This window comes from Candidatus Nitrosotalea bavarica, from assembly GCF_900167955.1.
Taxonomy (GTDB): Archaea; Thermoproteota; Nitrososphaeria; order Nitrososphaerales; family Nitrosopumilaceae; genus Nitrosotalea; species Nitrosotalea bavarica.
The window spans coordinates 79,362-134,611 of the sequence record NZ_FUYK01000001.1; the positions used below are offsets into that span (position 1 = coordinate 79,362).

The 55,250-nt window shown below is 36.0% G+C and carries 71 protein-coding genes and 3 tRNA genes (1 of these 74 only partly in view); 36 read left to right on the forward strand and 38 right to left on the reverse strand.

Annotated features, from left to right (window positions below; all coding sequences use genetic code 11):
• The 9 genes from C0Q33_RS00405 to C0Q33_RS00445 form a co-directional block, all read left to right on the forward strand.
• Positions 1–1,245, forward strand: a 1,245-nt coding sequence (locus C0Q33_RS00405; RefSeq protein ID WP_218192573.1) for a hydrogenase 4 subunit F, incomplete at its 5' end; no start/stop codon positions are given.
• A complete protein-coding gene (locus C0Q33_RS00410; RefSeq protein WP_101476626.1) occupies positions 1,242–2,867 on the forward strand; it encodes a hydrogenase large subunit in 1,626 nt (541 codons plus the stop codon). The genes C0Q33_RS00405 and C0Q33_RS00410, both read left to right, overlap by 4 nt.
• Positions 2,864–3,667 carry an NADH-quinone oxidoreductase subunit B family protein gene (nuoB, locus tag C0Q33_RS00415; protein WP_101476627.1) on the forward strand — a complete coding sequence of 268 codons (804 nt, stop codon included), beginning with the start codon at positions 2,864–2,866 and terminating at the stop codon, positions 3,665–3,667. The genes C0Q33_RS00410 and nuoB overlap by 4 nt, the downstream gene beginning before the upstream one ends.
• 389 nt (positions 3,668–4,056) lie before the next feature.
• The gene (locus C0Q33_RS00420; protein ID WP_101476628.1) at positions 4,057–4,944 is read left to right on the forward strand and encodes a helix-turn-helix domain-containing protein; all 888 of its coding nucleotides are present in this window, start codon (positions 4,057–4,059) and stop codon (positions 4,942–4,944) included.
• A gap of 57 nt (positions 4,945–5,001) precedes the next feature.
• Positions 5,002–5,817 carry a sensor histidine kinase gene (locus tag C0Q33_RS00425; RefSeq protein ID WP_101476629.1) on the forward strand — a complete coding sequence of 272 codons (816 nt, stop codon included), beginning with the start codon at positions 5,002–5,004 and terminating at the stop codon, positions 5,815–5,817.
• 94 nt (positions 5,818–5,911) lie between these two features.
• Positions 5,912–6,328, forward strand: a complete 417-nt coding sequence (locus tag C0Q33_RS00430; RefSeq protein ID WP_101476630.1) for a hypothetical protein — start codon at positions 5,912–5,914, stop codon at positions 6,326–6,328.
• Positions 6,329–6,488: 160 nt separating this feature from the next.
• The gene (locus C0Q33_RS00435) at positions 6,489–7,889 is read left to right on the forward strand and encodes an ArnT family glycosyltransferase (protein ID WP_133120958.1); all 1,401 of its coding nucleotides are present in this window, start codon (positions 6,489–6,491) and stop codon (positions 7,887–7,889) included.
• 88 nt (positions 7,890–7,977) lie between these two features.
• Positions 7,978–9,165, forward strand: a complete 1,188-nt coding sequence (locus tag C0Q33_RS00440; RefSeq protein ID WP_101476632.1) for a hypothetical protein — start codon at positions 7,978–7,980, stop codon at positions 9,163–9,165.
• Complete coding sequence (locus C0Q33_RS00445) at positions 9,162–9,983, forward strand: SirB1 family protein (protein ID WP_101476633.1); 822 nt, start codon at positions 9,162–9,164, stop codon at positions 9,981–9,983. The genes C0Q33_RS00440 and C0Q33_RS00445 overlap by 4 nt, the downstream gene beginning before the upstream one ends.
• On the opposite strand, the gene C0Q33_RS09120 is transcribed toward C0Q33_RS00445, so the two are convergent.
• The 4 genes from C0Q33_RS09120 to C0Q33_RS00460 form a co-directional block, all read right to left on the reverse strand.
• A complete protein-coding gene (locus C0Q33_RS09120) occupies positions 9,973–10,143 on the reverse strand; it encodes a hypothetical protein (RefSeq protein WP_165776396.1) in 171 nt (56 codons plus the stop codon). The two genes, C0Q33_RS00445 and C0Q33_RS09120, sit on opposite strands and share 11 nt — an antisense overlap.
• Positions 10,144–10,214: 71 nt before the next feature.
• A complete protein-coding gene (locus tag C0Q33_RS09125) occupies positions 10,215–10,376 on the reverse strand; it encodes a hypothetical protein (RefSeq protein WP_165776397.1) in 162 nt (53 codons plus the stop codon).
• 52 nt (positions 10,377–10,428) lie between these two features.
• Positions 10,429–10,512 (reverse strand) — tRNA-Ser (locus tag C0Q33_RS00455).
• A 63-nt stretch (positions 10,513–10,575) separates the two neighbouring features.
• Complete coding sequence (locus tag C0Q33_RS00460; protein WP_101476635.1) at positions 10,576–11,322, reverse strand: metallophosphoesterase family protein; 747 nt, start codon at positions 11,320–11,322, stop codon at positions 10,576–10,578.
• A gap of 109 nt (positions 11,323–11,431) precedes the next feature.
• Between C0Q33_RS00460 and C0Q33_RS00465 the strand changes: the two genes are divergently transcribed.
• Positions 11,432–12,460 carry an isocitrate/isopropylmalate dehydrogenase family protein gene (locus C0Q33_RS00465; protein WP_101476722.1) on the forward strand — a complete coding sequence of 343 codons (1,029 nt, stop codon included), beginning with the start codon at positions 11,432–11,434 and terminating at the stop codon, positions 12,458–12,460.
• A gap of 8 nt (positions 12,461–12,468) precedes the next feature.
• Here C0Q33_RS00465 and C0Q33_RS00470 read toward each other — a convergent pair whose 3' ends face one another.
• From C0Q33_RS00470 to C0Q33_RS00520, 10 genes are all read right to left on the reverse strand, one after another.
• The gene (locus C0Q33_RS00470; RefSeq protein WP_101476636.1) at positions 12,469–13,005 is read right to left on the reverse strand and encodes a HemK2/MTQ2 family protein methyltransferase; all 537 of its coding nucleotides are present in this window, start codon (positions 13,003–13,005) and stop codon (positions 12,469–12,471) included.
• Positions 12,983–13,690 carry a 16S rRNA (adenine(1518)-N(6)/adenine(1519)-N(6))-dimethyltransferase RsmA gene (gene rsmA / locus C0Q33_RS00475; RefSeq protein WP_101476637.1) on the reverse strand — a complete coding sequence of 236 codons (708 nt, stop codon included), beginning with the start codon at positions 13,688–13,690 and terminating at the stop codon, positions 12,983–12,985. Before rsmA ends, C0Q33_RS00470 begins: the two co-directional genes overlap by 23 nt.
• Complete coding sequence (locus C0Q33_RS00480; RefSeq protein WP_101476638.1) at positions 13,687–14,247, reverse strand: DUF655 domain-containing protein; 561 nt, start codon at positions 14,245–14,247, stop codon at positions 13,687–13,689. Before C0Q33_RS00480 ends, rsmA begins: the two co-directional genes overlap by 4 nt.
• A gap of 19 nt (positions 14,248–14,266) precedes the next feature.
• Positions 14,267–14,593, reverse strand: coding sequence for an RNA polymerase Rpb4 (locus C0Q33_RS00485; RefSeq protein ID WP_101476639.1), 327 nt, complete (start codon positions 14,591–14,593; stop codon positions 14,267–14,269).
• A 3-nt stretch (positions 14,594–14,596) separates the two neighbouring features.
• Positions 14,597–14,899, reverse strand: a complete 303-nt coding sequence (locus C0Q33_RS00490) for a 50S ribosomal protein L21 (protein WP_101476640.1) — start codon at positions 14,897–14,899, stop codon at positions 14,597–14,599.
• A 109-nt stretch (positions 14,900–15,008) separates the two neighbouring features.
• Complete coding sequence (gene radA / locus C0Q33_RS00495) at positions 15,009–16,007, reverse strand: DNA repair and recombination protein RadA (RefSeq protein ID WP_101476641.1); 999 nt, start codon at positions 16,005–16,007, stop codon at positions 15,009–15,011.
• 739 nt (positions 16,008–16,746) lie between these two features.
• Positions 16,747–16,929, reverse strand: coding sequence for a 30S ribosomal protein S30e (locus tag C0Q33_RS00505; RefSeq protein ID WP_101476643.1), 183 nt, complete (start codon positions 16,927–16,929; stop codon positions 16,747–16,749).
• Between the two features lie 43 nt (positions 16,930–16,972).
• Positions 16,973–18,697 carry a B12-binding domain-containing radical SAM protein gene (locus tag C0Q33_RS00510; protein WP_101476644.1) on the reverse strand — a complete coding sequence of 575 codons (1,725 nt, stop codon included), beginning with the start codon at positions 18,695–18,697 and terminating at the stop codon, positions 16,973–16,975.
• Between the two features lie 54 nt (positions 18,698–18,751).
• The gene (locus C0Q33_RS00515; RefSeq protein WP_394336908.1) at positions 18,752–19,537 is read right to left on the reverse strand and encodes a dihydroorotate dehydrogenase electron transfer subunit; all 786 of its coding nucleotides are present in this window, start codon (positions 19,535–19,537) and stop codon (positions 18,752–18,754) included.
• A 10-nt stretch (positions 19,538–19,547) separates the two neighbouring features.
• On the reverse strand, positions 19,548–20,456 hold the full coding sequence (locus tag C0Q33_RS00520) for a dihydroorotate dehydrogenase (protein WP_101476645.1): 909 nt from the start codon (positions 20,454–20,456) through the stop codon (positions 19,548–19,550).
• A gap of 83 nt (positions 20,457–20,539) precedes the next feature.
• Between C0Q33_RS00520 and C0Q33_RS00525 the strand changes: the two genes are divergently transcribed.
• Both C0Q33_RS00525 and C0Q33_RS00530 read left to right on the forward strand, forming a co-directional pair.
• Entirely contained in the window at positions 20,540–21,856 is a 1,317-nt protein-coding gene (locus tag C0Q33_RS00525) for an NOP5/NOP56 family protein (RefSeq protein ID WP_245867259.1), read from the forward strand.
• Complete coding sequence (locus C0Q33_RS00530; protein ID WP_101476646.1) at positions 21,837–22,511, forward strand: fibrillarin-like rRNA/tRNA 2'-O-methyltransferase; 675 nt, start codon at positions 21,837–21,839, stop codon at positions 22,509–22,511. Before C0Q33_RS00525 ends, C0Q33_RS00530 begins: the two co-directional genes overlap by 20 nt.
• Here C0Q33_RS00530 and rnhB read toward each other — a convergent pair.
• The gene (rnhB, locus tag C0Q33_RS00535) at positions 22,503–23,126 is read right to left on the reverse strand and encodes a ribonuclease HII (protein ID WP_101476647.1); all 624 of its coding nucleotides are present in this window, start codon (positions 23,124–23,126) and stop codon (positions 22,503–22,505) included. The two genes, C0Q33_RS00530 and rnhB, sit on opposite strands and share 9 nt — an antisense overlap.
• Before the next feature lie 49 nt (positions 23,127–23,175).
• Between rnhB and C0Q33_RS00540 the strand changes: the two genes are divergently transcribed.
• On the forward strand, positions 23,176–24,309 hold the full coding sequence (locus C0Q33_RS00540) for a tRNA (guanine-N1)-methyltransferase (RefSeq protein WP_101476648.1): 1,134 nt from the start codon (positions 23,176–23,178) through the stop codon (positions 24,307–24,309).
• Here the strand turns inward: C0Q33_RS00540 and C0Q33_RS00545 are convergent.
• The 3 genes from C0Q33_RS00545 to C0Q33_RS00555 all read right to left on the reverse strand — a co-directional run bounded on the left by C0Q33_RS00545 (position 24,306) and on the right by C0Q33_RS00555 (position 26,035).
• Positions 24,306–24,902 (reverse strand): RlmE family RNA methyltransferase, encoded by a 597-nt coding sequence (locus C0Q33_RS00545; RefSeq protein ID WP_101476649.1) that lies wholly within the window; start codon positions 24,900–24,902, stop codon positions 24,306–24,308. The two genes, C0Q33_RS00540 and C0Q33_RS00545, sit on opposite strands and share 4 nt — an antisense overlap.
• Positions 24,899–25,447, reverse strand: a complete 549-nt coding sequence (locus C0Q33_RS00550; protein WP_245867260.1) for a helix-turn-helix transcriptional regulator — start codon at positions 25,445–25,447, stop codon at positions 24,899–24,901. The genes C0Q33_RS00545 and C0Q33_RS00550 overlap by 4 nt, the downstream gene beginning before the upstream one ends.
• A gap of 108 nt (positions 25,448–25,555) precedes the next feature.
• Positions 25,556–26,035: a hypothetical protein gene (locus C0Q33_RS00555; protein WP_101476650.1), complete on the reverse strand. Its 480-nt coding sequence runs from the start codon at positions 26,033–26,035 to the stop codon at positions 25,556–25,558.
• Between the two features lie 106 nt (positions 26,036–26,141).
• On the opposite strand from C0Q33_RS00555, the gene C0Q33_RS00560 reads away from it, so the two are divergent.
• From C0Q33_RS00560 to C0Q33_RS00575, 4 genes are all read left to right on the forward strand, one after another.
• Positions 26,142–28,223 (forward strand): AAA family ATPase, encoded by a 2,082-nt coding sequence (locus C0Q33_RS00560; protein ID WP_101476651.1) that lies wholly within the window; start codon positions 26,142–26,144, stop codon positions 28,221–28,223.
• A gap of 109 nt (positions 28,224–28,332) precedes the next feature.
• Positions 28,333–30,558, forward strand: coding sequence for a hypothetical protein (locus tag C0Q33_RS00565; RefSeq protein ID WP_101476652.1), 2,226 nt, complete (start codon positions 28,333–28,335; stop codon positions 30,556–30,558).
• 48 nt (positions 30,559–30,606) lie between these two features.
• Positions 30,607–31,119, forward strand: coding sequence for an adenine phosphoribosyltransferase (locus tag C0Q33_RS00570; protein WP_101476653.1), 513 nt, complete (start codon positions 30,607–30,609; stop codon positions 31,117–31,119).
• Positions 31,116–31,910 (forward strand): S-methyl-5'-thioadenosine phosphorylase, encoded by a 795-nt coding sequence (locus C0Q33_RS00575; RefSeq protein WP_101476654.1) that lies wholly within the window; start codon positions 31,116–31,118, stop codon positions 31,908–31,910. The genes C0Q33_RS00570 and C0Q33_RS00575 overlap by 4 nt, the downstream gene beginning before the upstream one ends.
• Here the strand turns inward: C0Q33_RS00575 and C0Q33_RS00580 are convergent.
• Genes C0Q33_RS00580 through C0Q33_RS00590 form a run of 3 tightly spaced genes read right to left on the reverse strand, consistent with a single transcriptional unit; the run spans position 31,907 to position 32,979 of the window.
• On the reverse strand, positions 31,907–32,191 hold the full coding sequence (locus tag C0Q33_RS00580) for a hypothetical protein (protein WP_101476655.1): 285 nt from the start codon (positions 32,189–32,191) through the stop codon (positions 31,907–31,909). The genes C0Q33_RS00575 and C0Q33_RS00580 overlap by 4 nt on opposite strands.
• A gap of 7 nt (positions 32,192–32,198) precedes the next feature.
• Positions 32,199–32,597, reverse strand: a complete 399-nt coding sequence (locus C0Q33_RS00585) for a hypothetical protein (RefSeq protein ID WP_101476726.1) — start codon at positions 32,595–32,597, stop codon at positions 32,199–32,201.
• A 13-nt stretch (positions 32,598–32,610) separates the two neighbouring features.
• Positions 32,611–32,979, reverse strand: a complete 369-nt coding sequence (locus tag C0Q33_RS00590) for a helix-turn-helix domain-containing protein (RefSeq protein WP_245867261.1) — start codon at positions 32,977–32,979, stop codon at positions 32,611–32,613.
• Positions 32,980–33,059: 80 nt separating this feature from the next.
• On the opposite strand from C0Q33_RS00590, the gene C0Q33_RS00595 reads away from it, so the two are divergent.
• Positions 33,060–33,617, forward strand: coding sequence for a UbiX family flavin prenyltransferase (locus C0Q33_RS00595; RefSeq protein ID WP_101476656.1), 558 nt, complete (start codon positions 33,060–33,062; stop codon positions 33,615–33,617).
• A 202-nt stretch (positions 33,618–33,819) separates the two neighbouring features.
• Complete coding sequence (locus C0Q33_RS00600) at positions 33,820–34,200, forward strand: Hsp20/alpha crystallin family protein (RefSeq protein ID WP_245867262.1); 381 nt, start codon at positions 33,820–33,822, stop codon at positions 34,198–34,200.
• Here the strand turns inward: C0Q33_RS00600 and C0Q33_RS00605 are convergent.
• The 8 genes from C0Q33_RS00605 to C0Q33_RS09470 all read right to left on the reverse strand — a co-directional run bounded on the left by C0Q33_RS00605 (position 34,186) and on the right by C0Q33_RS09470 (position 39,964).
• A complete protein-coding gene (locus C0Q33_RS00605) occupies positions 34,186–35,283 on the reverse strand; it encodes a DNA topoisomerase IV subunit A (protein ID WP_177996782.1) in 1,098 nt (365 codons plus the stop codon). The genes C0Q33_RS00600 and C0Q33_RS00605 overlap by 15 nt on opposite strands.
• Complete coding sequence (locus tag C0Q33_RS00610; RefSeq protein ID WP_394336906.1) at positions 35,267–37,099, reverse strand: DNA topoisomerase VI subunit B; 1,833 nt, start codon at positions 37,097–37,099, stop codon at positions 35,267–35,269. Before C0Q33_RS00610 ends, C0Q33_RS00605 begins: the two co-directional genes overlap by 17 nt.
• Positions 37,092–37,664: a KH domain-containing protein gene (locus C0Q33_RS00615; protein ID WP_101476660.1), complete on the reverse strand. Its 573-nt coding sequence runs from the start codon at positions 37,662–37,664 to the stop codon at positions 37,092–37,094. The genes C0Q33_RS00610 and C0Q33_RS00615 overlap by 8 nt, the downstream gene beginning before the upstream one ends.
• Positions 37,661–38,620 carry a serine protein kinase RIO gene (locus C0Q33_RS00620; protein WP_245867263.1) on the reverse strand — a complete coding sequence of 320 codons (960 nt, stop codon included), beginning with the start codon at positions 38,618–38,620 and terminating at the stop codon, positions 37,661–37,663. Before C0Q33_RS00620 ends, C0Q33_RS00615 begins: the two co-directional genes overlap by 4 nt.
• 60 nt (positions 38,621–38,680) lie before the next feature.
• Positions 38,681–38,992 carry a translation initiation factor eIF-1A gene (gene eif1A / locus C0Q33_RS00625; RefSeq protein WP_101476661.1) on the reverse strand — a complete coding sequence of 104 codons (312 nt, stop codon included), beginning with the start codon at positions 38,990–38,992 and terminating at the stop codon, positions 38,681–38,683.
• 47 nt (positions 38,993–39,039) lie between these two features.
• The gene (locus C0Q33_RS00630) at positions 39,040–39,336 is read right to left on the reverse strand and encodes a DUF424 domain-containing protein (RefSeq protein WP_101476662.1); all 297 of its coding nucleotides are present in this window, start codon (positions 39,334–39,336) and stop codon (positions 39,040–39,042) included.
• Complete coding sequence (locus C0Q33_RS00635; RefSeq protein ID WP_101476663.1) at positions 39,337–39,759, reverse strand: translation initiation factor IF-2 subunit beta; 423 nt, start codon at positions 39,757–39,759, stop codon at positions 39,337–39,339.
• 61 nt (positions 39,760–39,820) lie between these two features.
• On the reverse strand, positions 39,821–39,964 hold the full coding sequence (locus C0Q33_RS09470) for a DUF5679 domain-containing protein (protein ID WP_245867264.1): 144 nt from the start codon (positions 39,962–39,964) through the stop codon (positions 39,821–39,823).
• Positions 39,965–40,218: 254 nt separating this feature from the next.
• Between C0Q33_RS09470 and C0Q33_RS00640 the strand changes: the two genes are divergently transcribed.
• The 4 genes from C0Q33_RS00640 to C0Q33_RS00655 all read left to right on the forward strand — a co-directional run bounded on the left by C0Q33_RS00640 (position 40,219) and on the right by C0Q33_RS00655 (position 43,196).
• Complete coding sequence (locus C0Q33_RS00640) at positions 40,219–40,719, forward strand: hypothetical protein (protein ID WP_101476664.1); 501 nt, start codon at positions 40,219–40,221, stop codon at positions 40,717–40,719.
• Positions 40,720–40,817: 98 nt separating this feature from the next.
• Positions 40,818–41,963: a DUF373 family protein gene (locus C0Q33_RS00645; RefSeq protein ID WP_101476665.1), complete on the forward strand. Its 1,146-nt coding sequence runs from the start codon at positions 40,818–40,820 to the stop codon at positions 41,961–41,963.
• Between the two features lie 77 nt (positions 41,964–42,040).
• The gene (uppS, locus tag C0Q33_RS00650; protein ID WP_101476729.1) at positions 42,041–42,742 is read left to right on the forward strand and encodes a polyprenyl diphosphate synthase; all 702 of its coding nucleotides are present in this window, start codon (positions 42,041–42,043) and stop codon (positions 42,740–42,742) included.
• A 37-nt stretch (positions 42,743–42,779) separates the two neighbouring features.
• Entirely contained in the window at positions 42,780–43,196 is a 417-nt protein-coding gene (locus C0Q33_RS00655) for a bis(5'-nucleosyl)-tetraphosphatase (protein ID WP_101476666.1), read from the forward strand.
• Here the strand turns inward: C0Q33_RS00655 and pyrF are convergent.
• From pyrF to C0Q33_RS00670, 3 genes are read right to left on the reverse strand one after another with little or no spacing between them, the layout of a single operon-like run.
• Positions 43,179–43,928: an orotidine-5'-phosphate decarboxylase gene (gene pyrF, locus C0Q33_RS00660; protein WP_101476667.1), complete on the reverse strand. Its 750-nt coding sequence runs from the start codon at positions 43,926–43,928 to the stop codon at positions 43,179–43,181. The two genes, C0Q33_RS00655 and pyrF, sit on opposite strands and share 18 nt — an antisense overlap.
• Positions 43,925–44,581, reverse strand: coding sequence for a hypothetical protein (locus tag C0Q33_RS00665; protein ID WP_101476730.1), 657 nt, complete (start codon positions 44,579–44,581; stop codon positions 43,925–43,927). The genes pyrF and C0Q33_RS00665 overlap by 4 nt, the downstream gene beginning before the upstream one ends.
• A 55-nt stretch (positions 44,582–44,636) precedes the next feature.
• Positions 44,637–45,638: an adenylosuccinate synthetase gene (locus C0Q33_RS00670; RefSeq protein WP_101476668.1), complete on the reverse strand. Its 1,002-nt coding sequence runs from the start codon at positions 45,636–45,638 to the stop codon at positions 44,637–44,639.
• Between the two features lie 78 nt (positions 45,639–45,716).
• Between C0Q33_RS00670 and C0Q33_RS00675 the strand changes: the two genes are divergently transcribed.
• Entirely contained in the window at positions 45,717–46,178 is a 462-nt protein-coding gene (locus tag C0Q33_RS00675) for a hypothetical protein (RefSeq protein ID WP_101476669.1), read from the forward strand.
• On the opposite strand, the gene C0Q33_RS00680 is transcribed toward C0Q33_RS00675, so the two are convergent.
• The gene (locus C0Q33_RS00680; RefSeq protein ID WP_101476670.1) at positions 46,175–46,450 is read right to left on the reverse strand and encodes a Fe(2+)-trafficking protein; all 276 of its coding nucleotides are present in this window, start codon (positions 46,448–46,450) and stop codon (positions 46,175–46,177) included. The genes C0Q33_RS00675 and C0Q33_RS00680 overlap by 4 nt on opposite strands.
• Positions 46,451–46,588: 138 nt before the next feature.
• On the opposite strand from C0Q33_RS00680, the gene C0Q33_RS00685 reads away from it, so the two are divergent.
• From C0Q33_RS00685 to C0Q33_RS00705, 5 genes are all read left to right on the forward strand, one after another.
• Positions 46,589–46,795 carry a hypothetical protein gene (locus tag C0Q33_RS00685; RefSeq protein ID WP_101476671.1) on the forward strand — a complete coding sequence of 69 codons (207 nt, stop codon included), beginning with the start codon at positions 46,589–46,591 and terminating at the stop codon, positions 46,793–46,795.
• Positions 46,796–46,845: 50 nt separating this feature from the next.
• Positions 46,846–47,481, forward strand: a complete 636-nt coding sequence (locus C0Q33_RS00690; protein ID WP_101476672.1) for a hypothetical protein — start codon at positions 46,846–46,848, stop codon at positions 47,479–47,481.
• Positions 47,465–47,755 (forward strand): winged helix-turn-helix domain-containing protein, encoded by a 291-nt coding sequence (locus C0Q33_RS00695; RefSeq protein WP_449384862.1) that lies wholly within the window; start codon positions 47,465–47,467, stop codon positions 47,753–47,755. Before C0Q33_RS00690 ends, C0Q33_RS00695 begins: the two co-directional genes overlap by 17 nt.
• Before the next feature lie 345 nt (positions 47,756–48,100).
• A complete protein-coding gene (locus C0Q33_RS00700) occupies positions 48,101–48,691 on the forward strand; it encodes an L-threonylcarbamoyladenylate synthase (protein ID WP_101476731.1) in 591 nt (196 codons plus the stop codon).
• Between the two features lie 2 nt (positions 48,692–48,693).
• The gene (locus C0Q33_RS00705) at positions 48,694–49,209 is read left to right on the forward strand and encodes a THUMP domain-containing protein (protein ID WP_133120959.1); all 516 of its coding nucleotides are present in this window, start codon (positions 48,694–48,696) and stop codon (positions 49,207–49,209) included.
• On the opposite strand, the gene cgi121 is transcribed toward C0Q33_RS00705, so the two are convergent.
• From cgi121 to C0Q33_RS00720, 3 genes are read right to left on the reverse strand one after another with little or no spacing between them, the layout of a single operon-like run.
• Complete coding sequence (gene cgi121 / locus C0Q33_RS00710; protein ID WP_101476675.1) at positions 49,198–49,977, reverse strand: KEOPS complex subunit Cgi121; 780 nt, start codon at positions 49,975–49,977, stop codon at positions 49,198–49,200. The two genes, C0Q33_RS00705 and cgi121, sit on opposite strands and share 12 nt — an antisense overlap.
• Positions 49,978–50,021: 44 nt before the next feature.
• On the reverse strand, positions 50,022–50,282 hold the full coding sequence (locus C0Q33_RS00715; RefSeq protein WP_101476676.1) for a hypothetical protein: 261 nt from the start codon (positions 50,280–50,282) through the stop codon (positions 50,022–50,024).
• A 31-nt stretch (positions 50,283–50,313) separates the two neighbouring features.
• The gene (locus C0Q33_RS00720) at positions 50,314–51,069 is read right to left on the reverse strand and encodes a TatD family hydrolase (RefSeq protein ID WP_101476677.1); all 756 of its coding nucleotides are present in this window, start codon (positions 51,067–51,069) and stop codon (positions 50,314–50,316) included.
• 101 nt (positions 51,070–51,170) lie between these two features.
• Between C0Q33_RS00720 and C0Q33_RS00725 the strand changes: the two genes are divergently transcribed.
• The 4 genes from C0Q33_RS00725 (at position 51,171) to C0Q33_RS09130 (ending at position 53,641) form a co-directional block, all read left to right on the forward strand.
• A complete protein-coding gene (locus tag C0Q33_RS00725; RefSeq protein WP_101476678.1) occupies positions 51,171–51,389 on the forward strand; it encodes a histone family protein in 219 nt (72 codons plus the stop codon).
• A 41-nt stretch (positions 51,390–51,430) separates the two neighbouring features.
• Positions 51,431–51,502, forward strand: a tRNA-Cys gene (locus C0Q33_RS00730).
• A 60-nt stretch (positions 51,503–51,562) separates the two neighbouring features.
• A complete protein-coding gene (locus C0Q33_RS00735; RefSeq protein ID WP_101476679.1) occupies positions 51,563–53,314 on the forward strand; it encodes an AIPR family protein in 1,752 nt (583 codons plus the stop codon).
• Between the two features lie 162 nt (positions 53,315–53,476).
• Positions 53,477–53,641, forward strand: coding sequence for a hypothetical protein (locus tag C0Q33_RS09130; protein WP_165776398.1), 165 nt, complete (start codon positions 53,477–53,479; stop codon positions 53,639–53,641).
• On the opposite strand, the gene C0Q33_RS00740 is transcribed toward C0Q33_RS09130, so the two are convergent.
• On the reverse strand, positions 53,633–54,190 hold the full coding sequence (locus tag C0Q33_RS00740; protein WP_101476680.1) for a YkgJ family cysteine cluster protein: 558 nt from the start codon (positions 54,188–54,190) through the stop codon (positions 53,633–53,635). The two genes, C0Q33_RS09130 and C0Q33_RS00740, sit on opposite strands and share 9 nt — an antisense overlap.
• 144 nt (positions 54,191–54,334) lie before the next feature.
• Between C0Q33_RS00740 and C0Q33_RS00745 the strand changes: the two genes are divergently transcribed.
• Both C0Q33_RS00745 and C0Q33_RS09135 read left to right on the forward strand, forming a co-directional pair.
• Positions 54,335–54,595, forward strand: a complete 261-nt coding sequence (locus C0Q33_RS00745) for a winged helix-turn-helix domain-containing protein (RefSeq protein ID WP_101476732.1) — start codon at positions 54,335–54,337, stop codon at positions 54,593–54,595.
• A gap of 167 nt (positions 54,596–54,762) precedes the next feature.
• A complete protein-coding gene (locus tag C0Q33_RS09135) occupies positions 54,763–54,927 on the forward strand; it encodes a hypothetical protein (protein ID WP_165776399.1) in 165 nt (54 codons plus the stop codon).
• A 38-nt stretch (positions 54,928–54,965) separates the two neighbouring features.
• Here C0Q33_RS09135 and C0Q33_RS00750 read toward each other — a convergent pair.
• Positions 54,966–55,039: transfer RNA gene (locus tag C0Q33_RS00750), tRNA-Thr, on the reverse strand.
• Positions 55,040–55,092: 53 nt separating this feature from the next.
• Here C0Q33_RS00750 and C0Q33_RS00755 point away from each other — a divergent pair.
• Positions 55,093–55,250: the beginning of a phosphomannomutase gene (locus tag C0Q33_RS00755; protein WP_101476681.1), read on the forward strand. The gene runs 1,141 nt beyond the window's last position; 158 of the gene's 1,299 nt are visible here — the first part of the coding sequence; it begins with the start codon at positions 55,093–55,095; its stop codon lies beyond the right edge, outside the window.

Genomic DNA, 55,250 nt, shown 5'->3' on the forward strand with positions numbered 1-55,250 from the left:
GTCGGTTTAGTTTCTGCGATGTACTCTGTAAATTACATGGGAAGACAGTATGACAATGGGATGATAGACATGAAACATATCACAAGATACTATCAAGGCTTCAATGTCTTTCTGTTGACTATGCTTATTGTTCCAATTGCAAACAATATGGGAATAATGTGGGTTACAGTTGAAGCTACCACACTTGTCTCTGTTCTTTTGATAATGTTGTATTTCAAACAAAATGCCATCGAGTCGGCATGGAAGTACCTGATAATTGCAACAGTCGGGTTATCTTTTGCCTTGATAGGGATAACATTTTTTTATTATGCAAATATCAATGTGATAAATTCATCAGATGCAATGAACTGGACTGAGATGATGCATAATTCAAAACTTTTTGATCCTAATTTGGTAAAAATTGCATTTGTTTTCATACTGATTGGTTTTGGTACAAAGGCAGGTCTTGCCCCCATGCACACGTGGCTACCAGATGCACATAGTGAAGCACCGACACCAGTTAGTGCATTATTGTCTGGAGTTCTCCTGAATTGTGCCTTTTACTGCATAGTACGTTTTCATATAATCAGTAGTAGTACTATAGGTCCTGCATTTTCAAGTCAACTTTTGATAATACTTGCTGTAATCTCTGTAGGAATAGCAGCGGCATCCATCTACTTCCAAAAGGACATGAAGCGAATGCTTGCCTTTTCCAGCGTAGAACACATGGGCTTGATATCGCTAGGAATTGGATTTGGAGGCCTACTTGGTGTCTATGGCACTCTTCTTCAGATAATCAATCATGCAATAGTCAAGCCAATGATGTTTTTTGCAAGCGGAACAATTACCCAGAAATATGAGACAAAGGCAATTTCAAAAATAACTGGAGTGATCAAGGTGATGCCCGCTACAGGCGTCTTGTTTTTGATTGGAGGGCTTGCCTTGGTAGGAATGCCACCATTCAATATTTTCTTGAGTGAGTTTTTGATACTAGGTGCCGGTCTAAAGTCAGGACAATTCCTTGCCACATCACTTGTCATCATTTTCCTTGTTATTACATTTGCAGTATTTCTCAGACATGTAATCAGAATGGTTTTTGGAAATCCATCCCCTGAAATAAAAAATGATTCCATGGGAAGACTAGCCATAATTCCAGTTGTGATTCTTGGTTCATTGGTATTCATACTTGGAGTATACATCCCAGAACAATTACAGACACTTGTACACAATGCATCTGCCATAATTAATCAAGGAGGATCTACATGAATAAAATCTGGATAGAAAAATACAAAAAAGAAATTCTAGGAAAATTTGAAAATAAGATAGACGTTGCATTGGAAAACTATAATGAACTACATCTTTTTTTGAAGAATGCACAAGACATACCTGAAATTTGCAATTATATCTATGGCAATTTAGGTACACGGCTTACTACCGTGATATGCACTGATGAACGAAAATTAGGAAATGGTTTTGTGATTCGTCATGTTTTTGGAAAAGAAAATGGAGAAGATGTGTTTATTTTTGTAACTTCAAAGATAGACGAATCTATTTTGTCATATCCAAGTATTGCCATGGCAATTCCTGCTGCAACTCTTCATGAACGTGAGATACATGATATGTTTGGAATTATACCAATTGATAATCCTGATACTAGACCACTTGTTTTACATGACCATTGGGACAAAAACATATTTCCTCTGAGAAAAGACTTTGGTCTAAACACAAAGATCCCAAGACAAGAAAGGGAATATCCATTTCTCAAGGTACAGGGAGAGGGAATTTGTGAGATACCTGTAGGACCAGTTCATGCTGGAATCATAGAGCCTGGTCATTTTCGGTTTAGTGTAATGGGGGAAAACATAATCAATCTTGAGACACGCCTATTTTACGCCCATAAAGGAATAGAAAAACTTGCAGAGTCCATGAAAATTGATGATGTCTTGCTTTTATCTGAGCGTATTGCAGGTGATGAATCAATTGCAAATTCTACTGCTTTCTGCCAATCAATAGAAAAGATTGCTAGTGTTACAATCCCAAAGAGAGCCCAACAGATAAGAACAATTTTTGGAGAATTGGAAAGACTGTACAATCACATGGGCTCATTGGCAGGGATTTCCATGGATGTTGGTTTTCCATTTGGTTCCTCAAGACTCAACATACTCAAAGAGAGATTAATGAAGCTAAATGAATCACTCAGTGGAAGTAGAATTCTTTTTGGAGTTAACAGAATTGGCGGAGTAAGATGCAACATCACAGATGAAAGTAAAAAAATAATTACGGAATCCATGGATTTCATTTTGTCTGATTTTGAAAACATTGTAACTCTTCTCAAATCAAAATCATCCTTTATTGACAGACTAAAAGATACTGGAATAATACCAAAGCGAGCTGCACAAGATCTTGGATTGGTAGGAGTTGCAGCAAGATGTATTGGAATAGATGTTGATACAAGACGTGATCATCCATACTCTTCATATTTACTACATAAAAAAGAGACTCCGCATGAGGTAATGCAACGTGAGATATCCATGCAAAAAAGAAATGGAGATGTTTTGACAAGATTTGAAGTTAGAGTGCAAGAGGTACTAGAATCATTTGACATCATAAGAGCATCACTCAATTTAGAAAATGATAGCCTATACGTCAATAGGCCACAAAATCTAGAACCATTTAGATCTGCTCTAGGGTATACAGAGTCACATAGAGGGCAAACAGTTCACTGGGTTATGACAGGGGAAAATAATTCAATATTCAGATACAAGGTGAGAACAGCCTCATTTTTCAACTGGCCAATAATTGAGCAATCTGTTCTAAATGATATTGTTCCAGATTTTCCATTGGTCAACAAAAGCCTAGACTTGTCATATTCAGGGAATGACCTATGAAGAAAAAATCTGATAAGGAAATACTGGGAAATGATATTGAAACAGTCAGGGATATAGGCAATCGTTCTATTTCATCAAATTACAGGGGCAGTATTTCATTTAATGTAGAGCCTTTCAACGGAAATGAAGAATCCATTTTAGATTCATGTCCCACAAGAGCGTTATCTGCAACCAAGGATAATAAGCGAACAACAATAGCAGTAGATCACGGTAAATGCATAATGTGCGGATATTGCAGTCAGGCATCACCAGAGTTTATTACGATTCAAAGTAAACCGGCATCTCCAACTAAAATCAAAAAACAATTATCAGAATATTCTAATTCTCAGATCCAGTCTGAAAAATCATTTGAAGAAATTGGAAATGTACTCAGAGAAAAAATAAAAAAAATGTTTGGGCGTTCACTTGCCATACGTGAAGTTGATGCAGGATCATGCAATGGTTGTGAGATCGAAATTACTGCTCTCAACAATCCGATATACGACATTGAAAGATTTGGAATTCATTTTGTTGCATCGCCAAGACATGCAGATGTCTTGCTGGTGACAGGACCCGCTTCAAAAAATATGGAAATTGCTCTACTGAGAACCTATGAAGCAACACCTAGTCCTAAAATTGTAATTGCTGTTGGTGCCTGTGCCTGTAGTGGAGGCATATTTGGTGATACATATGCAACAACAGGCGGAATTGACAAGGCTATTCCTGTTGATGTCTACATTCCAGGATGTCCTCCAAGACCAGAAGTGTTGATTCAAGGATTGTTGTTAGCTGTTGATAGGATGATTACAAATGGGAAGTAAGGAGATTTACTGTTCAACCTGTAAGAAAAAACTAGGCAGATATAACGAGAAATATTTTTCTGATGATCGATTAAATGCAATTATTGCTAACAATCATACTCAATGCATACGTGAAGGCCATAATGTGATAATTTTAAGACCGTAGAACTGATGTTTAAGGTAAGTTTTGTATGCCCAGAGTAAGAAATCAAGGTAAAACTCAGGCGAGTATCAAACTAATTTAAGCAAACCCATCCCGGTATACACCGTTTTATTTTATCAAACGGTGGAAATATCATTGATAGATCATTTCTGGTATCGATCATTTTTTGTTGTTACCACTACGGAAACAAATGATTCTGTAAAAGTCCGTACTGCTTATGTTAGTTTAAAATAATTGACAATGGTACATGAGTAGAAAAGCAGAATTACAAATGAGACGAACAACTTCGCCATTTGTTACAAATGAAGAGAAGGTGCATTCAATTCATTTCTTAAACGAGCGAAAAGAATTGCTTGCAGATTTGATGAATATGGGTTTTGAAGAATCAGAGGCAATCATGTATCTAGGACTATTACATATAGGACCAGTTACGATTGGCAATCTAGCAATAAAGTTAGGACTAGACAGAGGCAAGATGTATAGATCATTGACAAAATTAAGAAATTATGGTCTTGTTACTACATCATTTTCAAATCCAGTAATAGTTACTGCGACAGAACCAAGCAAGGCATTAGATACAATAGTTGAGAAAAAACGTGATGAGCTTGATTCAATGAAAAAGTTGTCAGAAAAAGTAATCACAAATCTGAAGACCAATAAAACAGACTTTGGAACATCTGATACTAGTTCGTTTTCAGTACTTCAAAGTAGAACAATCATCTACAATAGAATTGGCAGAATCCTAGATGAAAGTGATAGTAATCTTGTCTATATCGTTACAACAACTAATGATATTGCCAAAATGTACTATACCTCAATTCCTGAGAAGATACAAAATGCCAAGAAAAATCATGCCATTATCAGAGTAATTACAGAGGATAAACCAACTAAAGCCATTTCAGAGATGATAAAGAGGTTGAACGCAAGCGAGGTAAGAGTCGGAGAATTACCCTCAAGAGGACGAATGATCGTTGAAAAGGAAAGACAACTTGTCATGTCTGAATCATCAAAGAGTTCAGCAGATTCTGGTAATAGTGATGTTGCCATCCATACAAACTCGCTTGAATTTGTACAAAATATGTTCAGTTTATGCGAATATCTCTGGAATAATTCTAAAGAATTTGTGGAGATATGAACATGTCAGATTTGATTCACCTGCTTACAATTTTGTCTGGACTGGTGGAAAAATAAAATGGGTGAAATTAAAGAGATTTTCACTCAAGAAATTTCTGATGACATAGTAAGAGATGACATTAATGATCTAGAGATAAAAAAAGAAGCAATTCAACTTGATATCAAAGATAAGATCCAAGAGCTTCTAAAAGCAGAGAGACTTGCAGTGTTGGGCGAATTTTCTGCTCGAATAAATCACGATCTACGAAATCCCCTTTCTATAATTAAGAATTCTACATCCATGATAAAAGAGAGAAATCTTAGTTTGGAGCAAAAAGTACAGCAGTGTGATACCATTGAACGGGCAATTTTTAGGATCACGCATCAAATAGAGGATGTTTTAGATTTTGTAGAATTACAAAATTTGGAAATAAAACCATGTTTTGTTTCTCAGATTATAACAAATGCATGGTCTGAAATAAGACTGCCAAAAAATAAAACTGAATTACACATGACGTATGACAAGGATGTTACAATAGACTGTGATCAGGAACAGATCAAGATAGCATTCAAAAATATTTTGCTAAATGCAGTTCAAGCAATGAATTATCAAGGTAAGATTGACATAACAATAGCTGAAGTTGCAAATCAGGTTCAAATAGAGATAGAAGATAACGGTCCTGGAATATTAGAAGATGTGTTACCAAAGATATTTGATCCTCTTTTTACAACCAAGCAGACAGGTACAGGATTAGGTCTCTCAAGTTGTAATAATATCATAAAAAGTCACAGGGGAAAAATAAGTGTCAATACAGAAATCGACAGAGGAACCAGATTCACCATTGATCTTCCAATGAATCCATATCAAGTTTTTAGCAAATTCACCCAGAAATGAGTTTACAAATAATTCAGTAAACGGCTAATTAGGATTAGTTCATTCGTCATATAACGCGAATACTTTTATTTTCATACAAAATAGAGACTGTGAAATGTCAAAAAAGTTCCTAGTCTTTATGATACTATTTTCCCTTGCGTTATCCATGACGGCAACCCAAGAGGTTAGTGCTTTAACAAATTCATCAGGACAGTACACTCGTACCACAACGGCAAGCTTTCATCCAAGCAAGATCTGTGGTGATAGAATATGCCATCCAGGAGGAAGTTCTAGCTGGTCATATGCAGTTTTGGCATCACAACGTCAAGGTGCTCCAAAAGCTACGGGTGGCTATAATGGAATGGTCATAATGCATCAATTGTTTGTCAATTCACTAGCAAAATCAAGCCAGGAAAATTCTGCAATTCCTTCAAGTCGTACAGTAAGCGAAATGCCCAATCCAATAGTCAATGCAACTAGTCCAATAGTCAATGCAACTAGTCCAATAGTCAATGCAACTGGTTCAAAATAACCCAACATTAACAACATTTCAAAAATAATCCTCATGAATTCAGATTTTCTACACATTATGAACACATTTAGGAATGCAATAGAATAGACAACTGTTGCATGTTACAAAATATCAAAAATTATTTTTAATAGTTTTTTCAGTAATAATTTTTAATTCTTGTTTGGGTCTTGCTTCATTTCCCGAGTATTTTTGGGATGAAGGAGCATATGTTGACAGAGCTATAAATTTTGCCAATACACTTCAAATGTATCAAGATCCAAACTACATAGACCATCCACCTTTAGGATGGATTATACCATCATTATTTTTTTCAGCAGTAGGATTTCCAAATTCAATAATTCATTTGCAAACTCATGATATGAATTTACAATTACTTTTGCTATTTTTAATTCCTAGACTAGTTGCTGTATCATATATCATACCAATTGCAATTCTTGTCTACAAAATATCAGATCGATTATACAATAACAAAAAATTTGCTCTAATCTCACTTGCTACTTTTGGTTTAATTCCAGCATTTTGGCCATTTCGAAATCTTTTGCTTGATCCGTTGATGATACTTTTTGTACTATTATCATTATTTTTAATCAGCCCAAGAAATGATAACGTCTTATCAAAATCTAGGTTAATCACCTCAGGATTACTCTTTGGGTGCGCATTACTAGCTAAATTTTCAGCAATTTTCTTTCTTCCTGGAATAATCATCTATGTTTTAAGAAGCAAGAAAGCATCCTATGGAATAACATGGTCGGTTCCTCTCATTGTAACTATTCTCTCATGGGTTTTTACAATGTCAAGCCAACACGGCTTATTTCACATAATATCCACTCAATCATGGCAGGCAAGCAGAGCATCCTCATTGCCATATGGTATAGCATTACAAATTCTTGTCACAGTGTTACCAATTGGATTGGTCTTTGGAATTACAGGAATAGTACGATTAGCAAAGGAAAAACAGTTTTTTGCGTCAATCTTGTCAGTACCATATCTAGGATTTTTGTTCAGAGGTGGCTATGTCGGATTTGTTCATACAATACCAATTTTACCAATACTGAGTATTTTTTCAGGAAAACCGCTTTATGATTTTGCAAATAGAATTTCTCGTATAAAATCAACCAAAAGCGATAGAACATTTGATCTACTTTTGATAGTCATGGTGTTATCATCAATTGGAATTACAGTATGGATAACATCCTTTGATGCAGGACAGGCCCAGAGAGAAGCAATACAATACCTAGCAAGTACACTGCCAAAGAATTCTACATTGGTTACAAATCCAGGTTATGGCTGGGTCATAAAACAATTCAGACCCGATATTCAAGTTACAGATGTTTTTAGTTTCAATTTTATGAAAAAAATTCCTGATGAAGTATATTTTGCAGATAGTATTCCCCCTGACAAACGTGATTCGTCCTTGATACAAACTCAGAGCATCTATGAAAAATCTTGTCCAGTAAAGACATTTGAAACAGTTCCACCACTCATTCATCCCTATTCACTTCCATCAGATATGCCATGGGATGTAATGGTAAATCACTTTACCACAAAAGGATGTCAATGACTTGCCAAAACCAAGGTGGTATACAACCCAAAGTAGACATGTAGATCCAAAGTTAATGTTAAATTGGCATGTTTGACCCAACCTCATAGTGACAGAATTTGAAGAGTTTGCATATGCCCTTTTGGACCAGCTCTCAGTGGAGCTAAACGAGGAAAAAGAGATAACAGATTCAAAGGCAAAGGCAGATCAGGAATTTGCTTCAAATACAAAATTTGAAGATATTGAAACAATTAGCAATAAACTATTTGCAGATACGTCAAAGAAGATAACAGAATTTACCGGAATTCCAGTAACACAGAACAAAGTAGAATTTCCAGAGCTTGTAGAGTTTAAGCGTCTTAAAGGTCGTAAAGTATACCCCACAAAGGAATCTGCAGAGTTTGTAGATGAACTTTTTATAGCAATTGCACATGAAGATGTTCAAAAAATAGCATCGCTTGCAGAAAAGCAGACTTTTAGATATCTAGTTTATTCCACATATGCCAAGGGATACATCTCACAGATATCTACAACATATGGAGATTTTTATGAGTCAGTAATTTATCTAAACAAGTTCATTTTATCCAGCTATCCTAAAATCATATTATACAAACAAGGTAAGCCCTATGAATCAAGATTTGATCAGGTAAATTCTGGTTACATTGGAGCGTTGAAGATGACCATTTTAGAAGAACAGGTTCATTCGATACAAAACAATCTTTACAACATAAACAAGATGGCAGTCTCTGAAGTAAACGCAATAAATGAAGAGCTTGCCAAAATTATTCTTGCCCTTGATGATCCTACAATAAAAAATCTTTACAATTACTTGCAATTACCCGAAGTTCCAGATGAATATCCAATTGCAAAGAGAGCAAATCTATTTTTCACATTAAATCCAGATAATTTCATAGTTCAAGTCTTAGGCCCAGATGTGATGACGTTTAACAAGGTAACAGTTGACCCCAAAATTTTAGAAATGATTCCACAACTTCTTGATATTTACCAAAGATGGTTAAAGCCAATACAGACACACCATGCAGCATTTACAACAATGGAAGGAATGGCAGAATTTGCAGTAAAAAACATCCTAAAAGAGGATCAAGACTTTAAGAACTATCTAGTCACATTTGCAAATAGTGACATATCATCTTATCAGATTAGAAAGAGTATGGGAACAGACTTCACAGAACATATCTTTTCAAAATTAGGCAAAGACACGTACAAAACTCTAATTGATAACCCTCCCACAACTCGAGAACTCAAAAACCCAGAAAGTTATCTAAATAGAAGATGAGTAATTTCGATCCATTTGCAGCGGAGTGGATATCTTATGCAAAAAGTCCACAATACACACTGGTTGAAAAATGTCTAAAGTTATCTCAGATACTAGAATTTCCCAATCTAGACATATCAGAGTATATCCAGAAATTAAGATCATTAGAGCAGGGATTACGCGATCATGTTTCAGATGTGAAAAATCCAATCTATTTAGTTTCTATGTTAAACGAATACATGTTTGACATTTTAGGATTTCAGGGAGATAATGATGATTATTACAACCCAAGAAATAATTTCCTAAATGTCGTAATAGACAAACGTAGTGGAATACCAATCACATTATCTATAATTTACATTGAGATTGCAAAAACAATAGGCCTTGAGCTTAAACCTGTTGGATTTCCAGGTCATTTTCTTGTAAAATATTCTGAAGAGTTAATTCTTGATCCCTTTAACAGAGGCAGTCTATTAGATATCGAGGATCTGCAAGACATATTGGATGCAACTTATGGAGAAGGAGTAGAATTTGAACCAGAATATCTAAACGATGTAGAATCAGAAAAGATTCTGATCAGAATTTTAAGAAATCTAAAGGGTTCTTACATTGAATCATTTAACTATGAAAAAGCAATGCATTGTATCAACATGGTACTAGGTCTTGAATCTGAGTCACCGGAAGATATTAGAGATAAGGGAATTGTTCAGCTAAGACTGCTACAAAAAGATCTTGCATTAATATCACTTAACAGATATCTCGAATTGGCTCCTGAAGCAGATGATGTTGATGATATTTTAGAAATGATAAAAAGTATCAAAGAGAAATCTATTCAATAATTGATTGTACGTCTTTTCCTTTTTTGATCAATTTATGTTCATAACGTACTATCTTGTTTCGCATAGTTCCTTTCAAGATATCCACTTCATTTCTCAAGCTAGCAACTTCGTCTTCCAGCCTAGCTACTCTTTCATAAATGGATTCATCTTCGCCTGCCATATATTCAATCTGCACTAGATGTGATCTTAAAAATTTATGGTTTATTTTATTGAGGGTTTTGTCAGTATTTTCTACAGCGTAAATTCAGAGTTGCATGATTGGCATTTTCCTTTCTCGCTTCCAATCACACCTATAATCAAAATCTTTCCTATAGTTCCGCATTTAGGACATAGACCAGTTGTAACGTTTTTTGGACCGCTTGCTCTTGGCTTTACTGTTTTTCTTCTTACCATTGTTTCAAGTCTGAAGATTCTATTATTAAGTTTAAGCGTAGATCGCAAAAAGCGCGGGGAGTGGGATTCGAACCCACGTGTCCTTGCGGACATGGGATTAGCAATCCCACGCCCTACCAGGCTAGGCGACCCCCGCATAGATGTTGCTGAAATTTAAACTGTTATTATAACTTTGGAACTGAAGTTAAAATGAATTTACTTACTCTTCGCCAAAACGTTTGTAGTTTTGTACAAGATCTTTGAGATGAATTTTTTCTCCGCCTACAATCTTTAAATCTACTTTAATCTTGCCTTTCTCAATTGTTATGATATTGTACGTATTCTCAAAAAGTCCTCTCATTCTTTCAGAGGATACAGTTCCAGCATTTGCTATTGATAAATTTCCAAAATGCCAAAACCATGGTCTATGTTTGTGGCCACATATGACTAGGTCTATCTTGCCATCCAATGCAGTCCTTAAAACATCGCCAGAGTCTATTACAGTAACTCTGTCAGTTCCTGTATCAGGAACGCCAATTAGGTGATGATGCATTGCAAGTATCTTGGTCTTGTTTTCATATTTTTTCATGGTTCGCTCTAGCCATAGATTCTGTCTATAACCTACCTCGCCCTCGTCTCTATCAGGTCTTGCAGTACCAATTGTTACAAGTACAGTATCGTCATCAAGCTCATTTACTGAATCAAATGGAAAGTACTTTTTGAAAAGAAGATATCCTGTATTTCTATAGTCATGATTTCCACTAATTGTGATTATTTTTTCAGCCTCAAACTGGGAAAACTTTGCTTTGCATTTCTCATATTCTTTGAGTAGCCCCTCATTTGTAAGATCACCCGTAGCTACAATAACAGATGGTTTTAGCTCGTTTATCTCTTCCACAGCTAGATCAAAGATTTCTTCTCGGAATTGAGATCCTACGTGAATATCTGAAATCTGTACTATTTGCACAACAAAACATCCGATAAATGAGGAGTTTAAGCTTTAGCATTATACAATAAAATTTTCAAATAATTTTCTAGTTAGAGTTAAATATGCTTATCTTATCACGTTGGCTGATTTGGGAAAGAAAGCTGCAGTTATCAAGGGAGATGGCACGGGTCCAGAACTTGTAGATGCCATGTTACGTGTCCTCCGAGCTTGCAATACTCAAACAGAACTTATTTTGTGTGACGCAGGTTCTGAGCAGTGGGAGAAACACGGTGGTGCAACATACATTCCAGATTCTACTATGAAGTTGCTTGAGGAATGTAATGCGTGTTACAAGGGTCCTACCACAACAATTCCTCGTCCAGACGCACCAAGGAGCGTAGCTGTTACAATACGACAAAAATTTCAACTGTATAGTAATGTCAGACCGATCAAGACTTACGATAGATTATCTCCTAATAGAAAATTGGATTTCGTGTGTTTCAGAGAGGCAACAGAAGGCCTCTATGCAGGTATTGAGTTTAAAATTTCTGAGGATGTAGCTATTGCCATAAGGAAGACAACAAGGAAAGGTTGCCAAAGAATCATCAAGGCTACATTTGAGTGGGCAAAACAACATAACATCAAGAAGATCTTTCCAATAACAAAGAGGAATATTCTCAAAGAAACAGATGGTATTTTCTGGAGTGAGGTTGAAAAAGCAAAGGCAGAGAATCCAGGTATCGAAGTGGAGGAATATTATATTGACAATATGACTCAACAGTTAGTAAAAAACCCCGAGAGATTCAATGATTCAATCTTGGTGAGTACTAATCTGTTCATGGACATAATATCAGAATGTGCGTCAGGAAATATCGGTTCAATCGGAAATGTATATTCAGCCAATATCGGAGACACTTATGCCATGTTTGAACCAGCTCATGGAAGTGCACCAAAATACAAGGGATTGGATAAGGTCAATCCTACCGCTGCCATTCTTTCTGGTGCATGGATGGTCGAATATCTCGGAGAACCCGACATAAGAAATGCCATTTTTGCTGCAACTGAACAGGTCATCAATGAAGGAAAGTATGTCACATATGATATTGGCGGAAATTCTCCCGGAACAAAGATGACTGAAGCAATCGCGGAGATTGCAAAACAAAAACTAAGAAAGTAGCATAACTTTCATGTGTTTCTTACACATTCTACAAGTAGTAACTCCTCGTAGAATAATTTCTTTCTTGCAACTATCTTTACATCAAATCCAAGTGATTCACATAATTTTATCAAGATAGAATAATTTGCAAGTGATGAAGTAAGAAATATTATTTTTCCACTTTCCCCAATTCTCTGACTAGCAGATTTTATAATCATGGTTGGAACCTCAGTACCATCATGCAGGCCATCTACTGCAGAATCAACTAATTCATCAGACGGTAGATATGGTAAGTTACATACGATCAGATCAAAACTAGTTTGTAGTGCATCAGCTGCATTACAACAGATACAATTGGTAGTAATCTCATGTGCTTTCTTTAACGCAAAAATGTTTATATCAGTTGCAACAACAAATTCAAAATTTTTGGATAAAACTTTTGCAAGAATGCCAGAGCCAGTTCCAATATCGAGTGCAAATCTGCCTTTTTGATTTTCTAGATAATCAGCTAGAAAAATTGAGTCCTCTGCTGGAACATAGTAACTATTTTGTGATTCTTTTTGCAATTTCTATTATCTCACCTTCATGCATCTCTTCTAATCTTTTATCTGAATCAATCTCTAGTCCCATTTTTTTTCCAATGCTTCGTATGGTCTTTCTCTTAAATGAAAACAGTTTGTTGACATTTTGTACAATCTGTTTGGAAAGCACCTGCTTTTGAACAAGAGATATGACTACAGAATCAACTTTGGGGGATGGTCTAAAGTTGGTATTTTTCACTTTCATTAGATTTTCAATATCAAAGCAATAGCTTGCAAGAATAGATATGGATCTTCTTTCTTTTCTACCCGTTTTGGTAAGCAATTTTTGGGCAAATTCCTTTTGAACCATAATAATTGCGCGCTTGAACTTTTTTTGAGTAAGCCATTCTATAGCAGCACGGCTCTCAGAATATGGAAGGTTGGATACAAAGACTGTAAATTCAGTATTTTTCTTGAAAGCATCACCTTTTTCTAAGACTAGATTCTGGATTTGTGAAAATGTCTCCTTTGCTTGTGAATACAGCACTGGGTCTTTTTCAATTGAGATTACATGTTTTGCATTTTCGCAGATAAGTGGTGTAAGAATACCTTTACCAGTACCTACCTCAAGAACAATATCGTCTTTTGTAATCTTGGCGAAGTTAACTATGGATTTTGCGATTGAGTGTGATGTTAAAAAATGCTGTCCTAATGACTTACGTTTGATCATTTTCTAACAAAGAGACTCATCCTTGTTTCTCCGGTTATCTCTTCGATGATTCTCTTTGCAATCTGTTTTGCAGGGTCTTTTAGTCCAACTCTTTCTTGCAAGTCTTTAAAATCAGTAAACTTTTTCTTTTCTCTTTCCTCCAACATTGTCTTCATGTAGGTTTTTCCAATACCAGGAATTAGTTCAAGTGCATGTATTCTTGGAGTGAGTGGTTGTGCATTGTTTAGATAATCTATAAATCTTTTTTCGTTTTGTAATACGATCTTTTCCACCACGGAGATGAGTTCACTCTGAGCAGAAGATGATATTTGATTGTGTTCCAGTCTGCCAAGAACTGAGAGGATTTTTGTTCTCCCTTCCTTACCAATGTATACTCGTTCTCCTATCTCAAAGGTAGAGTTTGGCATTGCTAACAATTCAAGTATTGTAAGTCGCTCTTCTCCAAGAGCTGTAACTATTATTCCATCCCTACCTCTAACAGTAGTTGATTTTCCCCTTGTGACAAAGTCTAATACGTATGCGTATTCCTCATACTTTCTAGTTTGAGTGTGTTCCAAGAAAACCGTACTCCTGAACTTACGAATTCTCCTTGATTATCTTTAGCATTTTGTCGAGCGTTTCAGCAAGAATTAATTTCTTCCAGCCAAAAGTAAATGCTCGCAATTCAGCTTCAGTACTTGGGAGATTATTTACAATTTCTACTGCTTCTTCTTCTTGTATACCACAGTCTTTTACAAGTTGCTGCTTGAGTTTCTTTGCAGCCTTTGCATCAATCTTTGAAAATTTGGTAACATAATCATATGTCCATCGTTGTATCTGATCCATTGATTCAGTATCAACTTTTTCCATAATTTCTTTTACTTCTGGAATAGAAATGCCTTGTTTTTTCTTTACTTCTTCCATTCTTTAAACAACACCGAATGGTTTGATATGATCTAATCTAGTGATTAAGGTTTTTGGCCTGTTACCAAGTTTAACTATTAGTTTTACCGTTCTACGACCAGCTTCTGTCACTGTTCCCACTTTTCCATGATATCTTCTATGTGGCAATGCTTTGTGTTGTGAAGGATCTATGATTACCAAAACTTTGTCTCCTACAGCATACTCTCGAAGTAGGAAAGAGACTCCTCTGACTTTATCTTTAGTCATAACGGATCGAGATTTATGCATAAAGCCGTGTGAGCGACCCTTTGGTTTCTTAGTAGTCATTAATCGCTAAGACTTGAGATGACCATAATTTAACACTTACTGGACATAAAAGAAAAGTAGTGAGGTATGGAAGTACTGCACTTCCATCCACGGGACAGGATGAGACCAGTTATTCTTCAGCTTCTTCTTTCTTTTTCTTCTTTGTTTCATCCTCTGGGTCTGAAACACCACCTTCTGTTAGGGTGTAGAGAGCCTCTTGTTCTGGATGATGCGGACTATCAACCATTCTTGCAATTCTCTTCTTACCTGATTTCTTGAGGTATACACGATATGTTGAAGCATGTGCAACAACATTTCCTCCAACAGGTCTTGTTGGGTCGCCAAAGAACTGATCAGGTGATGACTGGACTTGGTTTGTTGCAATTGCGGCTATATTGTATGTCTCTGCAGTTCTTGAAAGCAAGTGCATGAATTTGTTTAATCGCTGTTGTCTTACAGAGAGCGTGCCTCTGCCAAGAAATTCTGCTCTGAAAAGTCCCACAGCAGAGTCTACAACAAGTAATTTTATTTTATGCTCTTCAATTATAGGACCTGCCTCTTGCAAGATTAATTCCTGATGAGCACTATTGTATGCTCGTGCTACTATAATTCTCTCAAGAACTTTTTCTGGATCAAGTCCTTTTGCTTTAGCAATTGAAACAATTCTTTCTGGTCTGAATGTGTGTTCTGTGTCAATATACAATACTCCACCATCCAATCCACCTTCTTCTTTTGGTTTTTGAACAGTTACACATATTGTGTGACAGAGTTGTGTCTTGCCAGCACCAAATTCACCATAAACTTCTGTTACGGCTTGTGTCTCAATTCCTCCATCAAATAGAGTATCAAGTGCATTAGTTCCGGTTGTGATCTTTCCAATGTCCTGTCTTCGCTTGTAAATCTCAGTTGCAGTGACAAATTCTTTAGCAATTTGACCGTTGTCAATTAGCTGTTGTCTTGCTTTATTTACCAGATTTATAGCAGCGTCAAGATCCATACCAGTAATTTCTGATATGTCCACTGGTCCTCTTATTACAAGATCCATAATGTTATGAACTCCTGCATCACTTAGCTTCTTGGAAGTTACTGGGCCTACCCCATCTAGATTTTCTAATCTTAAATCGTCCATCTTACCGTATGGTACGGTACGAGTACCTAATAAGTTTAGTGATATAAGGAACTGTTACCTAATCGGTTGTTTTTGTTGATTTCTCTTGTTGTTCCATTCGGTTGATGATGAGTTGATTATTTATTAAAATTAGGTTTTACTAATTCTGGGAGAACCGTATTATCACTAACATGTACTAAATAATGATTAGTAGTAGTGTTACATCTATTTCCATACGTGGAATATCATTGATTTTTCCATGTAACAGATCGGATCAGATAATTTCAAAATAAACAAACATAATCTTTTGAATCTATACCTCATAATTGTTTATGCAGACTCTATACTGCACACGAAAACGGTTCGTGTTCTAAGGGTAATACCTTAGAGCATGAGCCGAATAGAGTCTGTTATTTTTTTATTTTATTCAAAAATGACTGGATCAAATGTCCTTTAAACAGAAAATCAATTATCTCGTAGGCAAAAACTGTAAGACCAATAAATATTCCACCCGTAGGAAGAACTAACAGAGTATTTCCCAAAATAAGAGCCGATTTGAACGAAGCAAAGCCTGAAAATATAACAAAACTCAAAACGACAAACCCCAATATTTCAAAAATTACAATCTTTCTAGGCAAAATTATAGGATTTAGTGTCAAGGTCAAATTGTGCCAATTTTTGAATTAAAATAACAGAGTAGGTAACTATTGACTAATTATCAAATTACACTAGTCTAGTATGATTTTTTAAAATTTCTGCTCTACTTTCTTCTTTTTCTCTGAGTTGGCTTGTTTTGGCCTGGGACTCTTTTTAGGATAAATCTTTTTCTAAAATTGTTTTTGTTTCGTGTAATGGATATAGTCCCATGTCTTTCTCGTGATGGAACCTTTGGAGTTTGTCCTCTTACTTTTCCTGCTTTAGTAAGCGATCCGTGAGTTGGCACGAATGAACTTTATTTTAATTCAATTTATGTATTTGGTTATTGTCTACCAGTACTTTGTCTTGATAGTCTCAATTACTCTCTCGTGTTCTGGGCCCTTTCTTCTTGCATATTTTTCCATTGCAGTCAATGGAACACCACCCAAAGCTCTTGCAAGGCCAGTAAATGCCTTTTTCTTTAGAGTATTGTTGCTTCCTGTCTTGTCCATGAATTTCTGAATTCCATACTTGAAGTTGTGTTGCCATGTCTTGTACATGACACCAAGTTGTGGAGCAGTCAATTCATTTCCAATATCAAAGAACTCTGATTTTTCAAGTAGTCCTATTGGGACAAATGTAAGTGGAGTTACTGTAAACTGCGATTCAGGTTGTTCTAGTTCTAGCTCGTTTATGAGGCGTATTGTATCCCATCCATCCTCTTCGGTTTCAGCATTATCAAGGCCCATTATTAGAGTAAATGCAGGAATCCAGTGATTCTCGTTTAGTGTTTTTACTCCCTCTTTTACAACCCAGTGCCATTCCTCTGGTTTGTATGGAGCAAGTTTTCTATCAGCATATTTTCCAATCAATCTAAGACTTCCTGTCTCAAATCCACATTGAACTCCAGTCTTGTTGTTTGGACCTGAACGGATTATCTTTGAAATACTTGGAAGTAATTTTTCATCAGCAATTGCACCGGCTAAAGTACCGTGAGTTGGATTGGTATGTTCTATTCCACATGACATGACTGCTTTGAAGAGTTCTTCTAACGCGTCTCTGTTTGGAGCCATATTCTTTGTCTTTCTTGGATCAAGGCCATAGACGAAGATGTCATCACTGTGAAGCCATGCATTTCGTTGTCCACCTTTTTTTATGTTGACTTCAATCTCTTGTTTTACTTTTTCAGGGGAATAGTATCTTAATGGCCTTAATGTAACATCACAAAACTTGCAACCTCTCCCACAACCTCGCATGACTTCTACCATTCCATGCATACTTGGTTCTACGATGTTTGGAATTTCATCAACTCCTGGCTCATCCCAATAATGGATAAATCTACCATGGAATTTGTTTTCATCTTGTCCAAATTCTTTAATCTCAACCTTGAAATCACTTTTAACAAATGGATTCATATTTTCAAATTCTCCACCGATAAGTTTGTTAAAGAATTCTCCAGCATGTCCGTCTATCTCCGGAGCAATACCGCCAAGTTCTCCTTCTAGTACTGCATATAGTCCATATTCTTGAATTTTCTTGGGATCATAATTATACTGCCAAGTTCCGGAAGCTCCAACTATGACTTTGGCATTACTTCCGTTTTTCTTCTTTGCAGCATTAATCTTCATGTGCAAGTCGCGGTTGTAAAATTCGTCATACGATGTCTGTTTTCTGCCATAAGTAAATGTCATAGTTACAGGACCCATTCCAAGAGGATCCATTTCATAAGTACCAACTACCTGAGTTTCAGGACCGATGAACTTGTCAACATGATCAGGATGTGCTACTACAACATCTTCTCTTTTGTATCCATCTCGAAGAAGAGCTGCTTCCACTTTTCGTAATCCGTAGGGAGCATAATTTGCAACACCATTTGTATGGCTTATTGGATTACAAATAAAATCAAAGAGAATTTTTGGAGTAACTTGATCTTTTAGAATATAATACCAGAAACTGTTTTTTGGTCTATGTGGATCTACTGCAGGAGCACAACCAAAGAAGGTTGCCAAAGATATCCCACGATAGGGAGACATTAGCGTACGATCTGCAGTTAATACAATTTTAGGACGGCCCAATTTTCAATTTGAATGATTTTTGATAGCATTTTAAGTTTCCGACATTTCTACCGTCTAATAATTCTCAATCATGCCAGATTTGTTTCTATGAGTGAAACCAAACTCCTTGTTTACAAGAAGAGATGTACCATCAAAGACAGTTCCATCTTTGCATGCCATCACATCACCAAAGCAACAGCTACCACATATTCCAATTCCACATTTCATCATTCTTTCAATACTTGCTTCAACATAGCTCTTGTTTTGGGATGCAATCTGTACAACTTTGTACATCATTTTTTCAGGACCGCAAGTGTATATCGCATCAAATCTATTAGATTTTAACAATTTCTCCATAACATCAGTAACAAGACCTTTTTCACTATAACTTCCATCTTCAGTTACAACAATGACTTTATGTGAAGTTCCTTCAAGTAGTTTTTTTGCAAGACCTTCAAAAAAGACTTCGGCTCTAGTCTTTGCTCCTATGATTATAGTTACGTCATCACTTTTCTTGAGAAATGTTACAAGACGTATTAGAGGAACAAGTCCGGTTCCGCCTCCCACTAGAAGCATCTTGCCTTGTTTTATTGTAAATGAATTACCATAAGGACCCCTGATTCCTATTTGATCACCAACTTTTTTGGAAAATAATTCAGTTGTGGCAAGCCCATGTTTTCTTACAGTAAAAGCAGCTTTTCCATTTTCTTGTGATATCATGACACTCATCGGGATCTCATTTACTCCAGGAATCCAGACCATCGCAAATTGTCCTGGAAGTACTTTTGATAATATTTCATCAGAAAAGAACAGAGTACGAACAGTTGGAGTTTCATCCACTATTTTTTCGATTGTTACCATCTTTGGAGTATCAAAACTTTTTTGCAATCCCAACCATCTCCTTTATTTTTGTAAAGTTTTTTCTTTCCATATACTTGGATATTCCATTATTTATCTCAGAGAATACTCCAGTCCATTTTTCTCCAACAGCACTGCCAATTTGTACAGCACTTGCCCCTGCAAGTAAAAATTCTACAGCATCTTCCCACCTTGAAATTCCACCACACCCAATAATAGGAATATCAAACTTTGATGAGATTTCATAGACGCATCGTACTGCAACAGGTTTGATTGGAGGCCCAGATAATCCACCTATCTTATGACTTAAGAAAGGTCTGCCCGTTTCTACATCTATTGCCATTGCCCTAAGTGTATTTATTGCAGTTATGCCATCAATTCCACTCTCACATGCAGTACTAACAGTTTTCAGATAGTCTGAAGAACCAAGACCCACTTTTGCAATTACTGGAACTTTGGATTCTTTTTTTACGGATTTTATTATAGTGCGAACAAGTTCTGGATCATCGCCAACTTCTAGCCCAACCTTTTCAACATGAGGACAGGACAGGTTTAGCTCGTATCCTAGAATCTTTACATTCTCAAATTGTTTTATCATAAATGTAAAGTCTTCAGGAATAGAGCCCACCAGACTAACAATTATCGGAATAGTTTGATTTGATGACAACATCTTTGCAAAGTACGGAGCCCCTGGATTTGACAGTCCAACTGCATTTAGATACCCATTTGCCAGTCCGATTATGGTAGGGTTTGGGTATCCATCCCATGGTTCTTTGCTAAGCGATTTTGTGACCAGCGCTCCTGCTCCTTCTTTATATAGACGACCAAAAACGTCAAGCGATATACCAAGAATGCCAGATGCAAGCATCGTGGGTCTTTCAAGTACAATGGGACCTACACTGGTTGAAATGTCAGGACTCACTTCTAATAATAAAAAATGGTTGTCTTATAACGTTTGATGTGGTTTGGAATCCATACTGTTACATTTTTTAGTAAGACATGAAAATGCTCTCTATGTATTCTGTCATTTTAACAGAGTTGGGTGTTGCAGTTTTTGATGATAATAAATGTGTAAAATCATTTCCATTTTCAAATCCTGCAGTTCAGTATGTAGATTTGAAAAAAGAACAGATCAATCTCAATGAATTAGAACAATTCCTTGCCAATTTAGGAAGCATTGTTACCGTAAATGATTCTTCGTTGTTGAAATTATTGAGGAAAAAATCCATAGAGTCAGATCTCATGGATGAGAAGAAAATAGAGACTATACAATCTTCAAAATTGCACGTCCTTGTAGACTCGGGCTTTGCCACAGATGAAGGAGATGCCAGAGGAAAATTACGAGAATTTGCACTCAATCTATCATCATCTAGAGTAACAGAGATTTCTGAAAGTCCTGATTTGCACATAATTCAGGCAATCAGTACCTTAGACGAGACAGACAAGATAATCAATTTACTAAGTTCCAGAGTAAGAGAGTGGTACGGATTACATTTTCCAGAACTTGACAATCTAATTGATACAATTAGTGGGTATTCAAAAATTGTCACGGCGGGGAGAAGAGACGATCTTACTCAGGATACGTATCTTGAGGCTGGTTTTCCTGAAGAGAAAGCAGAGATGCTATCGTTATTACAAAAAAAGAGTAGGGGCGGTCAGATCTCAGATGAGAATCTTGCAATAGTTCAAAGTATTTCAAAACAGATTTTAGAACTTTTTGAGTTGAGACAATCACTTGAAAAACACATCGAATCGCAAATGGAGCTAGTGGCACCAAACATTTCTGTCATATTAGGTTCTGCTGTTGGAGCAAGAATACTTGCAAAGGCAGGAAGTCTAAAGAGACTTGCAATGATGCCAGCTAGTACAATTCAAATTCTGGGTGCAGAAAAGGCATTGTTTAGATCACTCAAAACTGGCGCCCAGCCACCAAAACATGGTTTGTTGTTCCAGCATCAGTTAGTTCACGCTGCTCCAAGATGGCAAAGAGGTAAAATTGCAAGGGCGATAGCTGCAAAAGCTGCAATTGCTGCAAGAGTAGATGTCTATGGAGCAGGTAGAAATGATACATTACTTGAAAAACTCAACATACGAGTCACAGAGATAGGAGTAAAATACAAAGACCAGCCAGAAAGGCCAGCTTTCCAGCCACGTAGACAGGAAGACACACGAGATAGAAGATTTGGTGGAGGCGGAGGTAGAGGCGGCAGAGAGGGAGATAGAAGATTTGGTGGAGGCGGAGGTAGAGGCGGCAGAGAGGGAGACAAGCAAAACGACTGGCAAAAGAGCAAGAGAAAAAAGTTTGGAAAACGAAGAAGATAATATTTTTTGGGTAAAAAGTGAAGGGGAAAAAAGACTTGCAACCATAAATCTCGTACCCGGAAATCAAGTCTATAGAGAAAAATTAGTAAAAATAGATGATGAAGAATTTAGGATATGGGATCCTTATCGTAGCAAACTCGGAGCTGCCATAATGAACGGTCTTCAGTTTTTACCCATTGTTAGAAAAGTAAAAGTTCTCTATCTTGGAGTATCTACAGGAACTACTGCAAGCCATGTCTCAGATATTGTTGGTCCAAGTGGGATAGTTTTCTGTGTTGAACATTCAAGTAGAGTTGCCAGAGACTTTTTGGAAAGAGTAGCTTCGTTTAGATCAAACGTAGTTCCAATTTTACAAGATGCACGTAGTCCCAAGGAATATTTTTCAGTGTATGGTCCAGTTGATGTTGTTTATGTCGATATTGCTCAACCAGATCAGACAGAAATTGCAATCCTAAATTGTAAGACATATCTAAAAAAAGGCGGATACATGATGCTTGTAGTAAAAACAAGAAGTATCGATGTTACAAGAGAACCTGCCCAAGTAATGCGCTCAGAGATAAAGAAATTATCGGCAAACTTTGAGATAGTTCAGGAGATTAATCTCGAGCCATATGAAGGAGATCATGGTATGATTGTAGCAAAATACCTAGGATGATTTACTTAATAATATTTTGATTGGTTTCCAACTCTTTCTGACAAAGACTGGAACATCCCCATTTTGAGATAGCCATTGTTTGATAAATCCCATAGTTTTAGAGTCAGATGGGTACCCACTTCCAAGATCATGATTCTTTCGTAGTTTTTCAATCTCCCTATCCCTGTTTACTTTGGCAATAATTGATGCTGCGGAGACTACTGGGTATTTTTTATCGGCATGATGACTAGAGATAATTTTTCCAGTCTTGGCAATATTTGAGATATACAACCCAAATCGTTTGGGATTTACGTCACACGAGTCAACGTACGAAGAACTTGCCCCAAGTTTTTTTATAACTTTAGCCATATAGTCTGCTTCAAGTTGGTTTAGCAGGTTTTTGTTGACATGTCTATCTATCGTTCTTGGTGGAATTTTTGCCACGTAATACGAATCCACTAGTGACAATATCTTATCATATAGATTTTCTCGCGATTTTGGGCTGAGTTGTTTTGAATCCTTGACTCCTATTGCGGAAAGATGTTTTATCTTATTTCGCTCAATAGAAATTCCAGCTATAACAAGTGGACCCAAGACTGAACCTCGACCTGCGTCATCTACTCCGCAGACTAGCATTTTAGTTATTCTTGCGTTAGATGTATTAAATCATTTTAGATAAGATAAGATGTTGGAGTTTGACCTTGCTGAGATAGTAGAAGGAAGTACGAAGCTTCTAGTACCAAGAGATTCACTATCAGAAAAAACACCTCCAAAGGAACCAGCATTTTTTAATCCAAGGGCTAGAGTTAGTAGAGATTTTTCCATAATAGCATATTCTGCATTTCTTAAAAACTTCAAGGGTCCAAAGATCTTTTTGGATTCACTTGCAGGAATTGGTGCAAGAAGCATAAGAGTTGCAAATGAAATAAGTTCAATAGAAAAAGTTGTTGCAAATGATGTAAATGCTCAAGCCCTCGAGATTGGAAAAAGCATCGCAAAGGTAAATGGAGTAACAAATTGTGAGTTTTCTGAAAATGAGGCTTGTAGATTCCTAAGTCTTCATTCGTCAAGAGACGGACGTGGTGCAATTGTAGATGTAGATCCTTTTGGCTCACCTTCACGCTATCTGGATTGTGCAATCAGAGCTACGTTTCATGGAGGGCTCTTGTCAGTTACTGCTACTGACCTGACTGTATTACATGGAATATTTCCAGAAGCATGCAAACGCAAGTATTATGGAACCCCAGTTAGAACCACATATGGAAATGAGATAGCATTACGACTTGTTCTCGGATGCATGAATCTCGTTGCAGGTAGAATGGATATCATGGTAGCACCATTATTTGTACAACATAGTATGCATTACTACAAGGCGTATGTCAAGATACTTGTTAGAACAAATACCAAAAATTGCATGGGATACATCCTACATTGTGATAATTGTGGTAACAGAAAAGTTGTACAGGAAGTTGAACACATATGCAATATCTGTAAATCAAAGGCAAAACTTGCAGGACCGCTTTGGATAGATAATATGCAAGACAAGAATTTTGTAGATGCGATGATACCAGAAGAAGAAAACTTGAAGGTTGACAAGTCTTGTAAAATGTTCTTGGAAAAGTGTCAAGAAGAAGTAGGTATGCCACCTGCCTATTTTACCTTGGATGAGATAGGACATAGAAACCGGTCAGCCCCACCATCTCTAGATAAAATAATAGAAAAGATTCAAGGTATTGGACTAAGGGCTACAAAAACAAGTATGAATCCCACAGGGTTTAAGACTGATGCTAGAATTGACGAAATTTTATCTCTAGTTTAAATTCCAAGATACCCTAAACAAACATAGTATAATTCACTACTAGATTTTCTGCTTGCTGAAGGTTTTCTTAGCTGAACTTTGGCAAACTTTTTTCGTATATAGTCTCTGAATTCAATCGAATATTGACCATCAAATACTTTGAAGAGTGCGTTACCCTTTCGTGCCAAAACTTGGTCCATGATTTTACTTGCTGCATAGTTAAGAGAGATTTGTCTTCCATGGTCCACATCCCATTGTCCAGTAACTGTTGGTGATAGATCACAAATAACGGCATTAATTTTACCTCCAAAATACTCGAAAATTTGTTCTACAACAGATTCGTCCTCAATGTCTCCCCTGATGATATGAACATCTTGAATTTCTTCTACAAATGCTTTGTCAATGCCCATAACTTGTCCTTTGTTTCCTGCAAGTTCTTTTGCAACTTGAGTCCATCCACCAGGGGAGCATCCCAAATCCAAAACAAAAAACCCAGGACCAATTATTCGATAAGAAGTGTTTAGTTCTTTTAGTTTGTATGCAGCTCTACTTCGATATCCTTCTTTGTGAGCTAGTCTTCTATACAAGTCACGCCTTGCATCAATTAACTTCATTTCTTTACCTTCTTTGTAGAAATTTCGGTTAAAACCCATTGTTCAATCAAGGGACAAGTTCGTGGACTAATTTCTCCTTCAAGAGTACATTTTGATTCAACAGGACAAATTAGACATGGTGCTGATTCTATTGATTGTGTGGTTACTGGTACATGTGCAATCTTTAGTTTGTAAGTCCAACGACCGTTTTCAAGAATTTTTTCCCTTTTTACAAGATGTTGTCTCTCAAGCTTTAGTGCAAGCCTAGAACCATCTCTACTTGATAGTTTGAGTTTCTTCCAAAGTTCACTTTGGAACATGCCATTGTCTCCGCGTTTTGCAACCAAGCCTAAAACAGTTGTTTTTAATTTTTCCATATCCAGACCTTCTATCTGGAAGTTTTCTATCTCCTTTTCATCAATCTCTTCTTCTTCCTCTAAAAGTTCAGCCTCCTTTTTCAATTCAGCCTTGGTCTTTTTCTTTTCTGGTTTAGTAATTTCCTTTTTCTTTTCAGTCTTGACTACTTTCTTCTTTTCAGTCTTGGTTACTTCCTTCTTTTCTTCCATTTTTTTGATTGATTTTTTTTCTTTTTTAGCCATGATTATTTAATAATAACAAGAATGTTATTCCTCAAGATTACAGATACTCGTGCAATATAATAACATATAATTTTCTTATTGTACGTTAAAGTTAGCCTTAACACTAGTACTATTTTGATTGGTCTTGTCCTTCATTTCTACCACAATCTGATAAGGACCTGTTTTATCAATAACAGGTGTAAAAGTATCTTGAATTGGCATAGTAGAATTATTCTGTCCAAAACATTGTGAAAAGTAGGCATGTTGGACTATAATTTGCATTGGAGACGTACTTGGATCATATATTGTCATATACAGATCTCCACAATCAAATGCGGTATTGTTTACCATAACTCTAAAGTTAAGCGGTGTAGATATAGGATAAGAACTGTTCAGATTCAACAATCGTATGTCCTTGTCTCCTTGTTGTCCAGTTTGTGTTTCAAATTTAAATTGCCACATGTTTAATTTTCTATCAGGTTGTCCTAAAACATCAGCTAGTACAAATCCTCCAAAAATCAATGAAACTATAACAGGAAAGACGAAAACAAGATAAGCAATTTTTTTTACTGCCAATTTGTAGTATAACCGCTCTAGTTCCCATATATCTATTTGGTCGAAAAACATCTAATTGATAAATTTGACGAATAAGTTAAATCACAGCCAAGCCAATAGCCGCTAGATGCGGCTTAGAAAATTTAGAGTGCAAGGTTATCGTTGCATTCATGATTCCGGCGAAATTAAAGTAGGAGATCTTGCGGCATTTGTAGGAAGAAATGAAAGTGGCAAAACTACGATTTTAGAAGCTCTTACATTGCTCAACAAGGACACAAAGGTTTCGGATTTAGATTTATGCGATGAAATGACTGAAGTTCTCAAGTCAGAAATAAAATTAGCTGAAGGAGAATTTGTACTAAATGAAAAGGAGACTTCATTAATTCGAGAAAAATTTCCAAATCTCCAAGACATAAAAAATATGAAGATTTACAGGACTAACAAAAATCCCAGAATACAATATGATTTTGGCGAAGTAAAAATCAGTGGCGAGGCAAGCAAGAGACTCAACTCGTGGGAAAACTTTGTAGATAGAATCAAGTCATTTGTATTAGCTATGCCAAATCCTATACGAATTAGAGTAGACACCAAATTTCTAGATGCGCCTGCGCCACGAACACGTGAAGTCTTTATGGACATGATGGCTGAATTCAATAACAACATCTACCTGATTGCATCACAAGATCAACAAGTAATATCAGAGTGGAAGAACATCTACCAAGACCTAGAGAGCATATTTGATAATATGCTAATAGGAACAAACGAACGTTCAGCATTAGACAATTTCATTGAGGATAAACTACATCCTCGATTTGTTTACTTTTCAGACTACAAGAAGATACTTGGAAATATAGACTTGGAGGAATTTGTGAGAGAATCAAAGGGAATTAGAGCAAAAGGATTAGAATATGTTGAAGAGTTTGACAAAGCAGAAACAGTCAACAATTTATTTTATTTGGCAGAGCTTGATGCCCAGAAGCTTGAAGAGGCGAAGAACAGTCCATCAAGACTTATAAAATTATTAAATATTTCAAGTAGAAGACTTAGTGAGAGACTCAATCCAGCATGGAAAGGAGATCCAATTCATGTCGAATTGAGATGGAATCCAGGAAATGTTTTGAGTGTAGTCATATCAGATGTTCACAAAGATGGTACCGTTACAAATACAGGACTGCTTAACAGAAGAGCTGAAGGATTCAAGTGGACTTTTTCATTCATAGTAAATTTTGCTGCAGAAACACAAAAGGCAGAATTGAAAGAAGCAATATTATTACTTGATGAACCTGCCAGAAACTTACATCCTGCTCAACAGAGAGGAATTTCAGATCTGCTAAAGGGTCTAGCCGGTTCAAATCAAATATTGTATGCGACTCACTCACCTTTTATGATATTTGATTATACTCAAGGTAATCTGCTTGTAGTAGAGCTTGACAAGAGAAAACATCTAAGTAAGATCTATTATGACTACTGGAATGCCGACGATCAAACCCTCATTCCAATTTTATACGGCCTTTCAAGAGGTCTTGTTGAATCCATAGTAGACAAGCAAATTGGTTTCAATTCAAGACCTGTGATAATAGTTGAGACCATGTCTGATTGTATGTATCTAAATGCATTTGATAGATTCCTTAAGGATCCTAATCTATCCATGAATCCGCTCAACATAGTTCCAGCTTACAACAAGAACTCAGTTATGTCGCTTGCAATATTTTATAAAAATCATGGATATGATACTTTCATTTTATTAGATAATACAGAAGAATCAAGAAAAATTTCTACAGAGCTTCAGTCAAATGAATTCAAGTCAGTCCAGATGATTTTCTTTGAACTTGCCGGACAACCAAGGCTATTCATAGAAGACCTTTTAGTAGATGAAGATTATCTTTATGCTGTAAACCAAACTTATGAAGTAAAACTAAGAAAAGAAGGATATGTTACATTGACTAAAGATCAAGTATTAAGCAAAGGTAAGAAAAGCATACTGGATAACCTAAATGAGATTTGGAAAGAAAATCAACACCTAGGCTGGGAAAAGTTTGACAGAGAAGAAATTTGCAGATATATTTGTGAAAAAATGGTATTAGGTGAAACTGACTTTTTATCAGATAAAACAAAGGACCAATTCAGGTCATTATATAGATTGATTGCTGAGAGAATAAGACAGAATCAAAACCTAGTATCCCAGACATCTACAACTTTTAGCAGATAGAGCTGAAAAATATCAACATTTGTGCTTTGCTCATAAATCACATTATAATATAAGATGTAAAAGTATGATTTCTTATTAAGATTTAATTGAGAGATTAGTTTTTTAGTGTATGAGTAAAGTGTTATTAAAATCAGTTATTCTTCTTGCCCTACTTCTCAGTAGTATCTTTACAACATATACAGTACAGCAAGTTAATGCATCTCCTACGTTTGTAACTGTAACTACTACAAACACTGGGGGAATGACCGTACTTTCTGTCAACAATAATGCAAACAGTACGTTAGATGTAGCTTCATTCATTTTGCAAATAAATGGTGGATCTTTCAAATCATTCAAGCTTGACAATGGTTGGGCAGGTATGAAAACTTCGTCAACCACCATTGCATTTAGTGCAATAGATCCACTAAAGCCTGGTAAATCAGCATCTTTCCAAATCAAAACAGACCAGCAGATACCCAGTATGACATGGAGTGCATCAGATACAAACAACATAGAAATTGGTTCTGGCAATATAGGTACTCAAACACCTGGTAATACTCAAACACCTGGTAATACTCAAACACCTGGTAATACTCAAACACCTGGTAATACTCAAACACCTGGTAATACTCAAACACCTGGTAATACTCAAACACCTGGTAATACTCAGGTACAACAAACAGTACGAGGAATATTAGATACGTCAACATTTAGAATAATTCCCTCAACTCCTGCAATAGGTGGCCATGTACGTGTAGTCGGTATTAGTTTTTCTTCATCAACTAACCTTGATTTGTACATAGGCAATGACAAGATAGGTTCATTTTCATCTAACGGTGATGGAAATTTTGTTACAACTCTCGTTATACCAAATTCTGAACAAGCAGGAAGTGTTGAATTTATTCTAAAGGATCAACAGGGTAATCAAAAATCATTTTCTACAAATCTCAAAGTATCACAACAACATGGCGGCAGTGTGATTCAAAACATTCCTTTAACAGTAAATTTTGATCCAATATTTCACAGAGGAGAAACAAAAATAGTTTCAGGGACAGCAACTCCGGAATCCACTATAACTTTTACCATATCAGACTCTAATGGAAATTCAGTAACGACATTGACTGCGCAGGCGGATAAAAATGGAAATTACGTATTAACCAGAAGCATACCTGTAGATGCAGCATTTGGAAAATACACTGTAACTATCTCAGACGGAAAAGATCAAGTCTCCAAAGGATTCAGCATTGTAACTACCCATCAGGTTTCAGTCTCAACGTCGTCACAAAAATATGACTCAGGGCAAACGGTTGTCATAAACGGCACTTCAATTTCAAATCAGGTGGTAAGTTTCATTATTGCAGATCCTACAGGTATTCCAATTTATTCAAAAAGTGCAAATGTAACATCTGCCGGTACTGTCTCAGCATCATATCAATTACAAAACACTGCTATTGAAGGAACATATTCAATAACTGTAATTCAAGGTAATGATCAATCAGTACTTTACTTTGGAGTAGGAGTAGATCCATCCCCTCCCATAACAATGAATTTGGATAAACTCAGCTATTCAGATACTGATAAACCCCTCATTAGTGTAACAGGTCCTCCATCATCAACCCTTAATCTTATCATAATAGATCCATCAGACAAACAAAAGTTTTCGGATATTATTTCCTTAGGGGAACAGGGAGAGGCAACATATTCTTTTAATTTAACCTCATACACATCAGGCATTTATACAGCAGTAGTTACTCATGCAGATGAAAAAATCCAAAAAGACTTTGCAGTAGGTCTAGAGGTAGGTTCTGGAACGATTGTGCTCAATACAGTAAAGGACACATATCTACCAAGTGATGAAATTATAATTATTGGAACAACCAATTCAAATACTCTGCTCCAACTTTCTTTGACTGATCCTAATGGCATACTAGTAAAATCAATACAAACATTTGCAGATAAATCCGGTCACTTTTCTTCATTTGCTTTCAGTATACCATCTATTGCAACACCGGGAACATGGAAACTTGATGCTACAAGTGGAATAAACCACGTATCCAAAAACATAATTGTAAAATCATCTACACAGGCAATCACTATTAAAGTAGACAGAGCCTCTGGCCTCTACACAAGAGGAGATATCATTGCAATCTCAGGAACTGATGCTGGTACTGACAATAACCTTAGTATCTCGATTGGAAACAGTGCTGGATCTATTGACACTTTAGAAACATCATCAACAAACAGAGGCGACTACACTACAGATTGGGTAGTTCCAAATGATATCAAGCCTGGAACATATACAATTGCGATATCGTCCCCCAATGGCAAATCCACTCTCAGCATAACGATTCAATAAAAAGTCTATTTAGCAATATTTTTTACATCCACAACTTGACAGCAATTTATGAATCTGAGAGACAAGATTGCAGAAATACCGGATTTCCCAAAAAAAGGAATTTTGTTCAGAGATATCAGTCCCCTTCTAAGAGATCCTGCTGCGTTATCACTATTAATAGAAGAATTTACAAAAATAATTCATCCAAATGATGTCGATATTTTTGCAGGCATAGAGTCGAGAGGTTTTCCATTAGCTTGCGCATTAGCTCTCAAATATAACAAGGGCATGATTATGATTAGAAAACAAGGAAAATTGCCAGGTGCCACTCATAAGGTATCATACAATATCGAATATGGAAGTGCCACGATGGAGATCCAAGTTGGCGCATTAAAGAAAGGGCAAAAAGTGTACATTTGTGATGATTTGCTTGCAACTGGTGGAACAGCAAAAGCTGCTGCAAAATTAGTTGAGAAGATAGGCGGCAAGGTATCTGGTTTTGCGTTTATCATAGAATTAACAGATTTGAAAGGATCAAAAATTATCAAAGATTACAAACATAATGCGCTGGTGAAATATTGATAGAGCAGGCAGAGATAGGCATTTTTGGCGGAACTGGAATATATGATTCTGGTTTACTTGCTGAAAGCAAAGAGATCAATGTTGAAACACCATTCGGTAAAACTTCAGATTCCATAACAGTTGGAATTTACAAAGGAAGAAAAGTTGCATTCATGCCAAGACATGGTAAAAAACATACTATTCCACCTCATTTAATAAACTTTAGAGCAAATATTTGGGCATTCAAAGAGATGGGAATTAAAAGAATTATTGCACCATCTGCAGTTGGAAGTTTAAAAAAAGAATTAAAACCTGGAGATGTTGTACTTCCATCACAATTTATAGATTTTACAAAATCAAGAAAATACACACTTTATGAAGACGGTAAAGTAATTCACATATCAGTAGCAGATCCATTTTGTCCGGAGCTTCAAAATGTTGTTTTAGATGTTTCAAAAAAAATGAATCTCCACATCCATAAAGATGCCACATACATTTGCATTGAGGGACCTAGGTTTTCAACAAGAGCAGAATCAAAATTTTACAAAAATGTCATAGGTGCAGACATCATAGGAATGACTCTAGTTCCAGAGTGTCAGCTTGCAAGAGAAGCTCAGATGTGTTATGTGTCGATTTCAACAGTAACTGATTATGATGTATGGGCTCAAAAACCTGTTACTGCAAAAGAGGTTTTAGAGACTTTATCAAAGAATGTAGGCACTACAAAAAACATGCTTGCTCTGCTTTTTGACTTGATTCCACAGCAACGTGGTTGCTCATGCCACAAGGCATTTGACGAAGCTCAGTTCTAGCCATCGGCAAAGGAATCTTTTGTCAATCCTTCTGGGAGAGTGATATCTCCACGAACAAGTTTTTGCTGTAATTCATTTATCACTGCATCTATGTCATAACCAAGTTTAATCAGATTCTTCTCAACTGTCTTTGAAATCTTTGCGCCAATATTATGCCCACCAATTCTTCCAAAAGCTATTGCTTGAAACTTGAATGGATTACCATCAATATTAAAAGTGCCAGTTATCTTGGCGGCTATTTGACTTCCGCGAACATTATTAATATGAACTTGAATATCCATGAAAAACTTAGATCTCTATTGCTTTGTTAATAGAATTCTCTATAAGAAAATTCCAGTGTTTATCATCTTCAATCTTAAAGTCCTTTACCTTAAGTTGTATTATTTTTTCATCAACACATTCATGCTGAATTTCATCATTTTGTTTTATCTTTACTAATTTCCATTTGTCTTTGTGTTTTTTAAGATTGCATAAAAGTACAGCCCATTTTTGATCTGGAGATATTTTTGGCATTCCTACATAATCTACTATACTTTCAATACCAAGTTGTTTTTCTTCACAGAAAATTTTCTTGCATTTTACACAACGCCATGTATCAACTGAGCCTATAGTTCTTTTTTCATAATTAACATTGGTCACTCCAAAGTAAACTATTTCGTGATTACAAGATTCTGTATCTACAGACATGTTTCCTCCTCCATTATCGGTTATATTTAGTTCTTGCATCGTCATATGGTTTTTCTAAAATAATTGATATATTATCTACCAAAAGATTCTTCTTAAATTGAATATTTTCTCGCTCACACATTCTTCTATACATATTAACAACTGCAAATCTTGGATGCATTGATTCAAACTCTGTCTTTGTAATATCAATAAATCCTCCATTTTGAATAAGACTTGTTGCAGCTTGATTTGCTTCACTTTCTGAAATATTCAGATGCTCTGCTATATCTTGAGCAGACATTTTGCCTTTTTTTACTACTAAAACATAGACTTTAGATTGAATAGTAGATAGTCTAAGTTCTGAAACAATATTTTCTTCAACTGTATCAATATTAACACTCATAGATATCGAGACTCATAACGCCATAAATAAACATGTTAAATCACAGTTGAAATTAAATATGGAATAAAGATAATTCTTTCATGAGATTAATTATAGGATTAACTGGAAGTTCTGGAATTCTATATGGTGTAAGAATGCTAGAGATTCTCAAACAGTGCAAGGTTGATGTCCATTTAATCATGACAGAATGGGCAAAAAAATGTCTAGTGCTAGAAACTGATTACAATTTGAAACACGTAAGATCACTGGCAGAACATTATTCTGATGATGCAAATATGGCAGCAAGTGTTTCAAGTGGAACTCACAAGACTGATGGAATGATAGTGATTCCTTGTACAATGAAAACACTTTCTAGTATTGCCAATGGTTATGAAGAAACCCTAGTAGCTAGAGCCGCAGGAGTTACAATGAAAGAATCTAGAAAACTAGTTCTGGTTCCAAGAGAGACCCCACTTACCAGCATACATCTTGAAAATATGCTCAAACTTTCTCGAATTGGGGTAGTAGTATTACCTGCCATGCCAGGCTTTTATAATAGACCAAAGAACATTGACGATATTTTAAATCACATAGTAGGAAAATGCCTCGATCAATTTGGAATTGAGCACAGTCTATTCAAAAGATGGGAAACCACCTAAATTACAAGTCATACAATTAGTCGAGTTCAATTATGAAACGTTCTCATCCAATTTGAGTCAAAATTCTACGAGTGTTTATATTTGGATTATGCTTGAATGAAATAGAATATCTTTGGCAAGCTACAAGAGCAGATACTCTAATGACAAGTCATTTGATTTTATAATTCCCCTAATGGTTTTACTATTTTTGGGTGTGGTATACATGCTCTCAATAAGATCTTCGGAAGGATATGTCAGTTTCATATTAATTGGAATAGCGGCTGCAATTATGATTTATTGGGTAAGAGTATTAAAGAAGATGACAACTGAGAACGTTCCACAATATACACCAAAAGAAGCAGATACGAAAAATTGGGTATATGATCTAATAAAAGGTGAAAAAGAAATAATATTTGTAGCAGAGGTACCAGGTCCAGAGGATCAGGTAACTGTCAGACTAATTGATGGAATTTTATACGTACGCGGATCTGGACACTTTTCAAAAGAGGTCCCAATTGAAACAACACCAGACATGGGAATTCATGACTTCAAATACAGAAACGGTGTTCTTACTTTAAAAATTAGAAAATTAGAAACTCTTTGATTCTTCTAGTTTTGCTGGCAGATACTTGTCTGTAATATTAGTAAGACCGTACTTTGAGAATGCTTCAAGTTCTGCCTTTCTTTTTATCTTGAGAAATACCTCTAGTTGTGTTTTCCAATTTCCTTCTTGATATCTAGGATCTTTTTGAAGATCATAAATTCTCTTTATGTCAGATTCTGTCATAGGGATTGTTGGTAGCTTGTATTTTTCAATATCAGTTGCCCAAACACCTAACCATTTTGCGTCTGGTACGGTCAATTCTCTTAAATGAGCTGCATTTGCAGAGCCAGATTTTATCACCATTGCAATATGTTCTCCATACACATCACCGTCTGCTAGAATAACTACAGGTAATCCCATTTCTGTGTTTAATCGTCTCAAGAGATTTCTTGTTGACCTAGGAGCTTGGCCTGCTGTATCAACAATTATAGCTTTAAATTTTTTATGAACTTTTTCTTCAACAAATCTTGTGAAAAGACCACCCTTTTCTATGGCAATAACAAGTTCTGCACTAGTATCAACAAGTTCTGCACTGCTCAAACTTGGACCTATCAAATATCCGTCAGGATGATCCGAGAGATTCATTCTTTTCCCTTCGTAGCCTGGAACAGTATATTCAATTGTCAAGTCTCCAAAGACACTACTTCTTTCTTCAGGAAATATGTGAAATTCTTCACGAGGGCTTGTGAGAACTGCTTCCAAGTCTACTATGATATTATCAGATTCTGGCTGATCCTCAAAATCAATACTAAACGCCTGTGAAGAATAATAAATGTCTCTTAATGTAGATGATTTTCCTTCTCGAACTAATCTATTGACAAAGAAAGCAAGCCAAGCAAGCTGTGTATAGGAACGTAACTGTGACATGTTTCTAGAACTACGTACAGCACTTGCACTACCCAAAATGTATTGTCTTATTTTTTTGTCATAAACAATATTGCTTACTGATCTACTAGGAATTACAAATTGTGGAAATCTTCCTTTGTCAAGATTATCATATATGCTAATACCTTGTTGCTCCAATAAAGATAGTAATCTTTTCTTCCTTTCTTCAGCTGTCTTTGCACTAGACTTGTTCTTCAATCTCACTTCCCATCCTTATCAGTTGATTATAATTTGGTTCTTTTTTCTTACCAGCAAGTTCAGTTGCAAATTGTGCAATTAGTGGTACATATTTTGAGTAAAGATTCGCCCTCTTTTTTGCCATATCATCTGCTCCTTTTCTAGACATATGAACAGCCAATTTTCTTGCAAGATATTGTAACGCATTTTTTAATTCCCTTTCAAGCTCAGGTCTATCTGCCACATTTTCTTTTCCTACTGTCTTGTACGGAATTCTTGTAGAGCAAATATGAGATACAATCACAAGAGGAGGATCTCCTTTTATTTTGTATCTACTCCACTCAGTCTCATTTACTATTTTGAGGACTACATCACTTCCTTCATCATATAGAAGCGGTATACGATTAGCAAAACGATAAACTTTGAGACCAGATGGTGGAATATCACCTCCATAGGCAATGCCCATTTCTACAACAAATGGAAATCCAGAATATGCTGATGCGTTACGTTGCCAGACAGCTGCAAACTCGGGATTGAAAAACTTCATTATTCCTTTAGAAAGAGGTTCCTCCCCTAAAGGGGCCAAGCAACTGGGATCTGGAGCAAGGAATTCTTCAAATTTTTGGAGTGCGTCAGCTAGTTTTACCAACTCCTCATTTGTCATACTGCCTATTCTTTTATCTGGCTTGAATTTGGCAAAATCACAGAACTTTTCTGCGGTAGTGGGTCCAACCCTTTGGAATCGCTTGGTCAAAAAGGTGAGGAGTGTATCACCCTGAACGGTACTTGCAAGTTGTTTGTAATATGGACTCTCTGGGTCCAATTCTATTGCATGTGTTTGAGACTCGCCAAAGTCCCAGTATGTTATAGTCTTATTAGCAATATCAATATCATCGATTCTGATTTTTTTCAATCCTTCAAAATCAATATTTAGAAAAGACATGACCGAAATCACAGTTCTTACAGGTTTTGAGATATCAGACCAACGCTTTTGTGCTTTTTCTAAAATCTCTTTGTGAGAGAGGTTTTTCTTTAGACCTAATTCTTTTTTGACTTTATCAATCATCTTGTTGTCAATGGTTGGAATCTGATAATGCGTATCTGTGATCATTCTTCTTATAGTCTCAACATCAATACCGTGCGGATGAGGTTTGATGACTGTCGGTGGATGAGGCATATCTTTTACAATTCTTGGATAATGGAATTTTTCACCACTTGGATCTTCAAATGTTATTGATGCGTAGGGGGTAATCAGCGAAGTCTGATATACATAATCGCGTACTTTGGATCCTGCTTTTGAATAATCTCCTTCAAGAACAATACTCACTGCAAGACCTGTCTTTGAACCTTCTTTTGTTGTATGTTTTAGAATTACAGGTTTGTTTTTCTGAATGTCAAGTAACATTACAAACTCGTCAAGTGTTTTACCATCTGAGCAGCTCTTCACAGTAACTGGTTTGTTTGTAGTAATCTGACCATAAAGAATAGCCATTGTAGCACCAAGACCAAACATACCTCTAGCTTGCTTGAGACCAAATTTAGAACCATAAAGAACAGTACCAAAAGCAAGAGGAATGTGTTCAGGATCAATACCTGGCCCGTTATCTTTTACAGTCAAGACATAATGTTTTGGATCTGGTTTTTCTGCATCTACTGCTTTTATTGAAAGATGAATGTCTGGAAGGATCTTCTTTTGATCACATGCATCAAGTGCATTTTCTACAAATTCTCTAACAGATGTGTAAAGTGATCTAGTTGGATTACTAAATCCCGCAAGATCTCTATTTCTATAAAAGAATTCACTTGGAGATATTTGGCTGAAGACTTCTTTACTCAAGGATATTTCCTCCTTCCCAAAGTTGAAGTCTCTCTAGTTTTTGTCTCCTCCTTGATTCTTGAAGATCATTGTAAACTTTACCATGAGTACTACCACTGGAAATAGATGTTATTGCATTAACAGCAGATTTTAGTTGAGTTCCATCCCCAATCAAGGCAACGGTTCTACCATAAACAGATACTTTTGCACCACTTAGATCCTCTATATTTTTTCTAACTCGTCCACTTTCTCCTATTATTCTACTCTTTATTCTCTCAATTTGAGCCGGAGATTTTCCAACAAATTGACGCAAGTCCATAACATGTAATGAAGTCTCTTCTTGAATAAGACGTAATGCATTTTCTGCAGAGAAGCCACGACCTATAGCCATTACAATTTCTTCGGCCTTAAATGGCATTATATTTTCAACATCCCCCACTCCCTTTATGACTGTCTCGCCTGTTTGACCATCGATTGATAATGAAACAGAACAAATTTTTTCTATCTTAGCTTTTACCTTTCCAGATTTACCAATCAACACCCCAACTCGATCAACTGGGATCAGTATAATTTTCTCAAAGATCATCTTGTAACCCTCTTAAACACATCAATTGGATTGTCCACCGTTAGTCCTCTCTTAACAAAGAATTTAGTAATATTACTAATATCTCTTTCAAGAAATTCTTTGGTTTTAGGATGTCTTATATCTACCGCAGAGCCAAAATCAAAAACTACTGGTCCTTCTTTTGTTTTGAAAAGATTATACTCTGAAAGATCTGCGTGAACAAGTTCGGCTTTTTTATAGAGATCAGAAATAATTGTTATTGTTTTTTCATAATCAGTATAGTCTACTTCTGATTCAACCAATGTCTTAGATGGAACACCGCCAGTTCCTACAAATTTCATTACTAGAATATTTTTTACCACGGTTATTGGTTCAGGACATGGGATTTCACAATTAAAGGCCTTACTCAGATTACGGAATTCTTTTCTAGCCCACAACTCTACAAGAGATCTAGTACCGCTTTTTATTCTAGTAAACCTTGGATCTCCAATAAGGTAAGGATATCGCTTTTTAAAGTTCGATGTTGTAACGAGATAAATTTTTACAGCAAGATCATTGCCAAATGGGTCAACTGCCCAGTATAGCTGAGACTCTTTTCCCGCACCTACTGCACCATTGACATAAGAGATAATGCCATTGTTGATCAGCCGTGAGAGGGTCATCACAGTAGACTTGTCAAAGACTGCCTCGAGCACTTTGTCTTTGTCAAATATGTCCTTCTCTGTTTTTCTTCCTCTTGCCTTACCAGCAAGTTTAAGATTCATTTTTCTTGCCAATTTGTCTTGTAGTCCTAAATCAGAATCTTCAGTGCTGGAATCTTCTTCGACATCACTTGTTGTTTCTGGTGAATCTAGATCACTTTCTTCAACTTCACTTGTTATTTCTGGTGAGTCTAGATCACTTTCTTCTGCAATCTGTAGGTCATTTTCATCCTCAATCACTTCATCATCAAATTCATCTATAGATTCTTTATTCATTTTATTTTACTCCTATAGACAACATTAATTGTAAAACAAACTTTGTAAAATCTATTACTATCAGAAATCTTGCGGCAAGAGTCCTTTTTGTTTTAGTATATCAACTTGTGAGAGGGTATATCTCCAAGTAATATCACCACGATCCTCTGCTCTAAAATCCCAGGGGGCAATTGTTACAACATCATTATCTCTAATCCAAATTTTTCTTTTTAGTTTTCCTCTGATTCGTCCCATTCTGGTCTTATCATCTGTACATCTAACCAGTATGTGATCACTGCCCAAAAGTTTTACAACTCTACCTAACAGCTCGCCTTCTCCAGGCAAATACATTTCTTTTAACTCACTTTCGTTTAGTACTTTTCGCTTACCCAAAATTCTCAGACAACAGAGTGTTCAGTATGTATATATTCGTTGTATTTTCAAAATTTGAAAATAATAAGAAATGGAATTCCTTCAATTTCTTTTACACCTTTTGCTGTTCCCACTCCAATCTTTATTGAAAGATCAACTGTTTTTCTACCAGCCATGTTAATTATTGAAGAACTTCTTAGAAGAGATTCTGCTTCTTTTTCATCAACCACTCGGTCTCCATAGTAGCTCTTTGAGATTTTTACCTCAAAATCAGATTGTTTGAGTGTTCTGCCAACTAATTCGGCATCACACATATTCAACATCCTATTTCTTTGCTGATTCACTACTCTCACTGCAAAATTCATTTACGCATATTGACCCTTTAGAGGAGATTTGGCTCCGCAGGCTTCACATTTGAGAGAAGTTACCCTATGCTCCTTTTCAACCCTAGTATCAGGACTCTTACAGGTTGGACATTCTACATATTCCTTAAGATATCTATTCAAACGAATTGTAAATTCATGAGGGTCTTTCTTCCCTACAAATACTGCCTTGTCACCTCCAAATTGTGCCGGAGTTGCAAATTCCTTTGATAAATACTGGAGAAGCTTCTCAGGATCTCTTCGCAATATTTTTGGAAATTCTGAAAAGTTTCTGAAAAATGTTCTGTTTCCCTGCCACATTATATCCACTTTAGGAAGTTCAAATCTGGATGTAGAACCTGCTTGAATCTGAGATACTTTATCTTGTATCCCCTTCAATAATTTTTCATATTCTGCCTTTGTCAACTAGATCAGTTATAGAATCGCTACCTATATTGATTTACTCTAGAAAAAGAAGAATATTGTACTAAGGCTTTCCTATGCGGAATACATTAGTACTACATTTAGGGCAAGTGCCCTTTACCGCAGGTCGTCCGTTCTTTAGCTTAACTTCCTTTGGATTTGTGATGTCGACTTTTTTTCTGCATTTTACGCAGTATGCTTGAGTCATTTCAACATCTTACGAATGAAGTGGTATATAGCAAGATTCAGTAAAAATTATTTCACTATACGCCTAGATGGAGTTAAATTTTTACATGACCTAATTCAGATCATAGATCTAGAATTTTCATAAAAATGTATATTTTTGTCATATTTCTTATGAGGAAATGATCCAACTGCATGAAATTAACAAATCAGCCATTAGAATAATCAAATTGTTGAATGTAGTTATGCTTTTAAAAGCGCCCTAAGAGACTCACTTGAATGGCATCCAAGAAAGGCATCATCATCACCATAGTAATGTTGGCAGTCATTTCAGGTGCAAGTTTTGTAGTATGGATTCTCCCGCAAAATCATAGTTCTTCTGTTGTTGTCTCAGATTTCAAAAGCGAGTTGGACAGTGTAAAAGAGAGGCATTTGCTCATTACTACTGCAATAGATTCCAACCTCAAAGGATTATCAGACAAGAGTATGTCTCCAGATGAATTTATCAATCAAACCCAGATATCGTCCTCTCAGGTTACCTCATTGATAAGTGAACTAGTGGAAAGCAACGCTCCCACGGAATGGCAGCAAAGCTATGGAGCCTATTTTGAATCCCTCAAAAAGTACAATGATTATCTTTCTGAGACAATATCACTTGCAAACAAGATAAAAAATGGAATATCAACAAGTGATCTAAATGATGAGATGTCAAAGTTAGATGCTCTCAAGAAAGAATCAGATGCACTAGCAACCAAGTCTGACCAGACTCGACCTGGATAGAATCAAGAGATCAAAATTTGAGTTGAATTTCTTAAAGCATTTGTAAAACTATATAGAAACTACATTAATTAATAGGAAATGCGATTTTCGTCTATACCATGTCAGTAAAAGAAGATAGTATACAAAATGAAACAACGGAGACAAAGACTAGTAGGCTATTAGTGATTTGTGTTGATAGAGATGATGATATTGGAGTTAAAGCAGGTGTTGTTACTCCAGTAATTGGACGCAATGCATGCATAGATGCAGCTCAAAGACTTGCATTAGAAGATCCAGAAGATGCCGATTCGAATTCAATTTTTGCAGCTGTTAAAACATTTGAAGATTTGATAAGTAAGGGATACCAAGCCGAAGTTGCAATAGTTGCAGGTACCCAGAATAAAGGAGTCCAAGGAGATGAGAAAATTATTTCTCAAGTAAAGACCCTGGCAACAAAATTTGCAGCAAATGGAGCTGTCATAGTATCTGATGGTGAAGATGATGAAAGTGTCATACCAATAATTCAAAATGTATTACCAATAGTTTCTGTAAAGAGAGTGGTAATGCGAGTAAGTAGAACGGTGGAATACTCGTATGCAGTATTAGGAAGATATCTCAAAGCTATTGCTTTTGATTCAAAATATTCAAAATTCTTTCTAGGTGTTCCTGGAATGCTTTTACTAATCGGTGGAATAGGAACTGTTCTTGGGCTAACTACGCAAATATTTGCAGTTCTAGTCAGCATTCTTGGCGGAGCATTTCTAATCAGAGCTTTTGACATAGACAGAGCTTGGACCAATTGGAATAAACCAACACCTGGTGGATTCATACGAACTTTTACGCTAGTGGCAGGAATTGTTATGATTCTTGCATCGTTTACATCTGGTCTTAGTTCTGTCATACCCGGTATTACTGCAAAACCTGATAGCATATTGAAATTAGTTTTAAATCAACAAACAACTGGTCTCTTTATTTCTGGAATGTTGCCATTTCTTTGGATGGGAATAGGATGCATCTTTGGAGGTTCACTGCTAAGTAGTTGGTTTAAGGGAAGTATTAGATCAATTACAGATATTCTAAGGTTGATAGTTCTAGTTACACTCTATCCAATTGTTTCCCAGTTTACTACAATTATGATAAAAGGAGAGAGTCCATTTACTCTAATTCCTCCATTGTTACTAGGTCTTGCAGTAATACTGATATCTGCATCTCTACTCTTCCACAAATATAGAAAAAAGAAGGGTGGTGAAGCACTATCAGAATAAAAGATAAGGTTCTCAATTTAGGTGGTTTGTACAGCCTATACTCTAAGAAATTAGAAAAGGACATCCATAGTGGAGAGATGCCAAATCACATTGCCATAATTCTTGATGGGAATAGAAGATGGGCAAAACGTAATTTGATCATGAAGTTAGAGGGCCACTTTAGAGGAGCAGACGCTGTAGAAAAATTGCTAGACTGGTGTGAGGAACTAAATATCAAAATAATTACATTGTATGTGCTATCATCAGAAAATCTCAGTAGACAAGATGAAGAATTGGATTATCTCTATGATTTGATCAATGAACGACTACTCAAGTTATACAACGATCCCAGAATACACAAGAATCGCATGAAGGTAAAGGCCATCGGCAGTATAGAGTTGTTGCCAGACTTTCTAAGAGACATTCTCAATAAACTAGAAGAGGATACAAAAGACTATGACAATCATTACTTGAATATAGCAATAGCTTATGGCGGACAAAATGAACTTGTGGATGCAATCAAAAAGATAGGATCAAGAATCAAAGATGGCTCTTTAGATGTAAATCAAATAGACAAGGATGTAATAGAATCCAGTTTGTATACTTCGCACCTACCTCAATCATCACCTGATATGATATTGAGGACATCTGGTGAGAAGCGATTAAGTGGTTTTTTACTTTGGCAAAGTGCCTATAGTGAGCTTGTTTTTATGGACATTTATTGGCCAGAATTTAGGAAAATCGACCTTATGCGAGCAATAAGGACCTTTCAAAAGAGAGGTCGTAGGCTAGGAAAATAGAAAAGAGAAATACTGGACATTAGAACTCATTTTGTAAATGTTGGAAGAAAGATCAGCAGGTACAATTCTTTACCAAGAATCTCCATCTGGCAAGATGTATTTGCTTTTGAATTATCCTTCAGGTCATTGGGATTTTGTCAAAGGAAATATTGAGAAAGGTGAGACTTTTAGGCAAACTGTTCTCCGAGAGGTAAGAGAAGAAACAGGAATTACGGATATTGATTTTATTGATGGATTTGAAGATAAGGTAGAGTATCATTATCAGCGAGATGGCGAAGTAATACACAAGGAAGTTGTCTTTTTTTTGGCAAGTACAAAAACAAACGATGTGGTATTATCACATGAACATCGCGATTACATATGGTTAAACTTCAATGATGCTCTCAAGAAATTGACTTACAAGACGGCTCAAAAATTATTCAAAAAAGTCAAAGATTTAGGATTTGAGAGTTAGCTCTTGAAGTTTTAGTGCTTCAAGTTGAGGATTTTTTGAATTAAGGATTGTTCTTCCTACAATTAAATAATTTGCACCTGCATTCAAGGCATTATTTGGATTGCCTCCTTGAGTTCCAACCCCAGGTGAATAAATCTCAAATCTTCCTTTTACTTTTTTGCTTGATGATTCTATGAGTTTTGGAACAGTTGCTCCAACAACAATGCCGTCAACATGTAAAGAATATGACCATTTTAAGAAAAGTTCATGAAGGGTTAACATTTTTTTAGTACTTGGATCTTGGGCTCTTAGGCCATATCCCAATTTTGCTCCCGGATGACTCATGTGTACTAGAGTTATGACACCTCGATTGTTATTATGGGCATTTTTTACAACTTCGGATAAATTTTCAGGTCCCATAATTGGATTTACAATTACTGCATCAAATCCACTTTGCCATAGTCTTTGTAAAGTTATCAGATTAGTATTTCCAATGTCATTTAGTTTTATGTCAGCTATTGTTTGTAATCCAAAATCGTGTGCAACTTTATTTATTTTTTTTATATTTTTCTCACCAAGTGGTAACAATAGATGAAAATTAAATTTTATAGCACAGAGATATTTTCCCAGTGTTTTGATATTTTTCATAGTTTTTTTCTCAAGTAGTTCAATATTTTTATCATCAAGATCATTTGCTAATATTATGGAACTTCTCAAAGAAGAATCCTTCATTCTTTTTCTGAAATTACTCATAGCTTGACTAGAGGATGCTTACCTTTGAGTTTTATCACTTTAAGGTACGAGTATCCATGGTCATTTACCGTATTAACAAAAGATGGCTCTATGCCATCTTTGCTAGAATATTTCAAAAATGGTTTCGTAGGTTCGTAATCAAGTTTAACATGACAAAAATACGAAGTCTCGTCAGACTCGTTAAAATTCATGAAAACTCCAACATACCAATTAGTTCCATCTGGAAAAGCAAAGAGTGGAAACGGTGATTCTTCAAATCCATAACTTAGTTTAATCAAACTTGTAAGATCTTCAAGTTCTATTGATTCGTATACAACTTCGGGAAGTGACGCTGTTTCGGGTTTTAGAGTTTCAGGAAGTGATTTGACTCGAACAATTGGAGAATAGAGGTACATTGGATTTGATATAGTATTTACCATATCATAGTCCTCTTTTCCTGCCTTGAATCCATATGAAAGATAATGACCCTTTTTGTCAGTTTGGACATAGAAATTAACAGATCTTTCTTTTAGAAGATCCATCTGTACTGAGATTATATTTTTTCCGTCAAGTTCAAAGGAAAAGGCAGTACGTGGAACTCGTTCTAATGCACAAACCATTCTTGAGAATTCAGTCATATCTGTGACTTCGATGTAAAACGGAAGTTTTGCCATAGGATTTCTCAAAAATCATCCACATTAAAAGTAGTCGTTTGTGATTCTCTTTTCTTTATTGTCTTCTGTCAATTATATCGTATACATCTGGTCCAGTACCAATCAATGTAACAGGTACTTTGAGCTGGTCTTCAATATTTTTAATAAAATATTTAGCAGGGGAACTCAGGTCTGAAAATGATTGCATGTGTGCACATTCAGGAAAGACTACATCAAGTTTTGTAATTCCAAGTTGAGATGCGCTGTTAAGCATAATTGATCTCTTTGCAAGATCAAAATCAAATTCAGCCGCTCGTCTTTGTCTTCCAGTAACTGTTCCCACTTCTTGCCATCCTTTTGCTACTGCCTCTTCCGGAGAAATCTCATTTTTTAAAGGACCTTCTCCAACTCTAGTGACAAATGCTTTGAAAACAACAAGTACTTCATCAACACTTTTGGGTCCAATTCCAACATCAGCGCATATTGCGGATGCTGTAACATCCTTTGATGTAACAAATGGATATGTTCCGTGCCATAATGAAAGATAGGTTCCTTGTGTTCCTTCCACAATTACATTTTCTTTTCTGTCTAGTGCAAAATTTACTTGGTTAGGAACATCGTCAAGATACAGAGTAAGAGATTCAATATCTTTTGCAAGTTTGAGCGTACGCATTGCTCTATCTGCATTAGCAGGTCCCGTACCAGTCCCAGTACTACCAATAGACTGTTTTAATCTACCACCAGAATCTGTTGTTCTGTGTGATTCTTCAATTATCCCACATTGAAAATCTACAAAAGTTCTATCTTGAGTGCTAAATTCTTCAATCTCTTTTAAAAGCACTTCTGGACTTACTACTACTCCAGGACCAACTAGTAATCTTGTGTTAGGATTCAAAAATGCACTTGGTAACATTCTAACTTTGTATTTTTTATTTGCATGTTCAATTGTATGGCCTGCATTAGGTCCCACTCCACCCCGAACAGCTACAGTAGGATTGTCTTTTATTGCAAGATATGAAACGATCTTTCCTTTTCCCTCATCGCCATAAAAACCACCAACGATAACTGTAGAAGGCATACAGGGAGAGCACAACCGGAGATATTTAAGCCAAATCTTATCAATAGGATTTTAGAATCGATCCAGTCACAAACTGACATGTCTTCTCCAAATCATGCTGGAAACATCATAGTAAATTTAGCAGGACTTCCAGAGTTTCTAAGAAAGCCGATATTAAAAAAGAGATTATCAGAGTTTTTCACCATGAATCAAGAGGACAAGAAAGAGATCATAAATAACGCGTTACAAGCCGGGCCCACAATACAATTTGACAAATTTTCTACCTTGTTTAAGACATGGCTTGAAATTCTCTGTAGCTTGTCCGAAGAACAGAGAACAATCATGTTTTCTAATTATATCAATGAGATAACAAATCATCCAGAAAAACTAATTGCCTTTAACCTGGATGGAATTTTTGAGATCTTCATGTCACTACCCGCCGAACAAAGAACCGTACTTTCAGCAACCCTTAAGGAGATAGTCAGATCGTTTGATGAGAAGGACAGGAAAAAAATAAACATGATAATTCCAGAGAGCGCAAAAAAGGAAATCGGCATCTAAAGCGGACTGTCTGGTTTTCTCTTATTTTCATCAGCGAAATTTATTACATCTCCCTCAGGAGTCATAACACCAACGAATACTTTTTCGTATTTTTTAACTACCTTTCTATGATCAGCCATTGACATGTCTAATTTCATTTCATTCATAACCATGATTCGGTACTGCCTCCATTCTTCCCAACATTTGTTGCAGCAAGGATACGCGGAAGCAAAAGGATCAAGTTCGACGCCATCTGGAATTTCTGTTTTACATTTGGTACATATTTTTACCATAGTAAGACACCGAATCATAGCAATTTAATTCTTTAAGAGACCATTGGTATAGAGTACGTTAATTGTTCTAATTTTATCAAGAGAGTATTTTCCTGTTATCTTGAGAAGAGATAATAGGTCTTGGCGACAATATAGAACATGAAAATAAAATGTCCCAAGTGTGATAAAATTGCCGAATTGGGAGATGATTTCACATACGTCAAGTGTTCACATTGTTCTCTTGACATGTCATATGGTGAATATATCAAATTTATTGCTTACAAGGACGCAAGATACTCGGATGTTTTGGGAGATTATACATCAGATACCAAAGGTACTACATCCGGAACTCTTGATGAATGGTAGAAAAAAATCCACTACAAGCCTTATGTAATTTCATAAGGCAACATACCTAATTGGAATTTGTTCTCGAGTCTGCCCTAAATCTATTGGGCTTTGTAGTAGGACTGGTCTTGGGTATTTTTGCATATATCGGATTCAAAAATACTGGTAGTCCCACTCTCTTTAGATTAAGCATCTCATTCTTTTCAATCAGCATAGGATTTGGAGTTGTAGGATTTGGTTTTCTCATCGAGTCTCTTGTCTTGGGTTATGCCAAACTAGACACTTGGATTCAGACTCTGGGACTAGGGATTCAGACTATAGGATATTTTTTCATAGCGTTCTCTCATGGAATAAAATCATTTTTCCCAAAATCAAGATATTTCAAATCAATTGCAATGCCTCTTTTCATTATTCCAGGTAATTCAATTGAGCACATTATAAGGTCAATTTCTTTTATCCTATTGGTATATGGGACAATTGAAACAATATTGTCATACATGGAAAATAGAAAGAGGAGTACTATTTTCGTAGCCGCAGGCCTTGGGTTGCTAGCATTAGGCGAATTTTTGGGTTGGTATTCTATTGTATTTCCAAAATCAGTTTTGTATTTCATTTCAGTTTCAACAAAGATAGTAGGATTGGGAGCACTTTTCGTTCCAATTTCCCAGGTTCCACTGAGAGGAGCAAGATTTGGCAATAACATATAGAACTCATATGAGTATAATTGGAGACATTCTCTCCACAGCAAGAGATGAAGTTCCAGATGAATCAGGTGCTAGTATAACTTACCTTATACGAAAAGCAAATATTTCATATGCTAGACTTTCAAAAATTTTAGATACACTTGTTTCACAAGGACTTTTGGAACAGAGTAATTCTGACAGGGCCTGCAAATATAGAATAAGCAACAGAGGTAGAGAGTTTCTTCAGGCATATCGTGGATTCAGAGAGTTTGCCGATTCATTTGGATTAAGAATTTAACTTTCCCCTTCGTCTACTATCTCTTCAGTTTCATCTTCTACATCGTCGTCCTCAAAGGCATCTTCAAAGTCATTCTCGTAATTCTCGGCCATATCACTCACAGAAAATATTTTCCTATAAAAGACTTGCACAGTACTAACATTACTATTGCTACCTCAACTGGTTGATTTTACGCTACCCAACCGCCACATGAAATGCAGATTTGCATCCCATCTTCGTCTTCATATGTTTCTCCACCAGGAGGACATTGGCATTGTGATACTTCGTCCATCAGATATAATATGCATTCCAACTTATATCATTTTCATAAGAAGAGATAATTTACTATTAAACACCCAAAGAAATATGATTCTTCCTTGCAATGAAAGTGGAATTAAAGCTGCACATGATGCCATAAAAAAAGGAGGAGTTGTGGTATTTCCTACGGATACAGTTTATGGAGTAGGATGCGATCCATACAATCAGGATGCAATTAACAAAATATACAATATCAAAGGTAGGGATAAAACAAAACAGCTTCCCGTTCTTGCATATTCAAAAAAAGAGATAAAAGATATAGCGTATTTTGACGAAAATTCAGAAAAAATCTCAGATAAATTCTGGCCTGGTTCCCTTACATTAATTCTAAAAGTCAAGGACAAGAAAATTGAAGAGTCATTGGGTCTTCAAGGTAAGATTGCAGTCAGAGTTCCAAATCATCCATGCGTGCTTGCTCTTTTAAAAGAATGCAAATTACTGGTAGGAACTAGCGCAAATTTTTCTGGCCAGTCCTCATTTAACGATTCAAGTGAGATAGCAAGCAAATTCTCAGGCTATGATATATTGTTAGATGGAGGAAAAATTGTCAATTCGGGAGAATCTACAATAGTACAGTTCGAAGGTAATGAGTTAAAAATAGTAAGAGAAGGTAAAATAAAATCGGAGTCTTTAGTTTGAATTTGATTACAACCTGTAGTAGACACATGGAGGAGGAAGCGTGTGATGAAATTGCAGAAATTATTAAGGAACTTGGAGATACATCTCCAAGAATAGGCAAGTCAAGTTTCTCAGGAATAGTTTGGGTTGACACTATAATCGATCCATTTGTTGTCATAGCAGAGATAAAAAAAATAACCCTTGATGAACCATGGAGAATGAGGTATTGTCACAGATTCATTCCAATTAGACAATCCACTTCGTCTAGTCTTGAAAACATAGTAGAAAGTGTGAGAAACCAAATAAAAATAATGAAAGATACAGATGCATACAGAATTACAATTGAAAAAAGAGGCTCAGATATTTCCTCAAAGGAGCTAATAGATTCAGTTGCAGGAATAATTCCAAACAAGGTGTCTCTAGAGTCCTATGACTGGAATGTCATGATTCAGATCATGGGTGGGATAACAGGCATTTCAATACTAAAAGAAGAGGATATTGTCAGTACGTTAAAGCTCAAACGAGATTCAATGGAATAGTGTTGCAGACTTTTCTGCAAGTAAATCTTCCAAGGGCGTTTTAGAAAACACACAATCAAGTTGCTTTTTTGTTATTCTAAATTCTTTTTTTATCAATTTGGAATTATCTTTTGAAAATACATTGTCTTGCAAAAGATCTTTAATGTGATTGTAGAGTTTTTCAATCAGTGATTTTTTCCCAATTATTATCAATATAGAATCGGTGTTCTTTTTTACACCTACTTTAGAGATTGCATCACTAATTTGCCTAGTACATGCAAATCTCATTAGAATATCAGTCTCAATTTTATTAGAAAGTAAGGTGCCTGCCTTTTGAGCAGATAAAGAAATAGCAACTGTCTTTTGTACATGTTCTACATTCAAGACATATGACGCCCCAATTCCCTGGATGACAAGATTTGGATATCGCTCTCTAAGTGACTCGATAAATGTAATTGGATCTTCTGCAGTTTTTTTGAGTCGGACTAACTCTATAATATTTTTCATCAGACCAAATTGGATCCTCTTTGATCTTCCACCATGAACTAACGGAATTATACTAATGACATCTCCACCTTTTAGTAAAGTCTCTTTTCCTTGCAATGCAGATGAATCAATGCCATTTACTGCAACAAGGATATTGTTAGGATCAAGGTGTGGTAGATTGCTAGGAGTAGATTTTTCAAGATGGTCTAGTAGATCAGATATTGTCATAAGGTCACTTTCAATCTCAAGTTTATCAGATGAAAATGACTTTCTTGCTCCTCCCAGTAACTTGACAGTTAGCATATTACCAAAAGAAGGACTGGCGTATATGGGATTTTTGTAAAAACCTAGTTGAGTATCTGCTCTTCAATCTCTTCAGTCTCATCAACTGGTTCGTTGTGAGCAACTGCTTCAGATTCTTTTTCTTGTTTCGCCTCAAGTTCTCGTTTGATATATGTAGAAATGTAACCAGCAATTTCGTTCTTGAGACCTTTAGATCTTACAATTGCAACTTCATTTAGAACCTGTTTGTTGTGTGCAAAATCTTTGTCAAATTTTCCTTTATAAGTAGTCATCAATTCCAGGGAAATTTTTCTGATTCTGTTCACTGACTTGATTGCCTAAAGGGGTTTTTTATACCTATACACCGAGGTATGAACTAGCATTCTTTTCTGCAATTAGATGCATTTCATCATATGATTTGTTCAATATCCCAGCTGCACAAAAAAGCACACTAGGTAGAAATGTTATTTGTGCGGTTTTCAGACCAAAGCATCTTGAGAACCTCACAGGTCCATCAGTCTCAAGCAGTATTTTATCCAAGTCGGTCAGTGCAAGAAGAACTTGCTTGTCTTGAGAATAAACCATCGCAGGTCCATATGATACAAAGTAGTCCAGTTCCATTGCTTTTTGTAATTGCTTTTTGCTGCCAGAAAACCAATGAAGTAAAACACCTTTGATCGAATAAGATGGAAGTATAGAAAATATCTCATCCAGAGTTTTTCTAGAATGAACAGATATAGGTTTTCCTAATTTTTCTGCAAGTGAGAGCATCTCTTGGAATACTAATACTTGTCTTGAAAATCCTGCTTCGTCTGAAACATACGTTTTGTCAAGACCAATCTCTCCGATACCAGATATTTTATTTGAATTATTCCCAATCAACTCTACCATTGCATTTAGATCATCATCTGCCTTTTCAGGATGAATTCCAATAAATGGTAAAACCAGAGGACTGCGTTTACTTAGTTCAAGTGTAGATTTTGAGGTTGTATTATCCATAGAAACACAACATGCTTTGATCTTCAATCTATCCATGGCTACAAGTATGTACTCCAAGTCAGCCAAGTACTCAGGGTCTGATAGATGAATATGAGCATCAGTCAGCCAGGTCATGGTTAGTCACTTATTTGAGCACAAAATAGTGTGTATAAATCGATCCCCGCATAGTTTTTTTCCACTCAAAGTCTTTTATCAGAGGTTTTTGGATTTATTGTATGACAACAGAATTTGGCCTTTCTGTAATGTATAGGATTTTGAAAAAAGCAGGTGCAGAAAGAGTAAGTGATGAATCAGCCAACGAACTTAGAAGAATACTAGAAGAGATTGGTGGTTCGATTGCAAAAAATGCAGTAGAGATGTCAGTACATGCAGGTAGGAAGACGATAAAATCAGAAGACATTAGACTTGCAGCAAAGCAATTTTCAAAATTCTAATCTAAAAGATTTAATTGTTCAAATAAAGCCATTTTGATCGCGGTGAGGTGGCAGAGTGGCTATGCGTTCGCCTGCAAAGCGAATCTATAGGGGTTCAAATCCCTTCCTCACCTTTTTTATTATATCATAATAACCCGCTTTTCTAAATAGGGCAGTTTGTATACAGAGTGAATTTGGCAGAAAGTAATAATCTACTAGAATACATCCCAGGCGCAAAACCTATTTCATATCAGAATACCGGCGGTCAACCGTTAGATGGTTTTGTACAAAATGTCAAAGATAGCATAAAAGAATATGCTGAAAGTGCACAAAATGAGGTTGAGAAGGGTCATAATTTTTTGCAGTGGGTACTTACCAGAGTCTTTGAGGCAACTGAAGATGATGCAACTGATGCAATAATTGATGGTGCAAATGATCTAGGAATAGATGCGTATCTGCCAGTAGATTTTTCAGAAGACAAGATCTATCTATTCCAGTCAAAGTATGGAACATCTCATTCCATTGAAGCCATAGTAAAATTCAGAGAAGATGTCAAAAGATTACAAGGTAAAGATATTGCAAAAATGCGTCCAGAGCTTGCACATCTTGTCACAAAGATTCAGGAAAAAAATCTCAAGATAGAGTGCATCTATGTTACAGACCAGAAGGTAGAGGATGAGAATTTTGAGTCTGTTGAAATTTATGATGTAGATGTCATAGTTAGAAAACTTTGGGATAGAATAAAAAAACCAGCTGCTGGCAAAAAGGCATCCATCAAACTTGAAACTAAATTAAGATATCAAAATACACTTTTAGGTATTTTAAAATTAAGAGAACTTACTAATTTTGTTACAAAGAACAAGGACTATGTTTTTGAATCAAACATTAGACAATGGATGCAGTTCAAGACGACAGTAAACAAAGGATTAAGAGAAACTTTACAGGAAGTGCCTCACAAATTTTTCTATTACAACAATGGAATAACCATAGTGGTAAGCGATTTTGAGGAATTGGAAGATAATTCCATAGTGTTACACTCACCTCAAATAGTAAACGGAGCACAGACGTCAAATTCTGTATTGGATCATGCAAGACGGACTCATAATTTGGATGGAAGTATAACTGTCACAATCATAAAAGCTGCAGATGAACTTGATCAAAATAACATAACAAAGTATAGAAACTCTCAGAATGCAGTAAGAGGAAAAGATCTAGTATCGTTAATGGATTTTCATAAATCAATAAAGTCACAAATGGAAAACATACATTATTTTTATGAAATTCAAGGAGGCTCATTTGATACCAAGACAAAATCACATCAAAGTGAGTTTGTTGGTGATACCATTTACAACAAATATCTGCCAGATAATCACAAAAAAGTCATAGTAGCAAAGGATGCCATACAGGCCTTTGTTGCAGGAACAGAACAACGACCTACTGAGGCATATAGTTCGCCTGCACAATTTTTACCTAGAGGCAGTAAATATGACGAGGTATTCAATGAGAAATTAAAGGACGATTTTAGACTGCTTCTTTATCCATATTTTATCAAAGAATATGCAAAAAAGTCATTAAATTATGGAAAGAAAGGAGGTCATAAGACAAAGAGGTATGCAACATTGTTTTTTGTTGCAGTATACTTTAAGATCCTCCATGAAAAGATTCTACTCTCAAAGGATGACTTTAAAGAAGACATATCCAAGCTAGAGCCAATATTCAAGAGTGTTAAACTAAATCAACGTATCCTAAAATTGACAGATACCGTCGTGACAAAGTTCCTAGAAGACACCGTAGTAGATGATGAAATGACTGCTGCAAATACCTACCACAATTTCTTCTCTCACCATGTTTGGCAGGATTCCATGGTTCGTGTCATAGAGAAGAAGATAAAACAAGAAGAAGAAGAGATTGCAAGCATCCAAAAAGTAGTCCAAGATCTTTTTTAGAATTTTAAATCAATGCGGCAGAACGGTTGACCGATAGGTTCTCTTGCAGGAGGTCCACATTGGCCAGCCATCCTACCGCTATTTTATTCTAGAATATGCTAGTATTTAACATACTATTTACAATCATGATTTTTATAACGAAGTCGGGCGACAAAGATCGACATGAAAGAGGTCGGACATTGTGCATTATGTAGCGGTCCTTTTGATCATGTTTACGTTCCAATGCAATCATGGAACATAAAGGGTAATTTGTGCAGCAAGTGTTATTCTAAAAAAATCGGAGAACACTATCCAGGTACTCATGAAAGAGTAGGTAAATCAGACTAGAAACCAACCGTTTTCAATCAGATCTTTATCTTGCAATTCTCCCATACCTGTTGCATAACGCCAGATGTAAGGTGCATCAGTTTTCATCTTGTCTTTTATTTGAATTAATGATTCCAGTTCAGAATCTACATTTCCAGTAGGAGTATTACAGATTTCACAAAATTTACACTTGGAATCTAGAGTAAGTGGAGTAGATTCTATTACAGGATATGTCCTGCACGCGAGTGGACGGGAATCATAGATTTTACAAGTATATCCACCATGTGGTGATCTTTTACTAGATTTCATATCCAGAAAGGGACATGTATTACCATTGGGATCTTTACCCATCATCTGATATGCAAGTATGGTATCAGGCCCATCAGACTTTTCAGATATGCCTATTCTGGGCAGGATTGTAACCTTGATGCCATTTTTTTCTGCCAGTAACTCGATCTTTTTTTTCTCATCCGGTAAGATAAGAACACCCACCTTGCCAAATTTCTTTGTTGGATAATACTCTCTTTCAATACAACACTTGGAACAGTCCTCTATACATGAAAAATCCAATTATATCATACTATCAAAAAAGGGATAAATTTCCTTTTATCGCAGAAAAATCCAGCCCTATAAGGTTTACAAAGAGGATAAATAGTAATACCCTTATATCACCAAATCTTATAATTTCTAACAATGGTAGCATATAGAACAAGCATGCAGATAGTAAGAGATTTGCTTACTGTAACAGAAGAAAGCGGTATGAGCGGAATTAACGTAACATCACTTCTAACAAGGGCCAATTTATCACATTCAAGACTATCCAAATTCGTAGACAACCTAACCGGTGCAGGTCTAATCAACAAGATAGAATTCGACGGAAAGAATACATTTGTCATAACATCAAAAGGTAAGCAATATCTGCAGACATATGAAAGATTCCAGAGTCTTGCAGACTCTTTTGGCTTAGATCTTTAAGCCTCTTTACTTTTTATTATTTTAATTTTAAAAATCACATATACAATATTTGGTTGAAATTTTCGAGACTTTTTTTAGAATTATTTTAAAATTGTATGCGATCTAAAATTATCAAAAAAGATCTTAAAATGAAATGAACAATAATTTTTAGATAAAAAAATTAGTTTTTGAGTCAGCGACCAGCAAACCGACAGATCTATAAAGGCGTAGTTTGGTTTATCAAAAGGGGAGTAATGGTGGCAGAGACATTAGTATGGTGGAAGGGACTTGCAAAAGAACTTGAATTAGATATCGAATCCCTTGATGAAAAAGTAGAAGACACCAGACTTTAAAATAATTAAAAAATCATTTCCTGTATTTACTTGATTAAAGCCTCGAGTGGGATTCGACCCCACGGCCTAACGCTTACGAGGCGTTCGCTCTACCAGGCTGAGCTATCGAGGCAGTGGTTCGAAATGTAATTAGAGTTTATAAAAAGCCTTTGTGCTTTTGATTCATTGAAGGTATCAATTTCTGGAGTTCGTGGAATTTTTGGTAATGACCTCAATCTTAAAGATATAATTCATTATTGTAGAAATTTTTCACCTCTGGTCAAGTCAAAAAAATGTGTTGTTGGAAGAGATACAAGGCCATCAGGCGAGATTGTAACCAATGT

What these genes read in the sequence shown, in the direction of transcription:
- C0Q33_RS00540 (WP_101476648.1), top strand. Translation starts at nt 23,176, where the DNA reads ATGTTGGAGTTTGACCTTGCTGAGATAGTAGAAGGAAGTACGAAGCTT.
- C0Q33_RS00420 (WP_101476628.1), top strand. Translation starts at nt 4,057, where the DNA reads ATGAGTAGAAAAGCAGAATTACAAATGAGACGAACAACTTCGCCATTT.
- C0Q33_RS00490 (WP_101476640.1), bottom strand. Translation starts at nt 14,899, where the DNA reads ATGACTACTAAGAAACCAAAGGGTCGCTCACACGGCTTTATGCATAAA.
- C0Q33_RS00560 (WP_101476651.1), top strand. Translation starts at nt 26,142, where the DNA reads ATGCGGCTTAGAAAATTTAGAGTGCAAGGTTATCGTTGCATTCATGAT.
- C0Q33_RS00700 (WP_101476731.1), top strand. Translation starts at nt 48,101, where the DNA reads ATGATTCTTCCTTGCAATGAAAGTGGAATTAAAGCTGCACATGATGCC.
- C0Q33_RS00430 (WP_101476630.1), top strand. Translation starts at nt 5,912, where the DNA reads ATGTCAAAAAAGTTCCTAGTCTTTATGATACTATTTTCCCTTGCGTTA.
- uppS (WP_101476729.1), top strand. Translation starts at nt 42,041, where the DNA reads ATGCCAAATCACATTGCCATAATTCTTGATGGGAATAGAAGATGGGCA.
- C0Q33_RS00655 (WP_101476666.1), top strand. Translation starts at nt 42,780, where the DNA reads ATGTTGGAAGAAAGATCAGCAGGTACAATTCTTTACCAAGAATCTCCA.
- C0Q33_RS00580 (WP_101476655.1), bottom strand. Translation starts at nt 32,191, where the DNA reads ATGGATATTCAAGTTCATATTAATAATGTTCGCGGAAGTCAAATAGCC.
- C0Q33_RS00670 (WP_101476668.1), bottom strand. Translation starts at nt 45,638, where the DNA reads ATGCCTTCTACAGTTATCGTTGGTGGTTTTTATGGCGATGAGGGAAAA.
- C0Q33_RS00570 (WP_101476653.1), top strand. Translation starts at nt 30,607, where the DNA reads ATGAATCTGAGAGACAAGATTGCAGAAATACCGGATTTCCCAAAAAAA.
- C0Q33_RS00585 (WP_101476726.1), bottom strand. Translation starts at nt 32,597, where the DNA reads ATGTCTGTAGATACAGAATCTTGTAATCACGAAATAGTTTACTTTGGA.
- C0Q33_RS00545 (WP_101476649.1), bottom strand. Translation starts at nt 24,902, where the DNA reads ATGAAGTTAATTGATGCAAGGCGTGACTTGTATAGAAGACTAGCTCAC.
- C0Q33_RS00645 (WP_101476665.1), top strand. Translation starts at nt 40,818, where the DNA reads ATGTCAGTAAAAGAAGATAGTATACAAAATGAAACAACGGAGACAAAG.
- C0Q33_RS00600 (WP_245867262.1), top strand. Translation starts at nt 33,820, where the DNA reads ATGCTCTCAATAAGATCTTCGGAAGGATATGTCAGTTTCATATTAATT.
- C0Q33_RS00745 (WP_101476732.1), top strand. Translation starts at nt 54,335, where the DNA reads ATGCAGATAGTAAGAGATTTGCTTACTGTAACAGAAGAAAGCGGTATG.
- C0Q33_RS00515 (WP_394336908.1), bottom strand. Translation starts at nt 19,537, where the DNA reads ATGGTAACAATCGAAAAAATAGTGGATGAAACTCCAACTGTTCGTACT.
- C0Q33_RS00425 (WP_101476629.1), top strand. Translation starts at nt 5,002, where the DNA reads ATGGGTGAAATTAAAGAGATTTTCACTCAAGAAATTTCTGATGACATA.
- C0Q33_RS00640 (WP_101476664.1), top strand. Translation starts at nt 40,219, where the DNA reads ATGGCATCCAAGAAAGGCATCATCATCACCATAGTAATGTTGGCAGTC.
- C0Q33_RS09125 (WP_165776397.1), bottom strand. Translation starts at nt 10,376, where the DNA reads ATGGTAAGAAGAAAAACAGTAAAGCCAAGAGCAAGCGGTCCAAAAAAC.
- C0Q33_RS00590 (WP_245867261.1), bottom strand. Translation starts at nt 32,979, where the DNA reads ATGAGTGTTAATATTGATACAGTTGAAGAAAATATTGTTTCAGAACTT.
- C0Q33_RS00445 (WP_101476633.1), top strand. Translation starts at nt 9,162, where the DNA reads ATGAGTAATTTCGATCCATTTGCAGCGGAGTGGATATCTTATGCAAAA.
- pyrF (WP_101476667.1), bottom strand. Translation starts at nt 43,928, where the DNA reads ATGAGTAATTTCAGAAAAAGAATGAAGGATTCTTCTTTGAGAAGTTCC.
- rnhB (WP_101476647.1), bottom strand. Translation starts at nt 23,126, where the DNA reads ATGCTAGTCTGCGGAGTAGATGACGCAGGTCGAGGTTCAGTCTTGGGT.
- C0Q33_RS00665 (WP_101476730.1), bottom strand. Translation starts at nt 44,581, where the DNA reads ATGGCAAAACTTCCGTTTTACATCGAAGTCACAGATATGACTGAATTC.
- C0Q33_RS00680 (WP_101476670.1), bottom strand. Translation starts at nt 46,450, where the DNA reads ATGGTAAAAATATGTACCAAATGTAAAACAGAAATTCCAGATGGCGTC.
- C0Q33_RS09470 (WP_245867264.1), bottom strand. Translation starts at nt 39,964, where the DNA reads ATGACTCAAGCATACTGCGTAAAATGCAGAAAAAAAGTCGACATCACA.
- radA (WP_101476641.1), bottom strand. Translation starts at nt 16,007, where the DNA reads ATGGACGATTTAAGATTAGAAAATCTAGATGGGGTAGGCCCAGTAACT.
- C0Q33_RS00620 (WP_245867263.1), bottom strand. Translation starts at nt 38,620, where the DNA reads ATGAATAAAGAATCTATAGATGAATTTGATGATGAAGTGATTGAGGAT.
- C0Q33_RS09130 (WP_165776398.1), top strand. Translation starts at nt 53,477, where the DNA reads ATGAAAGAGGTCGGACATTGTGCATTATGTAGCGGTCCTTTTGATCAT.
- C0Q33_RS00485 (WP_101476639.1), bottom strand. Translation starts at nt 14,593, where the DNA reads ATGGAAGAAGTAAAGAAAAAACAAGGCATTTCTATTCCAGAAGTAAAA.
- cgi121 (WP_101476675.1), bottom strand. Translation starts at nt 49,977, where the DNA reads ATGCTAACTGTCAAGTTACTGGGAGGAGCAAGAAAGTCATTTTCATCT.
- C0Q33_RS00525 (WP_245867259.1), top strand. Translation starts at nt 20,540, where the DNA reads ATGCTCTCTATGTATTCTGTCATTTTAACAGAGTTGGGTGTTGCAGTT.
- C0Q33_RS00565 (WP_101476652.1), top strand. Translation starts at nt 28,333, where the DNA reads ATGAGTAAAGTGTTATTAAAATCAGTTATTCTTCTTGCCCTACTTCTC.
- C0Q33_RS00550 (WP_245867260.1), bottom strand. Translation starts at nt 25,447, where the DNA reads ATGGAAGAAAAGAAGGAAGTAACCAAGACTGAAAAGAAGAAAGTAGTC.
- C0Q33_RS09120 (WP_165776396.1), bottom strand. Translation starts at nt 10,143, where the DNA reads ATGGCAGGCGAAGATGAATCCATTTATGAAAGAGTAGCTAGGCTGGAA.
- C0Q33_RS00595 (WP_101476656.1), top strand. Translation starts at nt 33,060, where the DNA reads ATGAGATTAATTATAGGATTAACTGGAAGTTCTGGAATTCTATATGGT.
- C0Q33_RS00720 (WP_101476677.1), bottom strand. Translation starts at nt 51,069, where the DNA reads ATGACCTGGCTGACTGATGCTCATATTCATCTATCAGACCCTGAGTAC.
- C0Q33_RS00410 (WP_101476626.1), top strand. Translation starts at nt 1,242, where the DNA reads ATGAATAAAATCTGGATAGAAAAATACAAAAAAGAAATTCTAGGAAAA.
- C0Q33_RS00675 (WP_101476669.1), top strand. Translation starts at nt 45,717, where the DNA reads ATGTCTTCTCCAAATCATGCTGGAAACATCATAGTAAATTTAGCAGGA.
- C0Q33_RS00725 (WP_101476678.1), top strand. Translation starts at nt 51,171, where the DNA reads ATGACAACAGAATTTGGCCTTTCTGTAATGTATAGGATTTTGAAAAAA.
- C0Q33_RS00685 (WP_101476671.1), top strand. Translation starts at nt 46,589, where the DNA reads ATGAAAATAAAATGTCCCAAGTGTGATAAAATTGCCGAATTGGGAGAT.
- rsmA (WP_101476637.1), bottom strand. Translation starts at nt 13,690, where the DNA reads ATGATCAAACGTAAGTCATTAGGACAGCATTTTTTAACATCACACTCA.
- C0Q33_RS00630 (WP_101476662.1), bottom strand. Translation starts at nt 39,336, where the DNA reads ATGAATTTTGCAGTGAGAGTAGTGAATCAGCAAAGAAATAGGATGTTG.
- nuoB (WP_101476627.1), top strand. Translation starts at nt 2,864, where the DNA reads ATGAAGAAAAAATCTGATAAGGAAATACTGGGAAATGATATTGAAACA.
- C0Q33_RS00615 (WP_101476660.1), bottom strand. Translation starts at nt 37,664, where the DNA reads ATGATCTTTGAGAAAATTATACTGATCCCAGTTGATCGAGTTGGGGTG.